The sequence below is a fragment of the Lachnoclostridium sp. An138 genome (assembly GCF_002160765.1).
GTDB lineage: Bacteria > Bacillota > Clostridia > Lachnospirales > Lachnospiraceae > Laedolimicola > Laedolimicola faecalis.
This window is the reverse complement of record NZ_NFLF01000007.1, coordinates 1-57671: the sequence shown is the minus strand read 5'-3', so window position 1 is coordinate 57671 and position 57671 is coordinate 1. Positions and strand designations below refer to the sequence as shown.

57 protein-coding genes and 1 pseudogene (1 of these 58 running past the window's edge) are annotated in these 57671 nt (G+C 51.1%); 56 read left to right on the top strand and 2 right to left on the bottom strand.

Annotation, left to right across the window (positions count from 1 at the left end; translation table 11 throughout):
* The 26 genes and pseudogenes from smc to B5E82_RS07720 all read left to right on the top strand — a co-directional run.
* Positions 1–3312, top strand: the 3' portion of a protein-coding gene (smc, locus tag B5E82_RS07845; protein WP_087307011.1) for a chromosome segregation protein SMC. The gene continues 249 nt to the left of window position 1, outside the view; the window shows 3312 of its 3561 coding nt (coding positions 250–3561); the start codon falls outside the window, past its left edge; its stop codon occupies positions 3310–3312.
* Between the two features lie 67 nt (positions 3313–3379).
* Entirely contained in the window at positions 3380–4312 is a 933-nt protein-coding gene (gene ftsY, locus B5E82_RS07840) for a signal recognition particle-docking protein FtsY (protein WP_087307010.1), read from the top strand.
* A gap of 15 nt (positions 4313–4327) precedes the next feature.
* Positions 4328–5539, top strand: coding sequence for a threonine ammonia-lyase (gene ilvA / locus B5E82_RS07835; RefSeq protein WP_087307009.1), 1212 nt, complete (start codon positions 4328–4330; stop codon positions 5537–5539).
* Between the two features lie 378 nt (positions 5540–5917).
* Entirely contained in the window at positions 5918–6766 is an 849-nt protein-coding gene (locus tag B5E82_RS07830; protein ID WP_087307008.1) for a tyrosine-type recombinase/integrase, read from the top strand.
* A 271-nt stretch (positions 6767–7037) separates the two neighbouring features.
* Complete coding sequence (locus tag B5E82_RS07825) at positions 7038–7394, top strand: hypothetical protein (RefSeq protein ID WP_087307007.1); 357 nt, start codon at positions 7038–7040, stop codon at positions 7392–7394.
* Between the two features lie 15 nt (positions 7395–7409).
* Entirely contained in the window at positions 7410–7691 is a 282-nt protein-coding gene (locus B5E82_RS07820) for a hypothetical protein (RefSeq protein ID WP_087307006.1), read from the top strand.
* Positions 7692–8035: 344 nt separating this feature from the next.
* Positions 8036–8617: a manganese efflux pump MntP gene (locus B5E82_RS07815; protein ID WP_087307096.1), complete on the top strand. Its 582-nt coding sequence runs from the start codon at positions 8036–8038 to the stop codon at positions 8615–8617.
* A 98-nt stretch (positions 8618–8715) separates the two neighbouring features.
* Positions 8716–9873, top strand: a complete 1158-nt coding sequence (locus tag B5E82_RS07810) for a DUF6688 domain-containing protein (protein ID WP_087307005.1) — start codon at positions 8716–8718, stop codon at positions 9871–9873.
* 70 nt (positions 9874–9943) lie between these two features.
* The gene (locus B5E82_RS07805; protein WP_087307004.1) at positions 9944–11137 is read left to right on the top strand and encodes an ion transporter; all 1194 of its coding nucleotides are present in this window, start codon (positions 9944–9946) and stop codon (positions 11135–11137) included.
* Positions 11138–11196: 59 nt separating this feature from the next.
* On the top strand, positions 11197–11529 hold the full coding sequence (gene ylxM / locus B5E82_RS07800; RefSeq protein WP_087307095.1) for a YlxM family DNA-binding protein: 333 nt from the start codon (positions 11197–11199) through the stop codon (positions 11527–11529).
* Positions 11530–12876, top strand: a complete 1347-nt coding sequence (gene ffh, locus B5E82_RS07795; RefSeq protein ID WP_087307003.1) for a signal recognition particle protein — start codon at positions 11530–11532, stop codon at positions 12874–12876.
* Positions 12877–12914: 38 nt separating this feature from the next.
* Complete coding sequence (rpsP, locus tag B5E82_RS07790) at positions 12915–13160, top strand: 30S ribosomal protein S16 (RefSeq protein ID WP_087307002.1); 246 nt, start codon at positions 12915–12917, stop codon at positions 13158–13160.
* A 12-nt stretch (positions 13161–13172) separates the two neighbouring features.
* On the top strand, positions 13173–13403 hold the full coding sequence (locus tag B5E82_RS07785; protein ID WP_087164921.1) for a KH domain-containing protein: 231 nt from the start codon (positions 13173–13175) through the stop codon (positions 13401–13403).
* Positions 13404–13734: 331 nt separating this feature from the next.
* On the top strand, positions 13735–14241 hold the full coding sequence (gene rimM / locus B5E82_RS07780; RefSeq protein WP_087307001.1) for a ribosome maturation factor RimM: 507 nt from the start codon (positions 13735–13737) through the stop codon (positions 14239–14241).
* Positions 14241–14945: a tRNA (guanosine(37)-N1)-methyltransferase TrmD gene (trmD, locus tag B5E82_RS07775; protein WP_087307000.1), complete on the top strand. Its 705-nt coding sequence runs from the start codon at positions 14241–14243 to the stop codon at positions 14943–14945. Before rimM ends, trmD begins: the two co-directional genes overlap by 1 nt.
* Positions 14946–15201: 256 nt before the next feature.
* Positions 15202–15549: a 50S ribosomal protein L19 gene (rplS, locus tag B5E82_RS07770; RefSeq protein WP_087164917.1), complete on the top strand. Its 348-nt coding sequence runs from the start codon at positions 15202–15204 to the stop codon at positions 15547–15549.
* Positions 15550–15682: 133 nt separating this feature from the next.
* Positions 15683–16255 (top strand): signal peptidase I, encoded by a 573-nt coding sequence (gene lepB, locus B5E82_RS07765; protein ID WP_087306999.1) that lies wholly within the window; start codon positions 15683–15685, stop codon positions 16253–16255.
* Positions 16256–16282: 27 nt separating this feature from the next.
* Entirely contained in the window at positions 16283–17122 is an 840-nt protein-coding gene (ylqF, locus tag B5E82_RS07760) for a ribosome biogenesis GTPase YlqF (protein WP_087306998.1), read from the top strand.
* A gap of 14 nt (positions 17123–17136) precedes the next feature.
* Entirely contained in the window at positions 17137–17721 is a 585-nt protein-coding gene (lepB, locus tag B5E82_RS07755) for a signal peptidase I (RefSeq protein WP_087306997.1), read from the top strand.
* A gap of 92 nt (positions 17722–17813) precedes the next feature.
* Positions 17814–18497 carry a ribonuclease HII gene (locus tag B5E82_RS07750; protein WP_087306996.1) on the top strand — a complete coding sequence of 228 codons (684 nt, stop codon included), beginning with the start codon at positions 17814–17816 and terminating at the stop codon, positions 18495–18497.
* 27 nt (positions 18498–18524) lie between these two features.
* Positions 18525–18881, top strand: a complete 357-nt coding sequence (locus tag B5E82_RS07745) for a YraN family protein (RefSeq protein WP_191416770.1) — start codon at positions 18525–18527, stop codon at positions 18879–18881.
* Positions 18882–18927: 46 nt separating this feature from the next.
* Positions 18928–19782 (top strand): peptidoglycan editing factor PgeF, encoded by an 855-nt coding sequence (gene pgeF, locus B5E82_RS07740; RefSeq protein ID WP_087306994.1) that lies wholly within the window; start codon positions 18928–18930, stop codon positions 19780–19782.
* Between the two features lie 230 nt (positions 19783–20012).
* On the top strand, positions 20013–20315 hold the full coding sequence (locus B5E82_RS07735) for a hypothetical protein (protein WP_087306993.1): 303 nt from the start codon (positions 20013–20015) through the stop codon (positions 20313–20315).
* On the top strand, positions 20288–20995 hold the full coding sequence (locus B5E82_RS07730; RefSeq protein ID WP_087306992.1) for a DNA polymerase Y family protein: 708 nt from the start codon (positions 20288–20290) through the stop codon (positions 20993–20995). The genes B5E82_RS07735 and B5E82_RS07730 overlap by 28 nt, the downstream gene beginning before the upstream one ends.
* Positions 20896–21291, top strand: a pseudogene (locus tag B5E82_RS18960) (DinB/UmuC family translesion DNA polymerase); the annotation flags it as partial. The gene B5E82_RS07730 and the pseudogene B5E82_RS18960, both read left to right, overlap by 100 nt.
* 91 nt (positions 21292–21382) lie before the next feature.
* Positions 21383–22018: an SOS response-associated peptidase gene (locus tag B5E82_RS07720; RefSeq protein ID WP_087306991.1), complete on the top strand. Its 636-nt coding sequence runs from the start codon at positions 21383–21385 to the stop codon at positions 22016–22018.
* A gap of 99 nt (positions 22019–22117) precedes the next feature.
* On the opposite strand, the gene B5E82_RS07715 is transcribed toward B5E82_RS07720, so the two are convergent.
* Complete coding sequence (locus B5E82_RS07715) at positions 22118–22597, bottom strand: S-ribosylhomocysteine lyase (protein ID WP_087306990.1); 480 nt, start codon at positions 22595–22597, stop codon at positions 22118–22120.
* Between the two features lie 384 nt (positions 22598–22981).
* On the opposite strand from B5E82_RS07715, the gene B5E82_RS07710 reads away from it, so the two are divergent.
* From B5E82_RS07710 to B5E82_RS07625, 18 genes are all read left to right on the top strand, one after another.
* On the top strand, positions 22982–23467 hold the full coding sequence (locus B5E82_RS07710; RefSeq protein WP_087306989.1) for a prepilin peptidase: 486 nt from the start codon (positions 22982–22984) through the stop codon (positions 23465–23467).
* 60 nt (positions 23468–23527) lie between these two features.
* Positions 23528–24391, top strand: a complete 864-nt coding sequence (locus tag B5E82_RS07705; protein WP_162610736.1) for a ComEC/Rec2 family competence protein — start codon at positions 23528–23530, stop codon at positions 24389–24391.
* A 190-nt stretch (positions 24392–24581) separates the two neighbouring features.
* Entirely contained in the window at positions 24582–25028 is a 447-nt protein-coding gene (locus tag B5E82_RS07700) for a GatB/YqeY domain-containing protein (protein WP_087307094.1), read from the top strand.
* A complete protein-coding gene (locus B5E82_RS07695; protein ID WP_087306987.1) occupies positions 25021–25686 on the top strand; it encodes a hypothetical protein in 666 nt (221 codons plus the stop codon). Before B5E82_RS07700 ends, B5E82_RS07695 begins: the two co-directional genes overlap by 8 nt.
* 6 nt (positions 25687–25692) lie before the next feature.
* Complete coding sequence (locus B5E82_RS07690) at positions 25693–26634, top strand: DMT family transporter (protein ID WP_087306986.1); 942 nt, start codon at positions 25693–25695, stop codon at positions 26632–26634.
* Positions 26635–26854: 220 nt separating this feature from the next.
* On the top strand, positions 26855–28180 hold the full coding sequence (rimO, locus tag B5E82_RS07685) for a 30S ribosomal protein S12 methylthiotransferase RimO (protein ID WP_087306985.1): 1326 nt from the start codon (positions 26855–26857) through the stop codon (positions 28178–28180).
* Positions 28177–28719, top strand: coding sequence for a CDP-diacylglycerol--glycerol-3-phosphate 3-phosphatidyltransferase (gene pgsA / locus B5E82_RS07680; protein ID WP_087306984.1), 543 nt, complete (start codon positions 28177–28179; stop codon positions 28717–28719). Before rimO ends, pgsA begins: the two co-directional genes overlap by 4 nt.
* 3 nt (positions 28720–28722) lie before the next feature.
* A complete protein-coding gene (locus B5E82_RS07675; RefSeq protein ID WP_087306983.1) occupies positions 28723–29973 on the top strand; it encodes a competence/damage-inducible protein A in 1251 nt (416 codons plus the stop codon).
* Positions 29974–30004: 31 nt separating this feature from the next.
* On the top strand, positions 30005–30448 hold the full coding sequence (locus B5E82_RS07670) for a dUTP diphosphatase (RefSeq protein ID WP_087307093.1): 444 nt from the start codon (positions 30005–30007) through the stop codon (positions 30446–30448).
* A 4-nt stretch (positions 30449–30452) separates the two neighbouring features.
* Complete coding sequence (locus tag B5E82_RS07665; protein ID WP_087307092.1) at positions 30453–31991, top strand: Ppx/GppA phosphatase family protein; 1539 nt, start codon at positions 30453–30455, stop codon at positions 31989–31991.
* 3 nt (positions 31992–31994) lie between these two features.
* Positions 31995–34130 (top strand): RNA degradosome polyphosphate kinase, encoded by a 2136-nt coding sequence (locus B5E82_RS07660; protein ID WP_087306982.1) that lies wholly within the window; start codon positions 31995–31997, stop codon positions 34128–34130.
* Positions 34131–34258: 128 nt separating this feature from the next.
* Complete coding sequence (locus B5E82_RS07655; RefSeq protein ID WP_087306981.1) at positions 34259–35020, top strand: AIM24 family protein; 762 nt, start codon at positions 34259–34261, stop codon at positions 35018–35020.
* Between the two features lie 122 nt (positions 35021–35142).
* Positions 35143–35622 carry a DUF1307 domain-containing protein gene (locus B5E82_RS07650; protein WP_087306980.1) on the top strand — a complete coding sequence of 160 codons (480 nt, stop codon included), beginning with the start codon at positions 35143–35145 and terminating at the stop codon, positions 35620–35622.
* 75 nt (positions 35623–35697) lie between these two features.
* Positions 35698–37389: a sensor histidine kinase gene (locus tag B5E82_RS07645; protein ID WP_087306979.1), complete on the top strand. Its 1692-nt coding sequence runs from the start codon at positions 35698–35700 to the stop codon at positions 37387–37389.
* Positions 37382–38149 (top strand): response regulator transcription factor, encoded by a 768-nt coding sequence (locus B5E82_RS07640; RefSeq protein ID WP_087306978.1) that lies wholly within the window; start codon positions 37382–37384, stop codon positions 38147–38149. Before B5E82_RS07645 ends, B5E82_RS07640 begins: the two co-directional genes overlap by 8 nt.
* Before the next feature lie 170 nt (positions 38150–38319).
* Complete coding sequence (locus tag B5E82_RS07635; protein WP_087306977.1) at positions 38320–39396, top strand: ABC transporter substrate-binding protein; 1077 nt, start codon at positions 38320–38322, stop codon at positions 39394–39396.
* Positions 39397–39427: 31 nt separating this feature from the next.
* Positions 39428–40513, top strand: coding sequence for an ABC transporter ATP-binding protein (locus tag B5E82_RS07630; protein ID WP_087306976.1), 1086 nt, complete (start codon positions 39428–39430; stop codon positions 40511–40513).
* Entirely contained in the window at positions 40503–42158 is a 1656-nt protein-coding gene (locus tag B5E82_RS07625) for an ABC transporter permease (RefSeq protein WP_087306975.1), read from the top strand. Before B5E82_RS07630 ends, B5E82_RS07625 begins: the two co-directional genes overlap by 11 nt.
* Positions 42159–42283: 125 nt before the next feature.
* Here the strand turns inward: B5E82_RS07625 and B5E82_RS07620 are convergent, their stop codons facing one another.
* Positions 42284–43099: a Cof-type HAD-IIB family hydrolase gene (locus B5E82_RS07620; protein WP_162610735.1), complete on the bottom strand. Its 816-nt coding sequence runs from the start codon at positions 43097–43099 to the stop codon at positions 42284–42286.
* 196 nt (positions 43100–43295) lie between these two features.
* Between B5E82_RS07620 and B5E82_RS07615 the strand changes: the two genes are divergently transcribed.
* The 12 genes from B5E82_RS07615 to rpmF all read left to right on the top strand — a co-directional run bounded on the left by B5E82_RS07615 (position 43296) and on the right by rpmF (position 57520).
* Positions 43296–44717: a spore germination protein gene (locus B5E82_RS07615; RefSeq protein ID WP_087306973.1), complete on the top strand. Its 1422-nt coding sequence runs from the start codon at positions 43296–43298 to the stop codon at positions 44715–44717.
* A 295-nt stretch (positions 44718–45012) separates the two neighbouring features.
* Positions 45013–48399: a tetratricopeptide repeat protein gene (locus B5E82_RS07610; RefSeq protein ID WP_162610734.1), complete on the top strand. Its 3387-nt coding sequence runs from the start codon at positions 45013–45015 to the stop codon at positions 48397–48399.
* A 28-nt stretch (positions 48400–48427) separates the two neighbouring features.
* Complete coding sequence (locus tag B5E82_RS07605; protein ID WP_087306971.1) at positions 48428–50122, top strand: molecular chaperone HscC; 1695 nt, start codon at positions 48428–48430, stop codon at positions 50120–50122.
* A 38-nt stretch (positions 50123–50160) separates the two neighbouring features.
* The gene (locus tag B5E82_RS07600) at positions 50161–50637 is read left to right on the top strand and encodes a YbaK/EbsC family protein (protein ID WP_087306970.1); all 477 of its coding nucleotides are present in this window, start codon (positions 50161–50163) and stop codon (positions 50635–50637) included.
* Positions 50634–51119, top strand: a complete 486-nt coding sequence (locus B5E82_RS07595; protein ID WP_162610733.1) for a precorrin-2 dehydrogenase/sirohydrochlorin ferrochelatase family protein — start codon at positions 50634–50636, stop codon at positions 51117–51119. Before B5E82_RS07600 ends, B5E82_RS07595 begins: the two co-directional genes overlap by 4 nt.
* Positions 51119–52102, top strand: a complete 984-nt coding sequence (gene hemB, locus B5E82_RS07590) for a porphobilinogen synthase (RefSeq protein WP_206415649.1) — start codon at positions 51119–51121, stop codon at positions 52100–52102. Before B5E82_RS07595 ends, hemB begins: the two co-directional genes overlap by 1 nt.
* A complete protein-coding gene (gene hemL / locus B5E82_RS07585; protein WP_087306968.1) occupies positions 52102–53388 on the top strand; it encodes a glutamate-1-semialdehyde 2,1-aminomutase in 1287 nt (428 codons plus the stop codon). Before hemB ends, hemL begins: the two co-directional genes overlap by 1 nt.
* Before the next feature lie 12 nt (positions 53389–53400).
* Entirely contained in the window at positions 53401–54462 is a 1062-nt protein-coding gene (locus B5E82_RS07580) for a lactonase family protein (protein WP_087306967.1), read from the top strand.
* A 261-nt stretch (positions 54463–54723) separates the two neighbouring features.
* Positions 54724–55290: a PduL/EutD family phosphate acyltransferase gene (locus B5E82_RS07575; protein ID WP_087306966.1), complete on the top strand. Its 567-nt coding sequence runs from the start codon at positions 54724–54726 to the stop codon at positions 55288–55290.
* Between the two features lie 246 nt (positions 55291–55536).
* Positions 55537–56730, top strand: a complete 1194-nt coding sequence (locus B5E82_RS07570) for an acetate/propionate family kinase (RefSeq protein WP_087306965.1) — start codon at positions 55537–55539, stop codon at positions 56728–56730.
* A gap of 71 nt (positions 56731–56801) precedes the next feature.
* Positions 56802–57323, top strand: a complete 522-nt coding sequence (locus B5E82_RS07565; RefSeq protein WP_087306964.1) for a YceD family protein — start codon at positions 56802–56804, stop codon at positions 57321–57323.
* Positions 57324–57337: 14 nt separating this feature from the next.
* Positions 57338–57520 carry a 50S ribosomal protein L32 gene (gene rpmF, locus B5E82_RS07560; protein WP_087306963.1) on the top strand — a complete coding sequence of 61 codons (183 nt, stop codon included), beginning with the start codon at positions 57338–57340 and terminating at the stop codon, positions 57518–57520.
* Positions 57521–57671 lie beyond the last annotated feature (151 nt).

The window sequence follows — 57671 nt, the reverse complement described above, 5'->3', positions numbered from 1 at the left end:
CTGGACAATTCGGACCATCAGCTGGCCATAGATTATGAAGAGGTAACGGTATCCCGGCGTCTGTACCGCTCCGGTGAGAGCGAGTATCTCATCAACGGAACAGTCTGCCGTCTGAAAGATGTCAATGAGCTGTTCTATGATACCGGTATCGGAAAAGAAGGCTATTCCATCATCGGCCAGGGACAGATTGACCGGATCTTGAGCAGCAGGCCGGAGGAATCCAGAGAGCTGTTTGACGAGGCCACCGGTATCGTAAAGTTTAAGAGGAGAAAGAATACAGCCCAGAAAAAGCTGGAGGATGAGAAGCAGAATATTCTGCGTATCAACGATATTCTGGCGGAGCTGGAAAAGCAGCTGGGGCCTCTGGAAAAACAGTCGGAGACGGCAAAGCTGTATCTGAAGAAAAAAGAGACATTAAAGATCTATGATGTGAATATGTTTCTTCTGGAGACAGACCGTCTGCAGAAACAGCTGTCTGAGCTGGTTTCGAAGGCGGAGACGGCGCAGACGAATCTGGACGAGACGAATCTGGAGTATGAGAAAATCAAGAAAGAGCATTCCAGAATTGAGGAAGAGCTGGAGGAGCTGAATACCAGCCTGGACGCCGCGAAGGAAGCCGCGTCTCAGAATGATCTGAGCCGCCAGCAGATGGAAAACCAGATTGAGCTTTTAAAAGAACAGATCAAATCTGTCCGCTCCGGGGAGGAGCAGAAGCAGGACCGGCTTTCTGCCATCGGAGATGATATTCTGGAGCGGAGAGAGACCAGAAAACGCTTTACGGAAGAGCAGAAGCAGCTGGACGCCCAGCTGAAAGAGGTATCTTCTGTCTCAAGGGCGGCGGGTGAAAAGCTGAGAGAGCTGCGCGCCCAGATTGACGGGCTGAACCAGACGGCGGAGCAGAGTAAAAATGAGATCATCAGTCTGCTGAACGAGCGGGCGTCCACCAAGGGACGGCTGCAGCGTTATGATGCCATGCAGGAACAGGCCCAGCTGCGAAAATCAGAGCTGACTCAGAAGCTTCTGGAGGCCAGAACCAGCGAGGAGACCCAGCGGGCATCCTTTGAAAAGTATCAGAAGGAGCTGATGGAGGTCAGTTCCCGGATTCTGGAGCTGACTGTCTCCCAGAAGGAAAAGGAAGAGGAAGCAGAGGGCTTCCGCAGGCAGCTGGGGAAATTGAATGAGGAACTGGAAGTGGGACAGAGCGCTTACCACCGGGAATCCTCAAGACTGGAATCCCTGCGAAACATGGCAGAACGCTATGACGGTTATGGAAGCAGTATCAAAAAAGTCATGGAGCAGAAGAGCCGGAAGCCGGGTATCCTCGGCGTGGTAGCGGATTTGATCCGGGTAGATCAGAAATACGAGACTGCGGTGGAGACGGCTCTGGGCGGAAACATCCAGAACATTGTAACAGACAGAGAAGAGACGGCCAAGGAAATGATCGCGTTCCTGAAACAGAACCGTTTTGGCCGCGCCACCTTCCTGCCGCTGACCAGCGTGGGAAACAGGGATAATTTTCCGAAAAAAGAGGCCCTGGGAGAGAAAGGCGCGATAGGTCTTGCCAGTTCTCTTGTGGAGTCTGATGAAAAATACGCGGGAATCGTAAACTATCTGCTGGGCCGGGTGCTTGTGGCGGAAGGGATCGACGACGCCATACGGATTGCCCGGAAATACGGACATTCTCTTCATATCGTCACGCTGGAAGGCGAATACCTGAGTCCCGGCGGTTCCATGACGGGAGGAGCGTTCCGGAATTCCAGCAATCTTCTGGGACGGCGCCGGGAGCTGGAAGAGCTGGAAGAAAATGTACGCCGTCTGGATCAGGATCTGAAAGAAGCCCGGGAGCGGATCGAGGATCTGAAGGAAAGGCGGCGCGTCTGCCGGAAGGAAGCAGAAGACCTGAATACCCGTCTGCAGGAGCAGTTCCTGCTCCAGAATACAGCCAAGCTGAACGCGGATCAGGCGGAAAAGCGGCTGAAAGAGATTGAAGAGGGCTATGAGGGACTTCAGACAGAATTAAATCAACTGGAAGAGCAGTTCCGGGATATTCAGAAGAGCCGGGAGGCTATCGCGGAAGAGCTTACGGAGTCAGAGCAGCAGGAAAAGACAAATGAAGCACGGATTTCGGAAGCGCAGACAGAACTGGAAGAGCTGAAAAGGAAAGAAGCAGACTGTATCCGGGAAGCAGAAGAGGTACATCTGGAAGTGGCAAGCTTGACCCAGAAGGCAGAGTTTGCCGGAGAAAATGTGGCCCGTATCGACCGGGAACTGGATCGCCTCCGTCTGGAGGAAGAGGACCTGAAGGCGGGAGTTCTGGAAGGAAATAAGGATGTAAAGGCGAAAGAAGAAGGAATTCTGGCCCTGACCGGCCAGATTGAGCAGCTCACAGCCAGAAGCGCGGAGCTGGAGAAGAAGACAGCGGAGCTGTCCGGAAGGCGGGATGCGCTCCTGTCCGGACAGAAAGAGTTTTTCTCCCGGAGGGAGGAGCTTTCTGAGCAGAAGAATCTGCTGGATCGGGAGGTCTTCCGTCTGAACAGCCAGAGAGAAAAACTGGAGGAAGCTTCCGATTCTCAGGCGGCCTATATGTGGGAGGAGTATGAACTTACCTATAATATGGCCCTGCCTCTGCGGGATGAGGAATACACCGATCCGGCTGGGCTGAAAAAGCAGATCGCGGCTCTGAAGGATGAGATCCGCAGGCTCGGAGACGTCAATGTGAATGCCATCGAGGATTACAAGAATATTTCCGAGCGCTACACCTTTATGAACAATCAGAGAAACGATCTGGTGAAGGCGGAGGAGACGCTGCTGGATATTATCAAAGAACTGGATACAGGTATGCGCCGCCAGTTTGAGGAACAGTTTGCAAAGATACGCGTGGAGTTTGACAAAGCGTTCCGGGAGCTGTTCGGAGGTGGAAAAGGAACCCTGGAGCTGGACGAAGAGGGAGATATTCTGGAGGCCGGCGTGCGGATTATCGCTCAGCCGCCCGGCAAAAAGCTGCAGAACATGATGCAGCTCTCCGGAGGAGAAAAGGCGCTGACCGCGATCTCGCTTCTGTTTGCCATTCAGAATCTGAAGCCGTCGCCCTTCTGTCTGCTGGACGAGATTGAGGCTGCCCTGGATGATTCCAACGTGGGACGCTTTGCGAAATACCTGCACAAGTTGACAAATAATACGCAGTTTATTATTATTACACATAGGAAAGGAACGATGGAGGCCGCCGACAGGCTGTATGGAATCACCATGCAGGAAAAGGGCGTGTCTGCTCTCGTTTCCGTAAACCTGATAGAAGAGGAGCTGGATGAATAAGCAGCTTTGGCAGAAAAAAAACGGTTTTTGAATCTGCCGGGCGGAATATGACAGGGGGAACAGGAACATGCCGGAAGAAAAGAAAGGCTTTTTCAGCCGCCTTGTGTCGGGCCTGGCCAAGACACGGGCGAATATTGCGGCCGGAATCGACAACATTTTCAGCGGATATTCAGCTATCGACGATGATTTCTATGAAGAAATCGAAGAAATCCTCATTATGGGGGATATCGGCATCAATGCCACCAATGCGATTCTGGAGGATCTGAAGCAGAAGGTAAAGGAACAGAAGATCAAAGATCCTTCCGAGTGCAAAGAGCTTTTGATTAGAAGCATCAAGGATCAGATGCAGGTGGGCGAGGTGGCTTACCGGTTTGAGCAGGAGAAATCCGTGGTCCTGGTGATCGGAGTCAACGGCGTGGGAAAGACCACATCCGTGGGAAAGCTGGCCGGAAAGCTCAAAGATCAGGGCAAGAAGGTCATCCTTGCGGCGGCAGATACCTTCCGTGCGGCGGCGGGCGAACAGCTGACCGAGTGGGCAAACCGCGCCGGAGTCGATATCATCAGCGGCTGCGAGGGAGCGGACCCGGCTTCCGTGGTCTACGATGCGGTCTGCGCGGCGAAGGCACGCCATGCGGACGTGCTGCTCTGCGACACCGCCGGGCGTCTTCATAACAAGAAGAACCTGATGGAGGAGCTTCGCAAAATCAACCGGATCATTGACAGAGAGTATCCGGAGGCTTTCCGGGAGACTCTGGTAGTGCTGGACGGAACCACAGGACAGAACGCGCTGGAGCAGGCCCGTCAGTTCAAAGAGGTTGTGGACATCACGGGCATTATTCTGACAAAGCTGGACGGGACAGCCAAGGGCGGCATCGCCGTGGCTATTGAGTCAGAGCTTGGCATTCCGGTAAAATACATCGGCGTGGGAGAAAGCATTGAAGATCTGCAGAAGTTCGATGCAGATGAGTTTGTAAACGCGTTATTTCACCAGGAGAAGTAAAGGAGAGACGAGAGCATGCTTACATTAGAGAAATTTGAAGAAGCTTCTGAGGTAGTAAAAAAGGTTGCCATAGAGACAAAGCTTTTGTACAGCCAGTATTTCAGCGAGCAGACAGGAAACAAGGTCTATCTGAAGCCGGAGAACATGCAGGTGACTGGAGCCTACAAGATTCGCGGCGCCTATTATAAGATCAGCACGCTGACCGATGAAGAGCGGGCAAAGGGACTGATTACGGCTTCTGCCGGAAACCATGCCCAGGGCGTGGCCTACGCGGCGAAGGCTTACGGCGCAAAAGCAGTCATCGTCATGCCGACGACGACGCCCCTGATGAAAGTAGAGCGCACCAAGAGCTACGGCGCTGAGGTGGTACTTTACGGCAACGTCTACGATGAAGCCTGTGAGCATGCGTACAGACTGGCCGAGGAACATGGTTACACTTTTATCCATCCTTTCGATGATCTGGCGGTGGCCACCGGACAGGGAACCATTGCCATGGAGATCGTAAAGGAGCTTCCTCTCGTAGATTACATTCTCGTCCCCATCGGCGGAGGCGGACTCTGTACCGGAGTCTCCACCCTGGCCAAAATGCTGAATCCCAATATCAAAGTAATCGGCGTAGAGCCTGCAGGCGCCAACTGTATGCAGGTATCCCTGAAGAATAAAAAAGTGACGACGCTTCCCTCTGTCAACACCATTGCAGACGGTACAGCCGTCAAGACGCCGGGAGAAAAGATTTTCCCCTATATTCAGAAAAATCTGGACGATATTATCACAGTCACCGATGACGAGCTGATCGTAGCCTTTCTGGATGTAGTGGAAAATCACAAGATGGTTGTGGAAAATTCCGGCCTTCTGACTGTCGCAGCCCTGCGGCACATGAACGTGAAGAATAAAAAGATTGTCTCTATCTTGAGCGGCGGCAACATGGACATCATCACCATGTCCTCCGTCGTGCAGTTCGGCCTGATTCAGAGAGACCGTATCTTTACCGTATCCACCATTCTTCCCGACAAACCGGGCCAGCTGGTGCAGGTGGCTCAGCTCATCGCTGAAGAGCAGGGCAACGTCATCAAACTGGACCACAACCAGTTCGTCAGCACAAACCGCCAGGAAGGCGTGGAGCTCCGTATCACGATAGAGGCCTTTGGAACAGAGCACAAGAACCGGATTGTAAAACGCCTGGAAGAAGGCGGCTTCCGGCCAAGACTCGTGAAGATAATGATGTGACGGAAAGGCAAAACGAATCAGCAGGAAACAGGGGCCGGGGAAATGCTTGTATTTCCCCGGCCCCTGTTTCCTGCTGATGAGCGCGCCAGCGCAGCCCCGGGGGCCTCCAGGTCCTCGGGGCTGGTTTTGCCTTTCACGAAAAATGAGAAGCCGTGCAAAAAGAGAGGATAACGGGCCGGGCATACTTGTATGCAGAGGCACGTTGTTCTCTCTTTTTATAGGGCGCAGCTCTTCATCCGGGAGAAGCGTTTCCGCTTCTCCCGGATGGAACGGCTTGGCTGAGCAAAACGAATCAGGCGGAATAAGATTATAGTTTTTAAAAAGGCTTCCCATACTATAATGGTAGACAATTATCATGATAGAAACGGAGGCTTTTTTATGTCTTATGAAATCACCCAGACACACCTGTCGCAATATATCACCGGACTTTACGAAGAAGAGAAAAGTCCTTACACAATCCAGAAATATTTCCGCGATGTGAAAGCGTTCTGCCAATTTACCGGTAATTCTTTTCCGGGCAAGGAGAGCGTTCTCCGATGGAAAGAATATCTGAGCCAAAACTACCGGCCCAGGAGCGTCAATTCCATGCTGGCCTCTTTGAATCATTTCTTTTCCTGGATGAACTGGCAGGAGCTCCGCGTCCGCTTTTTCAGAATTCAGGAAGAAATCTATGAAAGGGAGGAGCGCGAGCTGACCAAAAAAGAATATGAAAAACTGCTGCGGGAAGCGCGTAGGAAAAGGGACCGGCGGATGGAAATGCTCCTTCAGACGCTCGGGGCTACAGGAATCCGTGTTTCCGAGCTGCCGTATATTACAGTTCAGGCCGTAAAAAGGGGAAGGGCTGAGGTACGGTGCAAAGGAAAGCAGAGGCAGGTATTTCTGCCGGAAGCGCTGTGCAGGGCTCTGCGGCAGTACGGAAAAGAAAGGAATATCTCTGCCGGTCCGCTGTTTATCACGAGAACCGGGAAGCCCCTTGATCGGAGCAATATCTGGCGGGAGATGAAGAAGCTGTGTAAAGATTCCGGAGTAAACCCGAAGAAAGTGTTTCCTCATAATCTGCGCCATTTATTTGCGAAAATCTTTTATCAGATGGAAAGGGATATTGTGAAGCTGGCGGATATCCTGGGACACAGCAGCATCAATACCACGAGAATTTATACGAAAGAGAGCGGGCGGACGCACCGCCGGATGATAGAACGAATGCAGCTGATTCTCTATACCACATAATCTATATCATGTTGTAAATACATAAAGTAATTTGGATGTATTTTAGCACAGACTTTCCGGGAAAACAATCAGAAAGACAGAGATTTTCAGAAAATCAGCTCCAGCTAAAGCAGGAAAAATAAAAAATGGCAGGGAAAACAGACCTGTGAAGAATCCTACGGAAGATGTCGTAAACATTGTCCGGTTTTCCGCGCAGGCATCCTCATGCGGCAGTTATGGCAACAACATGATATAGATTATGTTGTTTTGGGTGAGGAGGATAAGCACACAAATGAGAAGGATGAAGGGGAAACTGTTTTATCTGCTGGCGGCTTTATTCCTGATGGCTGCTGGATGCGCGGAAAAGAAACAGGAAAAAGACACGGTGCGTTCTATGATTTACCTGTATCCCCGAAACGCTCTGGAGGTCAGCGTTCAGCCTGAAAACGACGGGGAAATATCCTGTTCCTATCCTTCCTGCGGGAAGGAGTGGAATATTATAGCCAGGCCGGACGGAACGATGACAAATCTGGATGACGGGCAGGAATATTCCTGTCTGTTTCGTGAGTATACCGCAGTCGGAATCCCGGCGGAAAATCCGCAGGAAGGCTTTGTGGTAGAAGGTAAGGAGACGGCGGCTTTTTTGTAGGAAACATTTTCAAAAATGGAACTTATTCCTTCCGAGTACAATGAACTGATTCTTTCCTGGCTTCCGCAGATGACCGATAACCCGTGGAATTTGATTATGGTGGATGTGAAAGTGAACAGCGTTCCGGAGGAACTCAGGATTTCGCCGGAGCCGGACAGTGTGATTCAGGTTTTTATGGCATATAAGGCCCTGGATGTGCCGATTGATGCAGAACAGCCTGAGGTGGAATCCCTTCAGCGGGAAAGGCAGGGATTTACAGTGGTAGAAATATGTGGAGCCGAGCTCACTCACTCCTGATGTGAAAGAAAAAACAGGAAAGAGAAACAGAAAAACAGTACAGAAAAACAGGCGCGCAGTTTTCGGAAATTTTTCTTGCGCTTATTGAGAAAATATTGTAGAATAAGGAGGCGCATAAGGGAGTAGTTGGCGTCCTTGGGACGTGACAGAATCAACACATTGGCAAATGCCTGGTTTTGTATGAAATAACGAGACTTATCCGCAGAGTAATTCTGCGGACAGGTCTCTTTTTTTTATCCGGCAGAAAGATGTGGAAAGGCTCTGAACCGGATAAAATCCGAAGACAGGAAATCTGGAAAGGAAGGACGGACAGCTGCTTCCGAACGAAAGAGAGGAGAAATAATATGAGTTTACGGGAGCTTTTTATATTGGCAGTAGGTCTGGCTATGGATGCCTTTGCAGTTTCTGTCTGTAAGGGATTAAGTGTGCGGAAAGCAGGAGTAAAAGAATGCTGTATTGCGGGACTGTATTTTGGAGGCTTTCAGGCGTTGATGCCTGCAATCGGATATTTCCTGGGTGTTCAGTTTAAAGAGTATATCACCAATATTGATCACTGGATTGCGTTCATTCTGCTGGGTATTATAGGTTTCAATATGATTCGGGAGTCCAGAGAAAAGGGCTGTGATGAGGATGGAGTCTGTTCCCGGGAAGAAAATCCTTTTGCAGTGAAGACGATGCTTCTTATGGCTGTAGCTACAAGTATTGATGCGCTGGCTGTGGGAATTACCCTGGCGTTTCTGAATGTGGATCTGATTGCTTCAGTGAGTTTTATCGGTATTATTACTTTTCTGCTGTCTGGTGCCGGCGTTCGTATAGGCAATGTTTTTGGAACCCGCTATAAGTCAAAGGCGGAACTGGCAGGGGGCATTATTTTGATTGGTATGGGACTTAAAATTCTGCTGGAACATCTGGGAATTCTTGGATAAATCGATGAATTTTATCGAAAAACAATAAAAAATTATTGACAAATGGGTAAACTGCCGTTAAGATAGGAGCAGCACAAAAGTGAAAGGGGAACTGCTTTATGGGTATGCTGGTGATAGCGGCGGTACTGATTCTTCCCGGTCCGCTGCTGACAGTGTGGAATGTGCTGACGCTGATTTTCAAAAAGAAACATTCCGGAAAAACGGAAGCTGCAGCTTTCGCGCTGGGAATTGTTTATATGGCTCTGCTTTATGGGATCTGGCAGCCAAGGCCCTGGGAGGAAAGCATTGTGAAGCCGTCGGACATGTCATCGCTTCACGCGCCCCTTTCCAGAGAGCATATTCTGACCATTCTGGTGCTTTTTGCGGTCGGAATGGTTTCCTACTTTTTTTTAAAAACGAGAGAACAGAAAGCGGCGCCCCTGGCGAAGGTGCTGGCCATGGCCGGCGTCTATCTGGGAATTGCCGTGAATCTTCTTTTCATCATACAGCTTTTCGGCGTTACCGCAGACAATGAGATCTTTATGAACGCCTTGCCTTTTGATGTACTTCTGATGATGCTGGTGCCGGTTAATTATATAATCCTGGCGGTGGTTCAGCTTCTGCGGACGGTGAGAGAGCAGAGCAGGAGATTTGCGGCGGAAGAAAGAGGAGAGCTTTTCGAAGAGGAAAGCAGTATGGAGCCCTATAAAAGCAGGTTTCTAAATGACTGCAGCCGGGTTCTGGCAAAAAGCCGCCGCTGGGCGCTTTACGCGCTGCTTCTGACACTGCCGCTGCTTTGTGTTATTGTGGTGATTCTTCTGCTTTGCGGCCAGAAGCCGGACAGTGCCATCCGTGCTTTTACGGAGACCAGCGACTGGACTCTTTCTACGAAGATTTCTCCGCCGGAAGTCATGGTGGACGCCCATTATCTCTGCACGGTGGCGCTGCGTGGGCATGAAAAGCTGGTGCGTCCTACCCGTATGGGACTGCGCCGGGGTGAAAGGATTGTAGTGAACCGTCAGCTCTGTGTGGCCAATGCCTTTGAGCAGCTTCTGGAAGAGCGCACGCCGCGCTTTCACAGGGCAGTGAGAAAGTTTTATGATACCTATGGTTATCCCATTTCCCGGAATATCCGCACACCTCTGGCCGCCGATATCGTGTATCTGATTATGAAGCCGCTGGAATGGCTGTTTGTGGCGGTGCTTTATCTCTTTGATGAAAAGCCGGAGAACCGGATTGCAAGCCAGTATCTTCCACGGATAACGGGAAAAGCCTGAAAAGAACGTTGTCTTCTCCCTGGCGGATAGATATAATAAGGATAAGTCAGAGCAGGAGGAGGACATAAACATGTCGGGGAAAAGAAAAAAGCGCATATTTGAGGTGATTCAGATAGGCTTCGACGAGGATTGGCAGAGCAGAACCTTTGACGTGCTGCTGCTGTGTATGATTGTGGTAAACCTTGCGATTGCCTGCTATTCCACCTTTGAGGACGCGGCCCCTTATATGGGGATTCTGGGGAAAGTCGAGCTGGTGACAGAGATCTGCTTTGCGCTGGAATACGGCCTGCGCGTCTGGACCGCGGAATATCTGTACCCGAAGCTGACGCCCGGGAGAGCGGTCGCAAGATATATGACCTCCTTTAATGGCGTGATTGATCTGCTGTCATTCCTTCCCTATTTCCTTCCCATTTTCTTTCCGACGGGAATGGTGGCCTTTCGGATGTTCCGGGTGGTGCGCATTTTCCGTCTGTTCCGCGTCAATGCCTACTATGATTCTCTGAATGTCATCGCGGATGTAATCCGGGGAAAACGGGATCAGATCCTGTCTTCGATTTTCATTATCCTGGTGCTGATGCTGGCATCTTCCCTGTGTATGTACAGTCTGGAGCATGAAGCGCAGCCGGAGGTGTTTCAGAATGCCTTTTCCGGGTTCTGGTGGGCGGTTTCCACCCTGCTGACGGTGGGGTATGGGGACATCTACCCGGTCACCATTGCCGGACGAATCTTCGGCATTGTGATTACTTTTCTGGGCGTGGGCATGGTGGCGATTCCCACTGGTATTCTTTCCGCAGGTTTCGTGGAGCAGTATAGCCGTCTGAAAAGCCTGAACGCCTATTCCGCGGAGGCGGATATCCACTTTGTCCGCCTGGAGGTGGGAAAAGAACATCCCTGGCTGAATCAGAGCGTCAGTGATCTTTCTCTTCCGCCCGGTCTTCTGATGGCGGCGATTCAAAGACGGGGAAAAGTTGTGGTACCCCGGGGAGATACAGTCATTCAGGAGGGGGACAGCCTGATTCTGGGCGCGGAGAGCTATCAGGATGAGGAAGGAATCCAGCTTCGGGAGATTGTGCTGAAGGAAAACCATCCCTGGGTGGCTCAGGAGATTCGGGAACTGGATATTTCAAGAAAGACTCTGATTGTTATGGTGCGCAGAGACGGAAAGCTGATGATTCCTACAGGAACCCTGAAATTGCAGGCCGGGGATATGATTCTGCTGTATACGAAGAAGAATTATCGAAATATGCAGATTTTAGAGGTGTAAAGAAAAAACACTTGACACCTGCCTTCTTTTTGTGTATGATAAGCAGGCGGGTGATGAGCATGGAGAAAATTCTGGAGCAGACGCTCCTCTATGATTTCTACGGAGAGCTGCTGACGGACCATCAGAAGCAGGTATATGAAGACGTGGTTCTCAATGATTATTCTCTCAGCGAGGTGGCTGAGGAACGGGGAATCAGCCGTCAGGGCGTCCATGATTTGGTGAAACGATGCAACAGGATTCTGCAGGACTATGAATCCAAGCTTCACCTGGTGGAAAAGTTTGTGACCATTAAGGAGCAGATTGAGAGGATGGAAGCCTCTCTGCTGGAAGCAGAGCAGCCGGACAGAGAAGAGCTGGTGCGCCAGCTGAACAGGATATTGGAGAATTTGTAGATGGCATTTGAAAGTTTATCCGATAAATTACAGAATGTATTTAAGAATCTGCGCGGCAAGGGCCGTCTCTCGGAAGCGGATGTGAAGGCTTCGCTGAAAGAAGTGAAGATGGCGCTTCTGGAGGCAGACGTAAGCTTCAAGGTGGTAAAGCAGTTTATCAAAGCTGTGGAAGAGCGTGCCATAGGCGCGGATGTGATGAACAGCCTGACGCCGGGCCAGCAGGTGATTAAGATCGTTCATGAGGAACTGATCCGCCTGATGGGAAGCGAGACCACAGAGCTGAAGCTGAATAACAGCGGCATTACAGTTCTCATGATGATGGGTCTTCAGGGAGCCGGTAAGACGACGACGGCAGCGAAGCTTGCGGGCAAGCTGAAGGCAAAGGGAAAGCGGCCTCTTCTGGTGGCCTGCGACGTATACCGCCCGGCCGCAATCAAGCAGCTGCAGGTAAACGGTGAAAAGCAGGGCGTGGAGGTTTTTACGATGGGCGAGAACCAGAAGCCCGTCAATATCGCGAAGGGCGCTTACGAATACGCCCGTAAAAATGGCTTTAACGTCGTGCTCCTCGATACGGCAGGCCGTCTGCATATCGACGAGGACATGATGAAGGAGCTGCAGGAGATCAGAGAGAACCTGCAGATAGATCAGACGCTTCTGACAGTGGACGCCATGACCGGACAGGACGCGGTCAATGTGGCGACTGCGTTTGAGGAGAAAATCGGGATTGACGGCGTAATCCTGACGAAGCTGGACGGCGATACAAGAGGCGGCGCGGCGTTGTCTATCAAGGCGGTGACCGGAAAGCCGATTCTGTATGTGGGTATGGGAGAGAAGCTCTCCGACCTGGAGCAGTTTTATCCGGACCGTATGGCGTCCCGTATCCTTGGCATGGGCGATGTACTGACTCTGATTGAGAAGGCCCAGGAGACGGTGGATGAGGAAAAGGCGAAAGCCATGACGCAGAAGCTGAAGAAAGCCCAGTTCGGCTTTGACGATTATCTGGAAAGCATGAACCAGATGAAGAAGATGGGAGGCCTGTCCAGCGTGCTGGCCATGATGCCGGGGCTGGGGAGCCAGATGAAGGGCATTGAAGACGCCATAGATGAGAAGAAGATGGCGCGGACGGAGGCAATCATCCTGTCCATGACGCCGAAGGAGAGAAGCAATCCCGAGATCCTGAATCCCTCCAGAAAGCACCGGATTGCCCGGGGCGCGGGAGTGGATATCGCGGAGGTGAACCGCCTGGTCAAACAGTTTGAGCAGATGCGCAAGATGATGAAGCAGATGCCGGGCATGATGGGCGGAGGTAAATTTGGTAAAAGGGGACGTTTTAAATTTCCCTTTTAAATAAAGAATGTACAGCATAAAATGCGGAGGTGAATGAGATGGCAGTAAAAATCAGATTAAGAAGAATGGGTCAGAAGAAAGCTCCTTTCTATAGAATCGTAGTAGCAGATTCCAGATCCCCGAGAGACGGACGTTTCATTGAGGAGATCGGAACCTATAATCCGAGCACTGATCCGAGTACTTTCAAGGTAGACGTGGAGGCAGCTAAGAAGTGGCTGGCTAACGGCGCACAGCCTACGGAAGTAGTTGGCAAGATCCTGAAGGCAGCCGGCGTTGAGAAATAGTCGAGGTAGGACATGAAGGAATTAGTAGAAGTGATTGCAAAATCACTGGTTGAGCATCCGGACGAGGTGGTTGTCACAGAAACCGAGAATGAGAAATCCATTCTTGTGGAGCTTAAGGTGGCGCCGTCGGATATGGGCAAGGTCATCGGCAAGCAGGGCCGGATTGCCAAGGCTATCCGCAGTGTCGTAAAGGCAGCATCCTCGAAAGAAGACAAAAAAGTAGTCGTAGAGATTTTGCAGTAGGATTTTACGGAAGCGGCGGGTGGAGACACCCGCTGTTTTGCGCGAAGGCAATGAGCCGTGCGGAAGCTGCGCAGTACAGACGGCTGCGCTCGCGCGGGACTGGCTGTACTGCGCAGCTTCCATAGGGCGAAGCCCGCGATTCCGGCGAAGCGGAGCTTTGCCGGAATGCGCATGGCTCACTGCCGTGATCAAAGCATGCGGAATCTTCAAGACAAAGCCGGCTGCGCACGGCTCAAAAACAGAGAGGCGGCGCATCCTGCGCACGACTCACTGCCGGAGCATGGCGAAGCGCCTTGCCATGCAGCCAGCATCATGAGAAAGGAAACAGTGTATGGAACCATATTTACGGGTAGGCGTGATTTCTTCTACGCACGGACTCAAAGGCGAGGTCAAGGTATTTCCGACGACGGATGATCCGGAGAGATTTCGGGATCTGAAGCAGGTATTTCTGGATACGGGAAAGGAATATCTGCCATTGAAGATCACAGGCGTCCGTTTTTTTAAAAACCAGGTGATTCTGAAATTTAAGGAATTTCAGGATATCAATGAGGTGGAGCGGTACCGGGGACGGGATCTTCTGATTACCAGGGACCAGGCGGTTCCTCTTGAAGAAAATGAAAATTTTATCACAGATCTGATTGATCTGGAGGTTTTTGACGATACAGAACAGAGACTCGGCATTCTCACAGACGTGCTTCAGACAGGCGCCAATGACGTCTATGTGGTGGAGACGGACGAGGGAAAGGAGATCCTTCTTCCCGCGATTCCCTCCTGCATCCTCAAGGTGGATCTGGAGAATGAGAGAATGCTGGTGCATGTGCCGGAGGGACTGCTGTGATGAACCGATATTATGTGCTGACTCTGTTTCCGGAGATGATTTTAAACGGCCTCGGGACGAGTATTACCGGACGGGCCATCGAAAAAGGCACCATTGGTTTGGAAGCCATCAACATCCGCGATTACGCGGGAAATAAACATGGCAAGGTAGACGACTACCCTTATGGCGGCGGAGCCGGCATGGTCATGCAGGCGGAGCCGGTCTATCAGGCGTGGAAGGCGGTGACAGAGCGGATCGGGCGTAAGCCCCGGACTGTTTATGTGACGCCCCAGGGCTCGGTCTTTCATCAGGCCATGGCGGAGGAGTTCGCGAAGGAAGAGGATCTGATTTTCCTGTGCGGCCATTACGAGGGCGTGGACGAGCGGGTTTTGGAAGAGATTGTGACGGACTACGTATCTATCGGGGACTATGTGCTGACAGGCGGAGAGCTCCCGGCTATGGTGATGATTGACGCTATTTCCCGTATGGTGCCCGGCGTTTTGAGTAATGAGACTTCCGCTGAGTTTGAAAGCTTTCAGGACGGGCTTCTGGAATATCCCCAGTACAGCCGTCCCGAGGAATGGCGGGGAAAGAAGGTGCCGCCGATCCTTCTGTCCGGTCACCACGCTAATGTGGAGAAATGGAGGCTGGAGCAGTCTATCCTGCGAACAAGGGAGAGGCGCCCGGATCTGTACGAAGCCTACCTGAGAAAACAGACCCCATGAGAGCAGGGCACAGACATCTGCGGTGCCTGCCACTGCCGTTTCCTGGGAAAATGGAAAAACGGGGCTTGCAATTTAAGCTCTGACATGGTAAAATAATGTGCGTTGTGATAAAAGAAGATGGTCCGCTGCTGCAGCAGACAGGAAGAAGCGCCCTGTATGGGTAAGGGGACAGATACGCGCCGGCCTCCGGTGCGGTTCCGGTGAAATCCTTTGATTCTGCGGTAAGAACATCCAGAATGAAGGAGGAGACAACGAAATGAACGAGATTATCAAGAACATTGAAGCTGAGCAGCTGAAGGCAGAAGTGCCCCAGTTCAACGTAGGAGACACCGTAAAGGTTTACGGAAAGATCAAAGAGGGAAACCGCGAGAGAATCCAGGTTTTTGAGGGAATTGTCCTGAAGAAGCAGGGCGGCGGCGTACGCGAGACCTTTACCGTAAGAAAGAATTCCAACGGCGTTGGCGTAGAGAAGACATGGCCGCTGCATTCTCCGAACGTGGAGAAGGTAGAAGTGGTTCGCCGCGGTAAGGTTCGCCGTGCAAAACTGAACTACTTAAGAGGACGTGTAGGAAAGCGCGCAAAGGTAAAAGAGCTGGTAAAATAGTTTTTGCGGCTGTTTTGGACAGCTTGTGGCTTGGTGAAAAGGGGAGAATGAAAATTCTCCCTTTTTATGTATCGGAAAGAAGCAGATATTTGGATATGGCGCGGATACAGAAATAAAGTTCCGGAGGAGAGATATGAGAGGCTTAAGCTTTCGGAGAAGAAAAAAGAAAATCAGCCTGTCAGGGATTCAAAAAGCCGTGCTCTGGATTGGAGAGGTTATTCTGGCCTTTGTGATCGGCTGCATGCTGGCCTGGTTTTTCGGCTTTACGCTGAGCAATGTGGGCCAGTCCATGGAGCCTGCCATTTACAGCGGCGACCGGGTGCTGGTCAACCGTCTGATTTATGAGTTTAAAGATCCGGATTACGGAGATTTGATTGTGTTTAAGCCCAATGGAAATGAAAACGCCCATTATCACATTAAGCGGGTAGTCGGAAAGCCGGGAGACACGGTGACGATAGAAAGCGGCCGCGTGTTTATAGACGGAGAGGTTCTGGACGAGGTGGTTCAGACAGACAGCATGACGGACGCGGGGCTCGCGTCGGAACCGGTTACGCTGGGTGAGGATGAATATTTTGTGCTGGGCGATAACAGAAATAACAGTGAAGACAGCCGGAGCGCAGATATCGGTAATGTAAAAAAGGAAGATATCTTGGGTAAGGCCTGGTTTATCATTACGCCCGGGGAGCGTTTCGGTTTTTTGAGATAGATTTCTGAGACAGAAAATGAGGTTTTTATGAATATACAGTGGTACCCTGGCCATATGACAAAGGCCAGACGGATGATGCAGGATAATATCAAACTGGTCGATCTGGTAATTGAGCTGGTGGATGCCCGCGTGCCTTTAAGCAGCCGGAATCCTGATATTGACGATTTGGGCAGAAATAAAGCAAGGCTTCTTCTCCTGAATAAGGCGGACCTTGCGGATGAGGCGGCGAACGAGGCCTGGAGCGGCTATTTCCGGGAGAAAGGGTTTCAGGTGGTGAAACTGGATTCCAGAAGCAAAGCCGGTTTTAAGGCTGTACAGGCGGCGATAGGGGAAGCCTGCAGGGAAAAGACAGAGCGCGACAGAAAAAGGGGTATTTTGAACCGGCCTGTGCGGGCTATGGTGGCCGGAATTCCCAATGTAGGGAAATCTACCTTTATCAACAGCTTTGCGGGCCGGGCCTGCGCGAAAACCGGAAATAAACCGGGAGTGACCAGAGGAGCCCAGTGGGTGCGCCTGAATAAACAGGTAGAGCTTCTTGATACACCAGGGATTCTCTGGCCCAGATTTGAGGACCCGGCGGTAGGGCTTAAGCTTGCGCTGATTGGATCTATCCGGGAAGAGGTGCTCAATACGGAAGAGCTTGCCATGGAGCTGCTGAGATTCCTGAATGAACATTATAAGGGACTGCTGCGCGAAAGATATGAGATTGACGAGGAAGGCGGCGCTGCGGAACAGCTTCGTGATATCGCGGAAAAAAGAGGCTGTCTGAGAAAAGGCGGGGAAGCTGACACCCAGAAGGCAGCGGCGATTCTGCTGGAGGAGTTCCGGTCAGGAAAGCTTGGCCGGATTACTCTGGAAATGCCATGACAGGAGGAAGAGAAATGTTCAGAGGAAGAAAGGAAGAACAGGAGTTTACAGAGGAAGAAAACAAAAGCAATCCGCTGCGGGAGCTGGCCGGTATGCTGGTCTATATTATCATTGTGCTGGCTGTGACCTTCCTTTTTATCACCTTTGTGGGACAGCGGACGCATGTAAGCGGAGAGTCCATGGAAAATACGCTGGATGACGGGGATCAGCTGATAGTAGATAAGATTACCTATCGTTTTAAGGACCCGGAACGCTTCGACATTATTGTTTTTCCTTTTCATTATAAGGAAAATACCTATTATATCAAGCGGATTATCGGCCTTCCGGGAGAAACCGTACAGATTGCGGACGGATTGATTTATATAGATGGTGAAGTGCTGCAGGAATCCTATGGCCGTGAAGTGATTCAGGACCCGGGACTTGCGGCGGAGCCGATTACGCTGGGCGAGGATGAATATTTTGTGCTGGGGGACAACCGGAATCAGAGTTCTGACAGCCGGGACCCGAGTGTAGGTTTGATTCACAGAGACGAAATTGTGGGAAGGGCCTGGCTGCGCATCTGGCCTCTGGATTCCTTTGGAATTCTGAAGCATCAGTAACCGTAAGAAGGCAGGCGGGCATTGAGCCGGACAAACCCGGCAGAATCTTAAGATGCAGGAATCTTGTCTGCAGGGGAGGAACAAAAGGAGAAATGACAAAGACAGAGCTTCTGCGTCAGCAGAGAGAGCAGCGGCGCCAGGAAAAACTGAAGGCAGAGCGTGAACGGCTGGAAGGCATGCGTGTCTATGAGCGCCAGTACAGGGAGCGCGGCACCCTGTGCGGCATCGACGAGGTGGGCCGGGGGCCTCTGGCAGGGCCGGTGGTGGCCGGAGCAGTGATTCTGCCGGAAGATTGTGAGATCCTTTACCTGAACGATTCTAAGAAGCTTTCGGAGAAAAAGAGAGAGCTGCTCTATGATGAGATTATGGAAAAGGCCATAGCCGTGGGAATCGGGGCGGTCAGCCCGGAGCGGATCGATGAAATCAATATCCTGCAGGCCACTTACGAGGCCATGCGGATCGCCATCTCCAGGCTCTCAGTCAGACCGGATCTGCTTTTAAATGACGCGGTGACGATTCCCCAGGTGGACATTCCACAGGTGCCGATTATCAAAGGAGATGCGAAAAGCGTCTCCATCGCTGCCGCAAGCATTATAGCCAAGGTGACGAGAGACCGGATGATGGTGCAGTATGAGGACCTCTATCCGGGTTATGAGTTTGCGTCCAATAAAGGCTACGGCTCTGCCCGGCATATCGCGGCGCTGAAGGAAATCGGCCCCTGCCCCATCCACAGAAGAAGCTTTATCAAAAATTTCACCGGGGATGCAGAAAAATAGACAGGCAGGCCAGGAGGGCATCTGGATATGGGAAACCGCCGGAAAACCGGAACAGAATATGAACAGAAGACTGCGGAGTATCTGGAAAGCCTGGGATGGAAGATTCTGGAACGGAATTACCGGTGCAGAATCGGAGAGATTGATTTGATTGCTTTGGACGGGCGGACGCTGGTTTTTGTGGAAGTGAAATACCGCCGCTCCGGAGCCTGTGGAAGTCCAGGGGAAGCAGTAGATGTGAGAAAACAGCATACAATCTGCCGGGTGGCGGATTATTACCGGATGGTTCACGGAATCCCTGAGACGCAGTCCTGCCGTTTTGACGTGGCGGCCGTCCAGGGAGAAAGGCTTGAACTGTTAAGGAACGCGTTTCCTTACCGGCAATAGCCTGGAGGCCGGAAGCGCAGCCATATGGCAGGGAAAGGAAGAAAATATGGAACAGCTGAAATGGAAGAAAGTTAAGGGAAGGTCCTCGACGGAGCTCAGAGAGCGGGAGGGCGTTCCTTTTTTGGTGTTTCCCTCTCTGGAGGCGGCGGGAATGGTGGTTCACGGCTTTTCTACCCGCCTGGGAGGAGTAAGCGAAGGAATTTATTCCTCCATGAACGTCAGCTTTACCAGAGGTGATCAGGAGGAAGCAGTGCGTGAAAATTACCGGAGGCTGGGAGCGGCCATAGGATTTTCCTGCGAGAATCTGGTCTGTTCGGATCAGACCCACACCACGAATCTGCGTGTGGCCACGGAGGAGGACAGAGGAAAGGGTTTCACCCGCCGGAAGGATTACACAGACGTGGACGGCCTGGTGACAAATGTGCCGGGGCTTGTACTCGCCACCTTTTACGCAGACTGTGTGCCTCTGTATCTGGTGGACCCGGTGCGGCGCTGTATCGGACTTTCCCATGCGGGATGGAGAGGAACGGCAGGGAAAATAGGGAAGAAGACCGCAGAGCTCATGACAGAACAGTATGGCTCCCGCCCAGAGGATCTGCTGGCGGCCATCGGCCCGTCCATCTGCCAGAGCTGTTATGAGGTCAGTGAGGACGTAATTGAAAAATTCCGGGAGGCCTTTGACGAGCGTTTCCATACAGAACTCTTTTATGAAAAAGGCGGCGGAAAATATCAGCTGAACCTCTGGCGGGCCAATGAGCTTGCGTTTCTGGAGGCGGGACTCCGCCCGGAAAACATTGCGGTCACAGACGTCTGTACCTGCTGTAATCCTGCTCTTCTGTTCAGCCACCGGGCGTCCAAAGGCAGGAGGGGAAATCTGGGAGCCTTCCTTATGCTGAAATAATATCGGGGAGCAGAAACAGCGCCAGGATGTAGAAACAACATCCGAATGTGCAGACAGTACCGAAAGCCGGGAGACGGCTGTACATTTCCTGAAATCACCACTTTACTACAGAACATATGTTTGCTATTATAAGCACAGAATAGTCCGGAACAACTGAAACTGCGGCAGCAAAGACAAGGAGCCGGCTGCCCAGAAGAGGCCGGACTGCAGGAGAAGAGGTGAAAAGGGAAATGAAGGAGGACAGACATACAGAACCGGAAGAGCTTCAGCCGGTGAATATTCCGGTACAGATGTTCTGCGCGGTGGATCGAACGGGGGTCATTACGCCTCTGCAGTTCCGCTACGAGCTACCGGAGCACAAGGTAGAGCTGGTAAAAATTGAGAAAACACTTTCCAGGGACGAAAAAAATTATGTGGGAATCCGGGAAAAACAGTATATCTGTTCCGTGGTGATGGACGGATGCAGAAGGCTTCTGGAATTCCGCTATGATGTGGAAAGCCAGAGATGGAGAATCTTTCAGTTCCTTTCGTGATGGAGAAGCGCTTTGTATTTCATGTGGATGTGAACAGCGCCTACTTAAGCTGGAGCGCCGCATACAGAACCTGTATTCTCGGAGAAAAGAAAGATCTGCGCGCTGTACCGTCCGTCGTGGGCGGCGATCAGGAAAAGCGGCATGGAATTGTTCTGGCGAAAAGCATCCCGGCAAAAAGATTTGGAATACAGACGGGAGAGCCGCTGGTTTCCGTCTGCCGGAAATGTCCGGATTTAATCGTGATACCTCCGGATTACAGCCTCTATGTGAGGGCCTCCTGTGCGTTGATGAAACTGCTGGAGAGATATTCGGATCAGATCATTCCCTATTCTATAGATGAAGCCTGGGTGATATTGGAAGGCTTTGGGCGGCTTTACGGGAGAGAGCAGATGGTGAATCTGGCCTGGCAGATGAAGGAGGAGATTCGGGACAGACTTGGATTTACCGTCAATATCGGCGTCTCCACCAACCTTCTTCTGGCCAAGATGGCCGGAGAATTTTCAAAACCGGACAGAGTGCATACGCTGTTTGAAGAGGAAATAGAGAAAAAATGTGGCCGCTTCCCGTCTCGGAGCTTTTTATGGCAGGAGCGGCCATGTCCGACCGGCTTGGGCGGCTGGGAATCCGTACCATCGGGGAGCTGGCCAGGGCTGACAGCGCTTTTATCCGGGCACAACTGAAGCGCCCCGGTGAAATCCTCCGGAATTATGCGGGAGGCGGCGAACTGGAGTCTTATGTCTTTGCGCAGGAATATCCGAAAGGATATGGAAACAGCATGACGGCGGTGAGAGACATTCTGACGGCGGAATGCGCGCGGCATTATCTGCTGTCTCTGTGTGAGACTGTGGGCGCCCGGCTGCGCCAGGATCATGTGAGGGCGGATACGGCAGGCGTTCATATTACCACTTATGAGTTCCAGCATTTCAGCAGGCAGCGGCGTCTTCCTGGCGCTACAAATATCACAGAAGAGCTTTATGAGGCAGCCTGCAGCCTGTTTGCCGGGCTCTGGGACGGCCGGACTCCGATCCGGCAGGCCAAAGCAGTAAGAAGAAAAGGAGGAAGCTCTGATGTGCGGCAGATTTTATGTGGATGGGGATGTATGGGAAGAGCTCCGCAGGCTCGCGGAAAGAACAGGCAGCTGGGAGCTCCTGACCGGGAAGGAAAATATGGAAACGGAAAGCAGGGGAGATGTGTTCCCCTCCTGCAGAGCGCTGGTGCTCCGGGGCCTGCAGAGCCATCTGGATCTACAGAAAATGAAATGGGGTTACGAGGCTCCCGGCCTGAAAAAAGAGATTATCAATGCCCGTTCAGAGACGGTGAGAGAGAAGCATCTCTTCTGTCAGGATTTCGCATACCGCCGCTGTCTGATTCCGGCCAGAGGCTTCTATGAATGGAAGAGAGACGAAGCGAAAAAAGTCAGATACAGATTTTATGATGGGAATGGGATTTTGTATCTGGCAGGAATCTATCACGCGTCGGAGCAGGGAGATGAATTCGCGATTCTAACCAGAAAAGTCGAAGGGTGTATGCTTGGAATCCACGACAGGATGCCGGTTCTGATACGACAGGAGGATGTGGAAGCCTGGCTGTTTTCCGGCGAAGAGGCAGGAGAGCTTTTGAATTCCTCCCTGCAGGGACTGAAAAGGGAGCGCGCGGAAGACAGAGGGAAAGAAGAGGAATATGAACAGCTGAGTCTGTTTTGAGAGGTTCATTCCGGAAGCAGTAAAATTGGGATAAAAAAGAGTTCTGCTGAAATTCTACGCTATTAGGCATAGAGTCAGGCAGAACTCTTTTTGATTCTTTTACTCCGGATACACCAGTCTGTCCGCAGTGATATGGTACAGCACCTCATCCAGGTATTTTTTTGCCAGATATTTTGCCATCGGAAGATTCATATCCAGATAGTTTCCGCAGTCCCTGGGGCTGGCCCCGGGAATCTCGCCTTCGTAATCGCGGATGAACTCCCACATTTCGATCATCAGAGGGACGATGTCCTTTGATTCATAATCACCGGAAAGCAGCAGATAGAAACCGGTCCGGCAGCCCATCGGGCCGAAATACAGGACTTTTGGACTCCATTCTTTGTGATTGCGCAGAAAGGTGGCGCCCAGATGTTCGATAGCGTGAACTTCGGCGGTGTTCATGACAGGCTCTTCATTGGGGCTGGTCATGCGCAGGTCGAAGGTGGTGACAATGGTACCGCCCACCGGGTCTTTTCTTGACACGTAGACACCGGGCTGAAGCAGAAGATGATTGATGGTAAAGCTTGTGATTTTCTCCATAGTAGTATTCCTCCTGTTGTTTACCCTGATATGTAGTGTATCACATTTACGCGGGAAGGGAAATGGAAAAGTAGACAGGAAAATGAGTGAAAAGCCGGGAGAGACAGTGATGAAAGAACTGTAGTGTTAAAAAGGAGCGGGAATGCCCTGAAAAAGGTTGACATAAGATTGAAAACCTGATATGTTAGAACTCGTAAATCATTTTATTCTGTATTCTGCTTTTGATATGCAGCCTGCCGTATAGTCTGGTGTCCGGAAAGTTGAGCGGCCGGCAATCGAAACAGTTCGTTCAGCAGCGGATATAATATCTCAAATATCATGAGCGTTTCTGCGGAAAATTTCACAAATGAAAGCTGATTATAAAAAGAAGAAAGTAAAGAAAGCATGTTTTACGAAAATCTGAGAGAAGGAATTCTGGCCACGCTTTTTTTGACGGCCGCATGGCGGGATCTGCATTTCCGGAAAATTCCGAACCGGCTTCTGCGATCCGCCGCAGGGCTGCGTCTTCTTTTCTGCCTGCCGGAAACATACCTGGCTGGATGGAAGGAAATGACAATACATATTCTGCAGGATCTTGGGAGCGGCCTGCTTCTGATGACTTTCCTTTTGACAGTGACTTGGGTATGCGGAAAGGGAAAGAAGCTGGGCATGGGAGATGTGAAGCTGGCAGGAACAGCGGCGCTATTTGCGGGGCTGTACAGAATGCTGTGGGTTCTGCTTTTGGGGACGGGACTTGCGGCGGCAGTGCTGTGTCTGCGGATGATAGGCAGAAAGGGAAGCAGGAGAGACACGGTTCCTCTGGCTCCGTTTCTGCTGGGCGGCTTCCTGCTGGAATTTTTGCTGCGTTTTTCCCTGCCCGGGCTTTTCTGACCGGCCTTGAGACGGGAAAAGGAATATGGTAAGATGAAAAAAACAAAAAGGAGGGCAGCCATGAGAAGACGATGGCAGGGACAGCTGGCTCTTTGTCTGCTTTCGGTCCTGCTTCTGACCGGGTGTGCGCGGAACGCCGCAGAGCAGCAGGACCAGGGAACAGAACAGAAAACGGATTCAGAGCTTAAAGTGACCTTTTTTGACGTGGGAAAAGGTGACGCGGTTCTCCTGGAGTCGGAAGGACAGGCAATGCTGATTGACGCTGGGTATGACGATACGGCAGATGTGATTCTTGACTACCTGGAGGCTGAAGAAATACAGCAGCTGGATTATATGATCATTACTCATTTTGATAAGGACCATGTGGGAGGAGCCGATAAGGTTCTGGAAGCTGTGGAAGTGCGGAGAGTACTGCAGCCGGATTATGAATCGGACAGCAGGCAGACGGAACAGTATCTGGAAGCGCTGGACGCGGAGAACATCGAGCCGGAAAAGGTGACAGAGAGGATGGAATTTGCTCTCGCAGAGGCCGGCTGTACGATTTATCCGCCCAGGCAGAAGGACTATGAGGAGAAAGACAACGATTTTTCACTGGTACTCAGTCTGACGTTCGGGGAAGAAAGGTTTCTTTTTGCCGGAGATTGTGAAAAAGAGAGACTTTCGGAGCTGATGGCTGAGCCGGAGCTGGAGCTTGAACATCAGGTTTTGAAGGTTCCCCATCACGGACGGGAAGAAAAGAATTCGGACAAATTCCTTCTGGCCGTTTCACCGGAAGCGGCGGTCATTACATGCTCGGAGGAAGAAGAGCCGGATAAGGAGATTCTGGAGCTTCTCGGACAGCTGGGAGCAGAAGTTTATCTGACTTCGGAGGGCACAGTGACCTGTGTGACAGACGGCAGCTCTTTAAGTTTCAGCCAAAATTAAGTTTTGAACGCTGTTCACAGCTGATTCGGATGTGGATGCAGTTGTGTTGTGCCGGCATTAAAAAAACTTGAAATCAGCCGGGAATATGATTAAAATGGTAGGTAATGCGTAGCTATTCAGTACGGGGCGAATCACAGCCGCGAAGGTACTGAAGAGGCTGTGGTAATGTATGCATGAGGAGGAAAAAGACATGAGCATGATTGATAAGGTACGCGCCGAAATGGTTGCGGCAATGAAAAATAAGGAAAAGGAGAGAAAAGAGTCTCTGTCCATGCTGCTTTCTGCGCTGAAGAACAAAGCGATTGACAAGCGGGCGGATCTGACGGAAGAGGAAGAATACGCAGTAGTGAAAAAGGAGATGAAGCAGACTCAGGAGACGCTTGATCTGGCTCCGGCAGACAGAACAGATATCATCGAGCAGTGCAGGGCGCGTCTGGCTGTTCTTTCCGAGTTTGCGCCCGAGGAGATGAGCGAGGACGCGATCCGGGCAGTGATTCAGGAAGTGGCTGCTTCTCTGGGACTTGAGAATCCCACAGGAAAAGATAAAGGAAAAATGATGAAAGAGCTGATGCCGAAGGTAAAGGGAAAGGCTGACGGCGCTCTGGTTAATAAACTGGTAGGAGAGTTTCTTGCTTAGGCGGGGGAAGGCGGCTCTCTGCCTCACCGTTTTCCTGTTATGCTGCGGCTGCGGCCGCGGCGGCGCAGAAGTGACGGTTCCTCAGGTGGAGGTAGTGGAAGAGCCGCAGGTAAGCCAGACAGAGGAACAGAAAAGAGCGGAGCTTGGCCTGGATACAGAAGCCGGCACTGTTCTGGGTGAAGAAGAGGTGGTGATGATGACAGAGGAAGGAGAACCGCAGACAGCCATGTATACAAGGGTCCGCGGAAACGGGGATTTTTCTCTGGCCTATGATACTTCGGAGTTTTCGCTTACAGCTTCTGAGAATGAGCTGAGGTTTGAGGCGCTGTCTGACGGAGAAGCGGATGACGCTTCAGCGTTTCTGAGCCTTCGAAAGGAGGACGCGCCTTCCGCGGAAGAACTGGCGGATCAGTACGTGGCGGAAAGCGGAGAAGAATGCGCGGTGGAGGAAGTGACCGTTGGCGAAGGCGAATATCCCGCCATCTGGGTCAGCTACGCGGAAGGGACTTCCGGGGACAGCCGGACCTGCGATTTGTATGTGTTCCGGTACAATGAAGAGCTGTATGTGGCGCAGCTGGATTGTACTGTGGCGGATTATGAGAATCTGGGCAGTGCAGAGCATATGATTTTGTCTACACTGCGGTTTGATGAGGGGTGACAGAAGATGAAGACATCACAGCTGGGCCATTCCTTGATTCTTCTGTTGACGGCAGTGATCTGGGGAGTGGCTTTTGTGGCGCAGAGCGTAGGCATGGATTATGTGGGGCCGTTTACCTTTACCTGCGCGCGGTCTTTGATAGGCGGCCTGGTTCTGCTCCCATGCATTGCGCTGCTGAACCGGATGAACGGACAGAAAGGGAACGACAGGAAGGCTGCCGCGGAAAAGCTTTCCGAAGAGGAAAAAAGGAAAAAGCGAAAGATGCTGATTCTGGGAGGAATCTGCTGCGGACTGGCCCTTTGTGCCGCAAGCTGTTTTCAGCAGTTTGGCATTCAGTATACGACAGTAGGAAAAGCCGGCTTTATCACAGCCTTTTACATTATCATAGTGCCGGTGATCAGCCTGTTTTTTGGGAAAAAATGCGGCCCGCTCGTATGGGCGGGCGTGCTGTTTGCCTTAAGCGGACTGTATTTTCTCTGCATTACGGAAAGCTTTCAGATTGGAATGGGAGATATTCTTGTGTTTATCTGCGCATTTCTTTTTGCGGTACATATTCTGGTGATTGACTATTTTACGCAGTACGTGGATGGCGTGAAGATGTCCTGCATTCAGTTTTTTGTCTGCGGGGCCGTATCCGGCGCCGCAATGCTGCTTTTTGAGGAGCCGAGTGTCTCCGCCCTGCTGTCTGCCTGGCAGCCGGTGCTTTATGCGGGAGTTTTGTCCAGTGGAGCAGGCTATACTCTGCAGATCATCGGACAGAAGGGAATGAATCCTACGGTGGCTTCCCTGATTCTGAGTCTGGAATCAGTGGTTTCGGTGCTGGCGGGACTTCTCCTGCTGGGAGAGACCTTAAGCGGCCGGGAAGTGCTTGGCTGTGTGCTGATGTCGGCAGCTATCGTACTGGCGCAGCTGCCGCAGAAGCAGAGAGAAACCGTATCCTGCGCATAGGACGGAAGCACATACGGAGAGAAACCGCATCCTGCGCACAGGCCGGAAGGGCAGACTGCGGCCTTTTGAATGTTAAGTTCATGTAAAGTCCGGGGATGCGGTTGAAGCGGCCGGTAAAATAGACTATAATATTTAAATAAGAAAGAGACTGTTCCATGAGGGCCGGGAAGGCAGAGCATGGGATACAGGCGCCGCTTTTGCAGCGGCGGGGAATGAAAACATGAAAATTTTATTTATTTCCCTTGGGTGCGATAAGAATCTGGTGGATTCGGAAGTGATGCTGAAGCTTCTGGAAAAGAAGGGATACCAGTTTACGGACGATGAGACGGAAGCGGATATTATTATAATCAATACCTGCTGTTTTATCGGCGATGCCAAGGAAGAAAGTGTTAATACAATCCTGGAGATGGCGGAATACCGGAAGAGCGGAAGCTGCAAAGCGCTGATTGTCACAGGGTGTCTGGCTCAGCGGTATCAGAAGGAGATCCTGGATGAGATAGAAGAAGTGGACGCGGTTCTCGGAACAGCGACCTATGATGCCATTGCGGAAACGGTGGAAAAAGCCCTGGAAGGCAGGAAAGAACTGCGCTTTGAAGATATTGACCGTCTTGTGCCGGAACAGGGAGGACGTGTTCTGACCACGGGGGGCCATTACGCATATCTGAAAATTGCGGAGGGGTGTGACAAGCATTGTACCTACTGCATCATTCCAAGGCTGCGGGGACATTTCCGCAGTGTTCCGGAGGAAAGGCTTCTGGCTGAAGCGGAGGAGCTGGCAGAGCAGGGTGTGAAAGAACTGATTCTGGTGGCTCAGGAGACGACTGTTTACGGAGTGGATCTGTACGGAGAGAAGAGGCTGCCGCAGCTTTTGAAAAAGCTGGCCGGAATTCCGGGCATACGCTGGATTCGCGTGCAGTACTGCTATCCGGAGGAGATTACAGAAGAACTGATTCAGATCATAAAGGAGGAGCCAAAAATCTGCCATTATCTGGACCTTCCTATTCAGCATGCGTCAGACAGGATTCTGAAGCGCATGGGGAGAAGAACCACGCAGGCAGATCTGCGGCGTATCATCGGAAGACTGCGGGAAGCGATCCCGGATATCTGTCTCAGAACCACGCTGATCAGCGGATTTCCGGGAGAGACGGAAGAGGATCATGAAGAGCTCATGCGCTTTGTGGACGACTGCGAGTTCGACCGGCTGGGCGTCTTTGCCTATTCTGCGGAAGAAGACACTCCGGCGGCAGCCATGCCGGATCAGATCCCGGAGGAAGTAAAGGAAGACCGGAGAGCTGAGATTATGGAGCTCCAGCAGGAGATTGCTTTTGAAAAAGCGGAAGGCATGACAGGGCGGGAGCTTACGGTTATGATAGAGGGAAAGGCTGCCGATGAAAACGTTTATGTGGGCCGGACTTATATGGACGCGCCGGGCGTGGACGGCTATCTCTTCCTAAATACGGATGAGACGCTGATGAGCGGCGATTTCGCCAGGGTGCGCGTAACAGGCGCAGCAGAATACGATCTGATAGGAGAATTGATAGAATGAATCTGCCAAATAAACTGACGGTACTGAGAGTGATTATGATCCCGTTTTTCGTGGTGTTCATGCTGACGGATCTGGGAGGAAAATATGGAAACTATATTGCGCTGGCAATCTTTGCCGTTGCCAGTCTGACGGATCTTCTGGATGGAAAGATTGCGAGAAAACGCGGTCTTGTAACCAATTTCGGAAAGTTCATGGACCCGCTGGCAGATAAGCTGCTGGTTTGTTCGGCGCTCATCTGTCTTGTAGAGATGGACCGCCTGGCAGCCTGGATGGTCATAGTAATTATTGCCAGAGAATTTATCATCAGCGGATTTCGTCTGATCGCTTCGGATAACGGAGTCGTAATTGCGGCAAGCTATTGGGGAAAGTTTAAAACGACCTTTCAGATGATTATGATCATTCTTCTGATTCTGGATCTGGGAGGGAGCTTCACAGTGATTGAGACGGCGGTGACCTGGATTGCACTGATTCTGACAGTGGTGTCCCTGCTCGATTATCTGTGGAAAAACAGGGGTATATTGCTGGAAGGAGATATCTGATATATGACAGCGGAACTGATTTCTGTGGGAACAGAGCTTCTGCTAGGAAATATTGTCAATACAAACGCGGCTTTTCTGGCGAGGGAATGTGCCAGCCTCGGTCTGTCGCTCTATTATCAGACGACAGTGGGCGATAATCCGGAGCGGCTGAGGGCGGCTGTGAAACAGGCGCTGGAACGTTCGGACGTGGTGATCTTAAGCGGCGGGCTGGGACCGACACAGGATGATCTGACAAAGGAAATCACAGCGGAAGTTTTTGGAAAAAACCTTGTGGAAGACATCCGCACAAAAGAGCGGATTCAAGCTTATTTTGACGCCCGGGGCACCGGGGAAATCCCGGAAAATAACTGGAAGCAGGCAATGGTTCCGGAAGGAGCCAGGGTAGTGGACAATGAAAACGGCACGGCTCCCGGACTGATTCTGGAGCAGGAGGGAAAGACGGCGATTCTTCTTCCCGGGCCGCCGAACGAACTGGTTCCCATGTTCCGGAAAGATATCTGCCCGTATCTCCATCGGAAACAGCCGGAGACGATTGTGTCAGAAATGGTGAAACTGTGTGGAATAGGAGAAAGCAGGGCGGAAATGATGATTGCGGATTTGATCGCGGCCCAGTCCAATCCCACCATAGCCACATACGCCAAGACAGGCGAAGTGCATCTGCGGGTGACTGCCCGGGCGGAAAATGAAGACGCTGCGGAGCTTCTCATGAAGCCGATTCTGAAAGAACTGCGGGTAAGATTTGGCGATCATATTTATACCATGGACGAGCGCGTGACGCTGGAGGATGCGGTGGCGGCCCTTCTCCGGGAGCAGGAGCTTACCGTGACTACCGTAGAATCCTGCACGGGCGGACTTCTGGCCGGCCGTCTGGTGAATGTTCCGGGGGTCTCTGAGGTCTTCAAGCAGGGTTTTGTCACCTATTCCAACAAAGCAAAAAGAAAGCTGGTGGGCGTTAAGAAGACGACGCTTAAGGAATTCGGGGCGGTCAGCGATAGGACAGCCCGCGAGATGGCAAAGGGCGCGATCCTTATGACCGGTTCGGATGCGGCCGTGGCGGTGACCGGAATCGCAGGGCCGGATGGAGGCTCAGAGGAAAAACCGGTGGGCCTTGTGTATATTGCGGCGGCTGTCCGGGGGCAGACCTATGTGCAGGAATGTCATTTTACCGGAGACCGGGTAAAAATCCGGGAGAGCTCTGTGGCGGCTGCGCTGACGCTGCTTCGCAGAGGTATTCTGGAGACAGCTGAGGGCTGAACAGAGAACAAAGGTGCTGACGGAGGATAAGATGGAAGACGTAAAAAAGATACGAATCAAGTATTTCACAGACAAGATTGACAGACTGGCTTATATAGGCGGAAAGTCTGACTGGATTGATCTGCGGTGCGCGGAGGAGATTCAGATGAAGGCCGGCGAGTTCCGGCTGATTCCCCTGGGTGTGGCCATGCAGCTGCCGAAGGGATACGAGGCGCATGTAGTTCCCCGGAGCAGCACCTATAAAAATTTCGGGATTATTCAGACCAACCATACGGGGATCATTGATGAAACCTACTGCGGCGACAACGACCAGTGGTTTATGGCTGCCTACGCTCTGCGCGACACGCAGATTCATGTAAATGATAGAATCTGCCAATTCCGGATTATAGAGCATCAGCCCAGACTGGAATTTGAGGAAACAAAAGAACTTGGAAATGAAGACAGGGGCGGCTGCGGCAGCACCGGAAAGGCGTGAGGATATGCAGGTGATTACGTTTGCTTCTATCGAGATCAGCTCTTATGAGGTAGGAATGAAAATTCTTGAGCTGTCTTCGAAAAACGGAATAAAAGAAATCGATTATATCCGCCATGGGCTGGAACTTGGAAAAGATGCTTATGTTCATGGTGAAATCGGAAATGAGATGCTGGAGGAGCTGTGTGAGATCCTGGAAGACTTCACCCGGATTATGAAGGGGTATCAGGTGGAGGATTACCGGGCCTGCGCCACAAGCGCAATCCGCGATACCAGAAACTGCCTTCTGATTCTGGATAAGATCCGGGTGCGTACCGGCCTGGAAGTGGAAATCTTAAGCAATTCCGAGCAGAGATTTCTGGGATATAAATCTATCGCTTCCAACGAGGAGTCTTTCCAGAAAATCATTCAGAAGGGAACTGCCATTGTAGATGTGGGCGGCGGCAGCATCCAGATTTCCCTGTTTGATAAAGACGCGCTGGTATCCACACAGAATCTGCGTTTGGGAATCGTGCGTATTCGGGAGCGGCTGGCTGAGATCGAGCAGCGGACCACCCATTTTGATGAAATCGTGGAAGAGATGATTAACAATGAGCTGAACAGTTATAAGCGCCTGTATCTGAAGGATCGGGAGATCAAGCACATGATTCTGGTGGGTGATTATATCAATCAGCTGATTACCCGGAGAAGGGGAGAAAAAAGCGTTTCCTTCACGCGGGAAGAATATCAGAAGCTGTATCAGGAAATCGCCTCCCGTTCTCCGCAGGAAATGGTGGGAAGACTGGGAACTGTCTCGGATAATATGTCTCTGGTGATGCCGGCCCTCATTATCTACCGGCGTCTGATTGAGGAGACGGGGGCCGAGAAACTGTGGATTCCCGGCCGGAATCTCTGTGATGGTCTTGCTTATGATTACGCAGAGCGGAAGAAAATTTTTAAATCCAGCCATAATTTTGAAAATGATATCATCGAGGCGGCCAAAAACATTGCGAAGCGCTACCAGAGCAATAAGACGCATCTGGCGGGCACAGAATATCTGGCTCTTACGATCTTTGACAAGATGAAACGGATTCACGGAATGAGCAGGCGGGAAAGACTCCTTCTGCAGATTGCGGTGCTGCTCCACGACTGCGGAAAATATATCAGCATGAACCGTACGGCCCAGTGCTCTTACGAGATTGTTATGTCCACGGAAATCATTGGATTGTCTCACAGAGAACGTGAGATCATTGCGAACGCCATCCGTTTTAATACAGAAGAATTTGTCTCTTTCGAGGAATTTTCCATGGGCTGCAGTCTGGATCGGAATGATTATCTGCTGACAGCCAAAATAAGCGCCATTCTGCGGGTGGCTAATTCCATGGACCGCAGCCACAAGCAGAAATTCAAAAACGTGAAGGTTACGCTTAAGGATAGAGAACTGATTGTGGTAGTAGATACCGTAGAAGATATCACGCTGGAGCAGGGACTCTTCTCCCACAAAGCAGATTTCTTTGAATCAATTTTCAGTATCAGGCCCATAATCCGGCAGAAAAGGCAGGTATAAGAGATGGAAAAGACAGATTTTACCAAAACTGAATATTACAGAAACAGGGAGCTTTCCTGGCTGGCTTTCAATGAACGAGTGCTGAGCGAGGCAAGGGACAAGAACATTCCGCTGTTTGAGAGACTGAAATTTTTGAGTATTACGGCTTCCAATCTGGATGAATTTTTCATGATCCGCGTAGCGTCTTTGAAAGATATGGTAAACGCAGGTTATACCAAGAAGGACATTGCAGGCCTGACAGCCCAGGAGCAGCTGGATCAGATCGGCGAGGAAGCCCATAAGCTGGTGAGTCTTCAGTATTCTACCTATTCCCGGTCCCTGCTTCCCATGCTGCGCCAGCATGGACTGAATGTGATCCAGGAACACGAGGAGCTGACGGAAGAACAGGGAGAATTCGTGGACCGTTATTTCCGGGATAACGTCTATCCGGTGCTGACGCCCATGGCAGTGGATTCTTCCAGACCGTTTCCTCTGATCCGAAATAAGACGCTGAATATCGGTGCGCTGCTTTCCAAGAAAAATCAGGAAGGGAAGGAAAAGGAGCTGGAGTTTGCCACGGTTCAGGTTCCGTCTGTACTTCCTCGTATTGTGCCCCTTCCCCACGGAAAGGACGGAAGCCGGAATGTGATTCTTCTGGAGGAGATCATCGAGCGCAATATGCAGCAGCTTTTCCTGAGCTACGATATCGTCTGCGCGTCGCCTTACCGGGTAATGAGAAACGCGGATCTCACCATAGAGGAGGATGAGGCCGCCGATCTTCTGAAGGAGATACAGAAGCAGCTTAAAAAGCGCCAGTGGGGCGAGGTAATCCGTCTGGAAGTAGAGGAGAGAATCGACAAGAGGCTCTTAAAGCTTCTGCGCAAGGAGTTTGATATTCGGGATGAGGCCATTTATAAGATCAACGGACCTCTTGACCTGACATTCCTGATGAAAATGTACGGCCTGGAAGGTTTTGACGATTTGAAGAATCCGAAGCACGTTCCGGCGCCTGTCAAGGAGATCCCGTCCGACTGCGATATTTTTGAGCAGATTCGGAAAGGCGATATTCTTCTGCATCATCCATATCAGACCTTCGATCCGGTGGTAAAATTTGTGCGGGACGCGGCATCTGATCCCAAGGTGCTTGCTATTAAGCAGACTCTTTACCGTGTCAGCGGCAATTCCCCGATCATAGCGGCTCTTGCCCAAGCGGCGGAAAACGGAAAACAGGTATCTGTGCTAGTGGAGCTGAAAGCCCGTTTTGACGAAGAGAACAATATCATCTGGGCCAAGATGCTGGAGAAAGCAGGCTGCCATGTTATCTATGGTCTGGTAGGTCTGAAGACGCACAGCAAGATTACGCTGGTGGTGCGCAAGGAGGATGACGGCATCCGCCGGTACGTGCATCTGGGAACCGGAAACTACAATGATTCCACCGCAAAGCAGTATACAGACGTAGGACTTCTGACCTGCTCTGCCCCCATTGGAGAGGACGCGACAGCCGTGTTCAATATGCTCTCCGGTTACTCTGAGCCTGCGTTCTGGAATAAGCTGTCTCTGGCGCCTTTGTGGCTGAAGGACAGATTTCTGCAGCTCATTGGACGGGAAAAAGAGCATGCGGAAAACGGAGGAGAGGGACATATTATCGCAAAGATGAATTCTCTCTGTGACAGGGATGTGATCGAAGCGCTTTATGCGGCGTCTGCGGCTGGAGTCAAAATCGAGCTGATTGTGCGGGGTATCTGCTGCCTGAAAGTGGGAATTCCGGGAGTCAGTGAGAATATATCTGTCCGCTCTATTGTGGGAAATTTCCTGGAGCACAGCCGGATCTTTTATTTCTATAATAACGGACAGGAAGAGGTCTTCTGCTCCAGCGCGGACTGGATGCCGAGAAATCTGGAGAAGCGAGTGGAGATTCTGTTCCCGGTAGAGCGGCCGGAATTGAAGGAGGAGCTTATTCATATCCTGAATATAGAACTGGAGGATAATGTAAAGGCCCATCTTCTTCAGCCGGATGATACTTATATAAAAGTGGATCGGCGGGGCAAGACAGCCCTGAGTTCTCAGGATTACTTTGTGGAAGAGGCGCGGGAAAAAGCCAGAGCGGAAGAGAATCCGGTGAACAGCCGTGTGTTTATTCCTGAGGAGCATGTGGAATAAAAAAATTTTGGAAGAGTACACGGAATAGAAAGAATGTAAGCGGGCCGGACGGATACAGAACACAGTCTGTCTCCGCCCGGCCCGGTTTACACAGATAAATCAAAAACGATAAATCAGGAGGGGAGATTATGTTTCAGATCAGGAATTTTACTGACAACGATGATGTAAGGACGCTGGAAAGCCGAGGAGCTTTTACGGTAGTAGAGTATCTGCGGGATTTGAGTGTGAGTCCGTCCAGCGCGCAGACAGCCTATTACTGCAATGAGATGAACGTACGCAAACGTCAGGTGATCTGCGATCTGAGCAAGGCGTCCATTACGCTGCAGGCGGGCGCCATGCAGTGGACTGCCGGTAATGTAAACGCTACGACAGGCCTGAAGGGAGTAGGGGATTTGTTTGGCAAGGCAGTGCGGGGAAAGGTGACCGGTGAGTCCGCCATCAAGCCGGAATACACCGGAGACGGCATTCTGGTGACAGAACCCACCTATCGCTATATTCTCCTGGAGGACTTAAATGACTGGAACGGTTCTATTGTTCTGGATGACGGCCTGTTTCTTGCCAGTGAATCCACGCTGAAGCATAAGGCGGTAATGCGCTCCAATTTTTCTTCTGCGGTAGCAGGCGGAGAGGGCCTGTTTAATCTGGGCCTTACCGGATCGGGCGTGGTATGCCTGGAATCCAACAGTCCCCGTGAGGAACTGATAGAGATTACTCTCCAAAATGACGTGCTGAAAATCGATGGAAACATGGCTATTGCCTGGAGCGGAAGCCTGGAATTCACAGTGGAGCGTTCCGGAAAGACGCTGCTGGGCTCAGCTGCCTCCGGAGAAGGACTGGTGAACGTGTACCGGGGAACGGGAAAGGTGCTTCTGGCGCCTGTGGCACGATAGCAGAGCGTAAAATGAGGCAGTGTTTCATAAAATTTTAAGAAATTCATGGTAGTGTTTTCCCGGCCGATATGGTAAAATTTCTTTGTCTTGTTTTAAGAACTTAAAAGTGGGAAGGTGAAAAAGTGAAGAAATTTATCAGTTGCGTGGTATTTATTGTGATGATGATGTCTCTGGCGGCCTGCGGCGGAAAAGAGCAGAGCGCTGCTTATACGATGGAAGCAGAGCTGGAAGGCGGCGTAGTTATGACGGATACTCTGACATTGGATGCCAGAGGTGATAGAGTACAGCAGATAACGGAAGAAGTAAAGCTTGATATGACCGGCGTGAACGAAGAGCGGCGGACAGAGCTTGTGGCGCAGTACGATGCGATTGCAGAGAGATACCAGGCTGTGGACGGCGTGGAATGTACGGTAGATAATACAGACGGGGTATACAGCATGACTGTGGTAATCGACGTGAAAGATGATGTCATATCCCAGCTGTCGGAGCAGAATCTTCTGACGATCAATGGCGGCGCGTCTGAGATTTCTCTGGAGAAGTCAGGAACTTCTCTGGTGGAAAGCGGCTATACGCTGGTGGAAGACCAAAGCAGCGAGACATAAAAGCAGATATTCCATAAGGGCAGCCTGCCGGGATTCCGGCAGGCTTTTTTGAAAGGCAAAGACGAAAGAGATGGTATGAAAGAAAAAAGCAGATTTCAAAAAGAACTGGAACGGCATGCTTCCAAGCAGATTATTTTCAGTATCCTGATTGGATGCTTCTTTTTCTGCGTAGCGATGGTGGGCATCACTATGCTGGATCAGAAACTGAAACAGGAGAAGCATCTGGATGCCATTGAGGCCACATTCCGCACGATTCAGGATTCTTCGGAGGAATTTCTGATGTCAGAGGAAAATACAGAGATTTTTTTCGCGTGTATGGAGGAAGGCGCAGGAGGAAATTCACTGAAATATCAGGTAAGCAAATATAATCTGGAGGCGCTGGTAGGAATCCGTCTGATAGTCACTGACCGGGAAGGACAGGTGCGGTTTTCCAGTTTTTCCGGGGAAGAGATGAATCTGCACCGGCTGGAATTTAACCGGGCGGCGGGAGAAAACGCCAGAACCTGGAAGAAGACAATCTACAGTACGGTCTATTTTTTCTCAGGAGACACCTCGGAATATGTGCTGGTCCGGCCTTTATACCGGTATGACGGGTATGCCGGAAGTGTGGCGCTTTATCTGGACGCTTCTGACTGGAATCTGCATTTCCAGAAGTATCAGTATGATGCGATACTGACTAATGCCAATTCCGATGTGATATACTGTTCCAATTACAGTTTTTTGGAGGGCTATGCAATCAATAAGTACAGAGGAAGCATCCAGAAAGAATACAGGTGGTTCGGTGACAGCCGGTACATGACAAGCGGCCGATATCTGGATGATCCGGGAGTCTGTATCTATTCCTTTGTCTATACTCCGGGGAGCAGGACTTATCTGCTGATAGGCCTTTCAGTCATTCTGGGACTTGGTCTTGTGTGGACAGGAATGTTTTTCCATCTGATGCATATGATGGCGGCGAAGACTTCTCAGTCTGTGGGTCAGCTGATAAAAGAAATCCGTACGATTCGGAAAGAAGATCCTTATCATCTGGTAAAAATCGATACAGGGGACGAGCTGGAGGAAATCGGGGATCAGATCAACAAAATGATGGCCAGCATCAATGAGCTGAATCAGAAAAACCTGGATCTTGTCAATGTAAATAACCGGATGGAGATTCAGAATCTGCAGGCCCAGATTAATCCGCATTTTATTTATAATACTCTGGATAATATCCGCTATCTGATTGTGCAGGACGCCAGAAAGGCCGACGAGCTGATCGAGCGTTTTACCCACGTCCTCAGATACAGCATTAACAATACCAAGAACCGGACCTGCCTGCAGGAGGATATGGAGTATATCGAGGATTATCTGGTGATACAGAAGACCCGGTTTGGTGACAGATTTCAGTATTCGGTGGAGATTGACGAGAAATGCCGTCCGGTGGTGATTCCGAAGCTTCTGCTGCAGCCGCTGATTGAAAACAGCCTGAAATATGGATTCCGGAAAAAGGCCTCGATCAGCGTATGGATTCGCGGCTGGATCTCCGGAAATTATCTGGTTCTGGAGGTAAAGGACGATGGGCCGGGCCAGCCCCAGTCTACGCTGGAAACTCTCCGGAGTATTCTGAATTCCGGAAAGATCAATATAGCGCACAACGGACTGCAGAATATTAACCGGAGAATTTTTCTGGAATATGGTCATGACAGCGGACTGACGCTGGACAGTGAAGAAGGGGAAGGTTTTATCGTTACACTGCGATTGTGGATTCAGGAGGGGGAACATGTATAAGGTACTGCTGGTAGAGGATGAGGAAATTATCCGCTGTGGAATACGCAATTCGATTCCGTGGGCGGAGTTTGGCTGCTGTGTGGCAGGAGAAGCCGGAAATGGAGAGGAGGGGGCCAGGCAGATCGAAGAGCTCAGGCCGGATATCGTTATTACGGATATTAACATGCCGGTGATGGACGGTCTTGCCATGCTGGCGGCCACAAAGCTGAAATATGATTATGCCGCTGTGATTCTTACCGGGTATTCGGAATTTGAATATGCGAGAGAGGCTATACGGTACGGGGTGTCAGGCTACGTGCTGAAGCCTTTGAATATGAATGAGATGAAGGAAGCTCTGGCGCAGGCGGTTCTGGAGTCCAAAAACATCAGTTATCTCAGACAGAGAAACCAGAAGGAATCGGAATTGAAGCAGATTTCTCTTCTGGAGACGGAAAAAGACTATCAGGACCCGGTGGTGGAGAACGTTCTGGATTACATTGGAGCCAATTACCGGAATAAAATCATGTTGTCGGACCTGGCGGAAGAGCTTCATTATTCTGAGCGGTATATCAGCCAGAGATTCCAGAAGGCGGCGGGAACGACGGTAATTGAGTATCTGAACCGGTACCGGCTTCAGAAGGCGCTGGAGCTGATCCGGGAGAAAGCCTGCCCCCTTTCCGAGGTGGGCTGGGAAGTGGGAATCGGAGAATACAAGTATTTTAATCATGTGTTTAAAAAATATATGGGATGCTCTGCAAGGGAATATCAGCAGATGGTGTAGACAGCCGGTACGGAAAATGACGGGTGAGTTTCTTTGCAGAAGGCGCAGGAAAAAATACCGGACAGGATTTGTTCGGTATTTTTTCCGTTTGTTCAGAAATGTGGGTATTTTGAAACGAATAAATGGTTTAGGATTGAATTATCAAAAAACTTAACTAAGGAGGGAAAGATATGAAAAAGAAATGGATGGTATTACTGCTGGCAGCTGCCATGACTGCAGGGCTTGCAGCCTGCGGAGGCGGTGGAACGGAAACAGCAGATTCCGGTGACGCGCAGACAGAGGAAGCCTCTGACGGGGAAGAGGCTGTGGGCGGAGGAGAACTTGTGATTTATTCTCCCAATTCTGAGGGATTGATCAATGCGACGATTCCGCTTTTTGAGGAAAAATACGGCGTAGATGTGGAGCTCATTCAGGCAGGAACGGGAGAGCTTGTAAAGAGAATCCAGTCAGAGCAGAACGATCCTTACGCGGATGTGCTGTTCGGAGGGTCCTGGTCTACAATGAACGACAACGAAGAGCTCTGGGAGCCCTACGTATCGCCCAATGATGAAAATGTAATCGATGCCTACAAGAACACCTGCGGCTTTATCACCGGCAACGTGCTGGATGGAAGCGTTCTGATTGTGAACACGGATCTGATTGGAGACATTGAGATTAATGGATATGAGGATCTGCTGAATCCGGAACTGAAAGGAAAGATTGCGACGGCAGATCCGGCAAATTCTTCTTCCGCGTTTGCTCATCTGACCAACATGCTTCTCGCCATGGGCGGCTATGAGGACGAAGGAGCATGGCAGTATGTAAGAGATCTGTTTGAGAATATCGACGGAAAGATCTGCGAGAGCTCTTCCTCTGTTTACAAAGGAGTTGCCGATGGAGAATATGTGGTAGGTCTGTCCTATGAGGACCCCTGCGCGCAGCTGGTAAAGGACGGAGCGCCTGTGGAAATCGTGTACATGGAAGAGGGCACCGTATTCCTTCCCGCATCCGCTACTATTATCAAGAACGCGAAGAATATGGACAACGCGAAGCTGTTCATCGATTTCATCCTGAGTGAGGAAGTGCAGAATATCTGGGGAAGCACACTGACCAACCGTCCGGTTCTCAAGGACGCTGCTACCAGTGAATTCATGACTCCCATGTCTGACATTTATGTCATCGAAGAGGACATTCCTTATGTAAGTTCTCACAAACAGGAACTGGTAGACAGATACACCGAGATCTTTACGGATCTTCAGAGCAGATAACAGACAGCGCCGTCAGGCCGTGGAGGGGAAAATGAGTAAGATTTCAATAAAAAACGCTGTGAAAAAATATGGTGAAAATACCGTAATTCCCAATCTGAGCGCAGAGATCGGCGATGGAGAGCTGTTTACCCTCCTCGGCCCGTCAGGCTGTGGGAAAACGACTCTGCTTCGCATGATTGCAGGCTTCAATTCCATTGAAGGCGGAGATATCTTTTTTAATGACACGCGCATTAACGATATGGACCCCAGCAAGCGGAATATCGGCATGGTGTTTCAGAACTATGCCATCTTCCCAAATCTTTCTGTGCGGGACAACGTAGCGTTCGGACTGAAAAACAGAAAGATGGACAAGCAGACCATTCGGAATAAGACAGATGAATTTCTGAATCTGATGCAGATCATGGAGTACGCGGACCGCATGCCCAGCCAGCTTTCTGGCGGGCAGCAGCAGAGAATAGCCCTGGCAAGAGCTCTGGTCATCACGCCGGATGTGCTTCTGATGGACGAGCCCCTGTCCAACCTGGACGCAAAGCTTCGTCTTGAGATGCGCAGCGTCATCCGTCATACGCAGAAGAGCGTGGGCATCACTACCGTATATGTGACCCATGACCAGGAAGAGGCCATGGCTATCAGCGATAAGATTGCGGTGATGAACGCGGGCGTGATCCAGCATATCGGACGGCCCAGAGAGATTTATCAGAGACCGAAAAATGTATTTGTGGCGACCTTTATCGGAAGAACCAATCTGATTTCCGCAAGAATCCAGGACGGCGAACTGATCTTCGCAGACGGATACCGGGAGAGAATTCCGGCCCTGGAAAAAGCGGAGGACCAGGAGGTGCAGTGTTCCATCCGGCCCGAGGAGTTCATTATCTGCAAGGATGGGACGGAAGGAATCCGCGGAACAGTAAAAGAGTGTACTTATCTGGGGTTGAATACCCACTATTATATTGACACAGATGAAGGAGATACGGTAGAAATCGTGGAGGAATCCTCCATTGAGGATGATCTGAAGGAGGGACAGCCCGTCCTGCTGAAGATTAAGCGGGAAAAAGTGAATATCTTTGACAAGGCCGGAAATGTCAATCTGGTAAGGAGTGAGGCTTATGAAAAATAATAACAAGTTCCGGCTGGATGTATGGGGCTTTATCACCCTGGCTATGATTGCGCTGTACCTGGTGTTTATGATTTACCCCATGGGTTATCTGATTCGTCAGTCTGTGTGGGACGCGGAGACAGGAGCCTTTACTTGGGCGAACTTTGCCAAGTTCTTTTCCAAGAGTTATTATTTTGACACCCTGTTCAACAGCTTTAAGGTATCCATTGCGGCGACTGTGATTTCTATTCTGGTTGGTACGCCGCTGGCTTATCTGTTTTCGATTTTTAAAATCAAAGGAAAATCGCTTTTGAGCATTCTGATTGTAGTGGCATCCATGTCAGCTCCGTTTATCGGCGCATACTCCTGGATACTGCTGCTTGGAAGAAGCGGTGTGATTACGGAATTCTTTGCGAAGCTTGGAATTTCCACGCCGACGATTTACGGCTTCTGGGGAATTGTGCTGGTTATGACCCTTCAGTTGTTTCCGCTGGTATTCCTGTATGCGAGGGGAGCTCTCAAGAACATCGACAATTCTCTGATTGAGGCATCCAAGAACCTGGGCTGCTCTGGCGTACGCTGCTTTCTGAAAGTGGTGGTCCCGCTGATTATGCCTACGCTTTTGGCCGCGGCCCTTCTGGTATTCATGCGATCCTTCGCAGACTTTGGTACGCCGATGTTGATAGGAGAGGGATACCGTACCTTCCCGGTCATTCTGTATACGGAATTTATCAATGAGGTCGGCGGAAGCGACGGGTTCGCGGCGGCGATCGCGGTCATCGCCATTATTATTACGACGCTGGTATTTCTGGTACAGAAATATGTATCCAACCGGAAATCCTTCTCCCTGAATGCCCTCCATCCGATGGAGGAGAGGAAACCCAGGGGAGTGACGAGCTTCCTGGTGCATCTGTTTTCCTATCTGGTGGTGGGAATCGCGGTTCTGCCCCAGATCTATGTAATTTATACCTCCTTCAAGAATACAGAAGGAAAAATCTTTGTGGAAGGCTATTCTCTGGACAGCTATGTGACGGCATTCAGCAAACTGGGAAAGAGTATTCAGAACACGATCATCATCCCGCTGATTGCGCTGGTGGCGATTATTCTTATGGCGATTCTGATTGCCTACCTGGTAGTCAGAAGAAGAAATACGCTCACAGGTGTGGTGGACATCCTGTCCATGATTCCCTACATTATTCCGGGAACCGTACTTGGAATCGCTTTGCTTCTTGGATTTAACAAGCCTCCGCTTCTCATCAGCGGAACCATGCTGATTATGGTCATCGCCCTGGTGATCCGCCGTCTGCCCTATACCATACGGTCTTCGGTGGCTATCCTGCAGCAGATTCCCATGAGCATTGAAGAGGCGGCTATCTCCCTGGGAGCTTCGAAAATGAAGGCCTTTTTCCGAATCACCGTGCCGATGATGACAGCCGGAATCGTATCCGGAGCTATTCTCAGCTGGGTGACCATGATAAGCGAGCTGTCCACGGCAATCATCCTGTATACAGGCAGGACAAAGACCCTGACCATCGCTATCTATACAGAGGTTATCCGCGGAAACTACGGAACTGCGGCGGCTCTTTCTACGATTATGACGGTTCTGACTGTGATATCGCTGCTGTTGTTCAATAAACTGAACGGAGGAAATGATCTGAGCCTGTAGCAGAAAACGATGTGTGAAAGAAGGAACAGAATTGTTCCGGTACATAGAAAAATAAGAAGAAGAGGACATCACCCGGCGTCACTGCCTTAGGGTGATGTCCTCTTTTGCGGCTGTGGCTTTTGGCCTTACAGCATAAATTTCTCAATAATTTCAGCGATTCCGGAATGATTGTTGTCATGCTCAGTGATATAGGCGCCATAAGCGTACATTTCCGGGCGGGCGTTCTTCATGACACAGGGCAGCTTTACTGTCTGCAGCATGGTGATGTCATTTTCCGCGTCTCCGGCGGCCAGCGTATTGTCAAGAGGAATGTTCAGATAATCGCAGAGGAAGCGGATGCCGCTGCCCTTATTGATTCCTTCCGGCAGGAATTCCAGGTACTGGTCGCAGGAAAAGAACATGTCCAGATGAAATCTTTCACTGAAATCCTTCATGTGCTCCCGGAAGCGCTCCAGACGGCTCCGGTCCTTCAGATCCACAAACAGGATCTTGATGGGGTCGAAATCCAGTACCTTTGTCACGTCCTCTACCACTTCATAGTTGATCACATTGGATTTGGCATAATACTGCATTTCCGGGCAATCCTTTTCACAGAGCACGCCGGTGGCGGAATAGGTCTGTGGATGAATGCCGAATCGGACGGCTTCGTCAAAGGCTTCCCGCAGGCAGGCCCGGGGAACTCCAGTCTGAAAAATAGTTTTCTTTGTATGAGAGTTATAAATCAGAGCGCCGTTGGACGTGATGGCATAGCAGCCGGGCTTGGTAAGTCCCAGCTTTTCCACCTGCCGTACTGTACTGTAAAGAGGCCTTCCCGTGGTTACGACTATGGCATGGCCCAGTTCTGTGGCTTTCTGAATGGCCCTTAAGTTTTCCTGCGTGATCTCCTTGGTGTCTGTCAGCAGGGTTCCGTCCAGGTCGATAAACAGAATCTTTTTTTCCATATCAGCAATACTCCTCATAAGTATGATTTGAATATTTTGTTCATGTCCTGCATCATTATAACACGCATTCTGCCCGCAGGGGAAGTATAGAATTTGTTCTTTTTTCCAATACTACCAGTAGCGCCGGGGTACAAGGGACTGTCTTGTCCTTTGGCGCGCCAACGCTAAGCTGAATGCGAGGAGGTACCTGGAAAAAATGGGAGAAAAGCTGTCTTTAAGTTATAATGAAAATGTGTCAAAGCTCAATGAAATTCTGAACCTGGACACAAATTTTGATATTATCCGGAAAGGAATCCGGGTTGCCGGCCGGGATGCCTGCATTTATTTTATCGATGGATTTCTGGAGGAGGCGATTATGGAAAAACTTTTGGAGTTTTTCTATAAGCTGAAGCCGGAGGAGATGCCGGAGACAGCCCGGCAGATGGTAGATCATGTGGTTCCATATGTGGAGGTATCAGTGATAACGGAACAGGATGATTTGATAAAAAATCTCCTTTCCGGAGTTACCTGTCTTCTGATAGACGGTTATGACGCCTGCATCGGTCTGGACTGCCGTTCCTACCCCATGCGGAGCGTGGACGAACCTTCCAAGGACAAGGCACTGCGCGGCTCCAAGGATGGTTTTGTGGAAACTCTGGTTTTCAACACGGCTCTGATCCGCCGCAGAATCCGAAGCCCGAAGCTGACCATGGAGATTCTGACGGCCGGAAAGACTTCCCAGACGGATATTGTGCTCTGCTACATGGAAAACCGGGTGGACCGGAAGCTTCTGCGGGAACTGCGGGGAAGGATCAATACCATCAAGCTGGATTCCCTGACTATGAACCAGGAAAGTCTGGCGGAGTGTATTTATGAGAGAAAATGGGTCAATCCCTTCCCGAAATTCAAGTTTACCGAACGGCCGGACGCGGCGTCTGCCGCAATTCTGGAGGGCAATATCGTGGTGCTGGTAGATAACTCTCCCCAGGCCATGATTGTGCCCACATCCGTGTTTGACATTGTGGAAGAAGCGGACGATTATTATTTCCCGCCGGTTACCGGGTCCTATCTGCGCCTGACCAGATTCCTGATCGCGATTATCACACTGCTTCTGACTCCTACTTTTCTTCTGCTGTTCCAGAACCCTCAGTGGGTTCCGGAATGGCTGGCCTTTATCCAGATTAAGGAGCCGGTCAACGTGCCCATTGTCTGGCAGTTCCTGATCCTGGAGCTGGCCATCGACGGTATGCGGCTGGCGGCCATCAATACTCCCAGCATGCTCAGTACGCCCTTAAGCGTGACAGCCGGCATCGTTCTGGGACAGTTTACAGTGGATTCAGGCTGGTTCAACGCGGAAATCATGATGTATATGGCTTTTGTAGCCATTGCCAACTACACCCAGTCCAGCTACGAGCTGAGTTATGCGCTGAAGTTCATGCGTCTGATTATGCTGGTGCTGACGTCCCTTTTTGGCCTGTGGGGCTATATCGCCGGCTTTGCGCTGACGCTGGCAGCCATTGCCGGAAATAAAACCATTGCGGGAAAAAGTTACATTTATCCCCTGTTTCCGCTGAATCTGAATCAGCTGAAGAAGCGGTTTCTGCGGCTGAGGCTGAAAGAAGAGACGGAAGGAAAATAAGCAGAAAAGAAAAGTCCTTTTTCGGAAAACGGCAGCGGGCCGCGGACCGGGAAAGGGCTTTTCCAGTGCTCTGGGAGCTTTTGTATCTGTGGCCGGAAGACTACCGTACTTTTACACCTGGCTTACAGGCTTCCGCATTTTGTGTCCGGATGAGTGTCAGCCATTTTGTGTGAGGATGAGTTCACAAGAGGAAAACTTTGTGGTATACTTATACCCAGTATGGACAACTGCCGCCGGGCGGCGCGGACTGCCTGGCCAAAGCACGAATGAAGCGGTGCCGCAAAGAGGAGAGACTATGGACGAGACGATCAGCTTTTCAGTATTGGAGATAGAGAAGACAAAGGATAAGGGCGTTATTCGGGATGCGTACCGCCGTCTTCTTGTAAAGACGAACCCGGAGGATGATCCGGAAGGTTTTAAAAGACTCAGGGAGGCCTATGAGACGGCAAATGCTTATGCAGACCGCCCGGACGAGGAGGAGAAGGAGCCGCGGACACCAGTAGAAAAGTGGATGGCGAAAGTGAAGGACGTATATGTGTCTCTCCGCAGAAGAACTGATCCGGAGTGCTGGAAGGAGCTTCTGGAGGAGGAGGTCTGCCTGGCGCTGGATACAGGCCTGGAGGCCAGAGACGCCCTGCTTGCTTTTCTGGCAGAAAACTATCGGATTAAGACGGAGATCTGGAAGCTGATCGACAAGACTTTTCAGCTTCAGGAGGAGCAGGCGGAGCTCCGGGAAAAGTTTCCGCCCAATTTCATAGATTTTGTGGTGCGTCAGTGTCAGAGCGATGACGATTTTCCCTATGAATGGTTTAAGGGAGAGGACACGGCAGATTACGATACCTTTCTTTATCATTATTATGAACTCTGCCGTCAGAATGACAGCCAGGATACGGAAGGAGCGGCTCATACCCTTGAGACGCTTTCTGCCATGCCCATCCGGCATCCCTATCTGATTCTGGAGCAGGCCAGATATGAGAAGAATGCGGGCCGGGCGCAGGAGGGAGCGGAACTTGTCCGCGGGCTGCTGGAGAATTTCGCCCGGGATCTGCGGCTGAATGTATTCGGTGGGGAGATTCTCTGGACGGCGGGGGATGAAGAGGCTTCTGTCCGGTGCTTTGAGCTGGTTTTGGAGGAAATGCCGGATCATTATATGGCAAACAAATACCTGGCCATGCATTATCAGGCCAGGGGAGAATTTGAGACGGCAAAGAAATACTGTGTGGAAGCCCTGCGGCTCAGTTCTCAGGAGGAAGCTCTGCTGGAGTGTATGCGCGGCATCAACCGGGAGCTGATCCGGATGTATGAGGCGCTCCTGAAAGAGGGCTCCGCTTCGGAACGGGATATTCTTGAACTGGGCTGGTGTTATCTGCAGAACGAGGAGGCCGGCAAGGGAGTACAGCTTCTGGAAGGACGGACTGTGGGAAGCGGCGAAGAAGGAGAATATCACAATCTGCTTTCCAAATGCTGTTTTGTGGAGCGCCGTTATCAGGACGCGGCGGCGGAGGCGCGCAGGTGTATTTCCTGTATCCGTGAGGAAGCTGCGGCCAGAGAGGAAGAGGCGGCAGAGGAGGAAAGGGGAAAGGAGACAGCGAAGATTCCGGGACGCATTGCAGGCGCCTGCGATATCATCGCCAAATCTTTTCATGTGCTGGCCCGGGAAAGCGGAGACAGGAAGGAAAAAGAAGAGTATTTCAGACAGGCTGTGGAGGCTGTGGATGAGGCGCTTCAGAATGAGCCGGGGAACAGGAACCACAGGATTGAAAAGATACAGCTTCTGATGGATCAGGAGAAATATGAAGAGGCTTCTGCTGTCTGCGATGAGATGATCGGAGATGACAGAGAGGACTTTTACGCTTATGTGCTGCGCCAGAAATGCGCTTTTGAGCTGTATAACGGACAGGGAGTTGTGGACGATTTCTACCAGGCAAAGACCATTTGGCAGGGGTATGCCCCGATCTACGAGCTGGCGGCGGACGTATTTATCCGGTACAGTCAGTATGAGGACGCGAAAGGAATTCTGAATCAGGCAGAAGAAGCTGGAGTGTCAAGTCCAAAGCTGGATCTGCTGGAACTTACGATTCTGCGGGAATCCGCGCAGGAAGAGCAGCAGATTCGTGAGGCGTATGACAAATGCAGGGAACTGGAACGTAAATTTCAGGAGCAGGCGGACCAGGTGTCAGATGAGAACAGGGCGGAGCTGATGTATGAAATGGCCCGGTGCTGCCGGGGAATTGACATGCAGAAGAAAGCCCTGGAGTATATTGAAAAGGCTCTGGAATACCATCAGGACAAGCTTTACCATTGGATTCGCGCCAATACGCTTTCGGATCTGAGGCGGTTTGAGGAGGCGGAAGAGGAATATCTTGTCTGCGTCCGGGAATACGGGGACAACGAAATGGTTTATGAAAACCTGGCCCGCTGCTGCGAAAATATGGGAAACTGGAAGAAGGCTGTATACTACTATAAAAAAGCATTGAAACTGAATCCGGAAAATCAGCGGATCAACGGAGATATTGTAGATATCTATACAGAACGGCTGACAGAGACGGGCGATCTGGAATTTTACAGAGACGCGCTGCCCTATGCGGACCGGCAGTTGGAGCTGGTGCCAGAGGCCTACTATTATATTGAGCGGGGGCTTCTCCATATGGAAGCCGGTGTCTGGGATAAGGCGGAGGCGGATTTTCAGAAAGCGGCTGAGCTGGAGCCGAAGAATACCTATGCCTACAATAACTGGGGCTGTGTTTACAAATACCAGGAGAAATATGAACAGGCCATGGAGCTATTTAAAAAGTCTATCGAGGTCATGGGAGACAAGCCGGAGACGCTGATTGCCTATGGAAATATGGGAAATTGCTGTGAGCGCATCGGGGAGCTGGAGCGGGCGGCAGAATGGTACAGAAGAGCTCTGAAGCTCTTTCCGGACAACCGCGGGCTGCGGAGAGATCTGCTCAGGGTCTGTAAAAAGCTGGAGCAGTACGATTTGGCTCTTTATATGGCGGAAGGATGCTATGACAAGGGAACTCCCCGGTATCTGCTGGAGGAAGGCCAGATATATGCTCAGATGAAGAAGTATGATAAGGCGGTCTCCTCCTTCACCTGTGTAATCGATATGAAGAGCAGCAATCAGGAATGTAAGAAGGAGGCCTGGGGACATCTGGCCGGAATTCTGTTTTACTATAAGAAAAAGCCGAAAAAGGCGCTGGAGATGTATCAGAAAGTGCTGGATATGGAAGAACCGGACAGCGACGGATATATCCGTGCCTGCCGGGATGTGATGGAATGTCTGGCCGCTCTCGGCAGACAGCAGGAGGCAGCTGTTTACCAGCAGAAAGCCTTTGACGCTATCCGTTCCCAGTATGGCAGCCTGGAAAAATATCTGGAAAATTATTATATCAGAAAAAGCAGGCTTTATGAGGTGGGCACCCTGTTCTACTATGCGGGGGATCTGAAGAACGCGAGAAAATATTTTGAACAGATAGGGGACGCGCCCCGCTGCAGACACTGCAATTATCAGATCTGCGAGGATTACTGGGAGGCAAAGGGCTTTCTCATGGAGGCGGAAGGAAACCTGCCGGAAGCGCTGAACTGTTTTCGGGAAGCCTGCAGGGAATCTAAAGGAAATCATTTGAGCCTCTCGAAGGTGGAGGCTCTTACAAAGCGGCTGAAAAGGCGCTGGTAAGAGGAAAGACAGCAAAGGAAGCAAGGGCATGATAATAGGAATTGATTTGGGAACTACGAACAGCCTGGCGGCATATTATGGGGAGGATGGGCCAAAGATTATCCCCAACCGTCTGGGAAAGCATCTGACGCCTTCTGTGGTCAGTATGGATGAGGAAGGGCAGATTTATGTGGGAGAGACTGCCAGAGAGCGGGGGCTTCTCTATCCGGGAAGCGCGGCTTCCGTATTTAAGCGGAGTATGGGAAGCGCGAAGAAGTTTGACCTGGGAAAAAAGCAGTTTACGGCGGAGGAGCTTTCTTCTTTTGTGCTCCGCTCTCTGAAAGAGGACGCGGAAGAATATCTGGGAGTGCCGGTGACAGAGGCTGTCATCAGTGTGCCTGCGTATTTTGACGATAAGCGGCGCAAGGCCACGAAGCGGGCCGGAGAACTGGCCGGACTTAAAGTGGAACGCATCATCAGCGAGCCTACGGCGGCGGCCATCGCCTACGGTCTGTATGAAAAGACAAGAAATACCAGGTTTTTAGTCTTTGATCTGGGAGGAGGAACCTTTGATGTCTCCATTCTGGAGCTTTTTCAGAATATTCTGGAGGTGCGGGCTGTAGCCGGGGATAACTATCTGGGCGGCGAAGACTTCACCGGAGTGCTGGAAAAGCTGTTTCTGCAGAAAAAAGGAATTGATCCGGACAGGCTGGACGCGAAGACCAGAGGGCTGGTACATAAAGCGGCGGAAAGCTGCAAGCTTGGTTTCACAGAAAATACCCGCAGTGAATTTTCCTGTCTGATCGATGGAAAGGAAGAAAAGCTGGAGATTACCCTGAAAGAGTATGAGGAGCAGTGCGAGCCCCTGCTGGAAAAGATCCGCAAGCCCGTGCAGAGAAGCCTTTCCGACGCTCATATCAAGCTTTCGGATATCGATGTGGTTGTACTGGTGGGAGGAGCTACCCGCCTTCCGGTGGTAAAAAATTTCATTATTAAGCTGTTTCGAAAGTTCCCGGATACTTCAGTTCATCCCGATGAAGCAGTGGCTCTTGGAGCAGCCATTCAGGCGGCTATGAAGGAGCGGAACGCTGCTGTGAAGGAAGTGATTCTCACGGATGTATGCTCCTTCACGCTGGGTACGGAGGTGACCATAGACCGGGGAGGCGGCCGCTTCGAATCGGGTCATTACTGCCCGATCATTGAGCGCAATACAGTGATTCCGGCCAGCCGGACTGAGCGCTTTTATACAATCCGGGATGACCAGACGAAGCTCACGATCAACATTCTTCAGGGGGAAAGCCGTTTCGCGGCCAACAACCTTCTGCTTGGAGAACTCACGGTGAATGTGCCGAAGAACCGGGCCGGCGAGGAGGCTGTGGATGTGACCTACACCTATGACATCAATTCCATTCTGGAGGTGGAGGTCAAGGTGCTTTCCACAGGAGAGGTGAAGAAGCAGATCATCAAGAGCCAGGAAAACGAGATGACGGATGAAGAGATCGCGGAGCGTATGAAGGAGCTCTCCTATCTGAAGATTCATCCGAGGGATCAGGAGGAGAACCGGCTTCTGCTGCTGCGCGCGGAACGCATGTACGAGGAAAGCATGGGAGATGTGCGCAGATATCTGGATATACAGATCCGAAATTTTGAGGAAATCCTGGATACCCGGGACCGGGGAAAGATAGAAGAGGGAAGAGAAGCCCTGAAAGAGGCTTTGAAAGAAATAGAAGAGGAAGATCTGTAAGCGGATCTTTACACAAAGACAGAGGAGGTTATGGAGAAATGTCAATTGAAGTGGTGCGGAATTATTTCCGCGGGTATGGAATGGAAAACCGGATTCTGGAATTCGACACTTCCAGCGCGACGGTGGAGCTTGCGGCTCAGGCTGTGGGCTGTGAGCCGGCCAGAATCGCAAAGACCCTTTCCTTTAAGGTGGAGGATGCACCGATTCTGATTGTGGCGGCAGGAGACGCCAAGGTGGACAATACCAAATATAAGGCGAAGTTCCACAAAAAGGCCCAGATGCTCAAAGGCGATGAGGTCACGGAGCTGATCGGCCATGCCATCGGCGGCGTGTGCCCCTTTGGAGTGCTGGAGAGCGTCACGGTCTATCTGGACGAGTCCCTGAGGCGGTTTGACACCGTATTTCCGGCAGCGGGAAGCGCTAACAGCGCCATCGAGCTTTCCATGGAAGAGCTGGAAAAGTATTCCCATGCAAAGGAATGGATCGACGTCTGCAAGGGATGGCAGGAAGCATGAGCCGGTATTTTCCCCTGTTTATCGATCTGGAGAAGAAAAAGATTACAGTCATCGGAGCGGGAACCATAGCTTCCCGCAGAATCCGCACCTTATTGAATTTTGGGGCACAGATTACAGTGCTTGCGCCGGAGGCTTCCGAAGAGGTCCGGAAGCTGGCGGAGAAGGGACGGCTGGTCTGGCGGAAAGGAGCTTATGCCCCGGGACTCCCCGGACTGCTGGAGGATGCGGTATTCGTGCTGGCGGCCACGGACGACAGAGAGGTAAATGAGGCGGTCCGGCAGGAGTGCAGAACGCTTGGCGTACCGGTAAATCTGTCAGATGACAGGGAAAAGTGTGATTTCTATTTTCCGGGAATCGCTTCCGGAGCCGGCATCGTGGCCGGTGTCACGGCGGAGGGAAAGGATCACAGACTTGCGAAAGAAGTGACAGAGCAGATAAGAGAGCTGCTGTCACAGAGAGAAAGAGAGGCAGAACATTCATGATGGAAATGAGTATCAGACCCAGACGCTTACGAAAGGGCGGAGCTTTAAGGAAAATGGTCCGGGAGACCAGGATGGATAAAAGTTCCCTGATTTATCCGCTGTTTGTAAAGGAGGGAACGGGCATAAAGGAAGAGATCCCCACCATGCCCGGACAGTACCGCTACAGCATCGACCGGCTTCCCTATGCCCTGGAGGAAGTGGTAAAGGCAGGTGTGGGAAGCGTAATGTTTTTTGGGATTCCCGATCATAAGGATGAGAAGGGGAGCGGAGCCTACGCGGAGGACGGCATCGTACAGAAAGCCTTCCGGGAGGCAAAGAAGCAGTTTCCGGATCTCTACTGCATCGGAGATGTCTGTATGTGTGAATATACCTCCCATGGCCACTGCGGAATTTTAAGAGGCGACTATGTGGACAATGACAAGACCCTGGAGTATCTGGCAAAGATCGCTTTGTCCCAGGTGCAGGCGGGAGCCGACATGGTAGCTCCTTCCGACATGATGGACGGCCGAGTGGCGGCGATCCGCGCTCTGCTGGATGAGAACGGATATCTGGAGACTCCGATTATGTCCTATGCGGTGAAATATGCGTCCGCCTTTTATGGTCCCTTCCGGGACGCGGCGGGAAGCGCTCCGGCCTTCGGTGACCGGAAATCCTATCAGATGGATTACCATAACCGGCGGGAGGCTGTAAAAGAGGCGCTCCTGGATGTGGAAGAGGGCGCCGATATCATTATGGTAAAGCCGGCTATGAGTTATCTGGACGTGGTATCTGAGGTAAAGGAAAATACGGTTCTGCCCGTGGCGGCCTACAGTGTAAGCGGAGAATACGCCATGATCAAGGCGGCAGGGTCCCAGGGTTATGTGGATGAGGCTTCTATCATCTGTGAGACGGCGGCCAGCGCTTACCGGGCCGGCGTGGATCTGTATCTGACCTATTTCGCAAAAGAGATTGCAGGCTTTATGGATGAAGGGAGAATCGGATAATGACGAGATCAGAAATGCTGTTTTCCGAGGCGGTGAAGGTGATTCCCGGAGGCGTGAATTCGCCGGTGCGTGCCTTCGGATCGGTAGGGGAGACGCCCCGTTTTATTGCCTCGGCAAAGGGCGCGCATATGACGGATGTGGACGGAAATACATATCTGGATTTTGTGGGCTCCTGGGGGCCGATGATTCTGGGGCACAATCATCCGGCGGTGCTGGAGGCGGTGCTGGAGGCCTGTCAGGAGGGGTTAAGCTTCGGCGCGGCCACAGAGCGGGAAGTGGAGATGGCAGAGCTGATCTGCAGCCTGGTTCCTTCCATTGAGATGGTCCGTATGGTCAATTCCGGCACAGAGGCGGTAATGAGCGCTATCCGCGCCGCAAGAGGCTTCACAGGACGCAGCAAGATCGTGAAATTCGCAGGCTGCTATCACGGCCACAGCGATTCCATGCTGGTAAAAGCGGGCTCCGGCGTCATGACGGGCGGAATTCCCGACAGCACGGGCGTTCCGGAGGGCTGCACCCGGGATACGCTCACGGCCGTCTATAACGATTTGAAGAGTGTGGAGGATCTCTTTGCGGCCTTCGGATCAGAGATCGCGGCTGTGATCGTGGAGCCTGTGGCGGCCAATATGGGCGTAGTGCTTCCGGAAAAAGGCTTTCTGGAAGGTCTGCGGAAAATCTGCGATACCTATGGAAGCCTGCTGATTTTTGATGAGGTCATCACCGGCTTCCGCTTAAGCCTGGCCGGCGCCCAGGGATATTTCGGAATCCGGCCGGATCTGACGACCTTTGGAAAGATCATCGGAGGAGGCATGCCGGTGGGAGCCTACGGCGGCCGGAAAGACGTGATGGAGCTCATTGCGCCCTGCGGCCCTGTTTACCAGGCGGGGACCTTAAGCGGCAATCCGGTAGCCATGGCGGCGGGCCTGGCCCAGCTTCGCCTCCTGAGGGACACGCCGGACTTTTATGAGGATCTGAACCATACGGGTGACGTATTCTTTGAGGAAATGAAAAAGGTTCTCCGGGAAGCGGGGAAGCCCTGGCAGATCAACCATATCGGTTCGCTTGGCTGTATTTTCTTTACGAAGGAGCCCGTGTCCAATTATGCCCAGGCGAAGACGTCTGATACCAAGGCGTTTGCAGAATATTTTTCCTATATGCTGAGGCAGGGTGTCTATCTTGCGCCTTCCCAGTTTGAGGCCATGTTCCTGTCGGCGGCTATGACAGAGGAAGAGCTGCGGCAGGTGCTGGAGACATTTCAAAACTATCTGAAGCAGAGTCAGAGCTAAAAGGAGGACAGTATGGACGAGAAGAAGTATGTAGCTTATGTGGGAACCTACACGCACGGAAGCAGCGTGGGAATTCATCTGTTTGACCTGGACGTGGAAAACGGCGGGATGACAGAACGCAAGGTGATTCCCATCAACAATCCATCCTACATCAAAATGTCTCATAACGGAAGATTCCTGTATTCCATCGCGGACGAGGGCGTACGTTCTTTTACCGTGCTCCCGGACGGAGATCTGGAGCCCTTAAACTGCGCCAGCATCGAGGGAATGAGAGGCTGCTATCTCTCTACAGATAAGGATGACCAGTATCTGTTTGTGGCCGGCTGGCATGACGGCAAGGTGACGGTTATGCGCCTGAATGAAGACGGAACTGTGGGAAGAATGACAGATGAAATCTTTCATAAGGGCCTTGGAAGCGTGGCGGAGCGCAATTTCCGTCCCCATGTGAACTGCGTCAACCTGACGCCGGACGGAAAGTATCTCTGTGCTGTCGATTTGGGAACCGACCAGATCAAGATATACAGGTTCGACCACAGAACCGGAAAGATTGCGCTTTTCGATCTGCTGTTCTGCGAGTTGGAGTCTGCCCCGCGCATTATCAAGTTCAGCCGGGACGGGCGGTTCGCCTATGTTATCAGCGAGCTGAAGAATTATATTACCGTATACAGCTATGACGGAAGCGGCAAGAACCCGTCCTTTGAGCTGATTCAGAAGGTGCCTACGCTGAATGAGTATCACTCGGCCACCAGCGCGGCCTGCGCGCTGCGGTTTTCCAAGGATGGCACAAAAGTGCTCTGTACGAACGCGGGGGACAATACGGCAGGTCTTTTCCATGTGGATCTGGAGACCGGCCTGCTGGAGAAAATCTGTATCCTTCCCATCAGCGGAGATTATCCGAAGGCCATTGACTTCTTCCCGGACAACAGGCACATTATGTCTTTGAACCATGAAAGCAATACGATTACGATTTTTGAAGTGCATTATGATAAGAAATATTTTACCATGAAGGGCCGTCCGATACCCATTGAGACGCCTAACTGCATTCTGGTTTCCGAGGTGTACGGCCAGCATTAAACAGCAGGAGAAAAGCGGAAAAAAGCACGGGAAGGGCGCTTAAAAGTGCCTTGCCCGCGCCTTTGCCCCGCGCGGGCCGGCCCGGGCCTTCTTTGTACCAAGAAAAGTACAAAGTTTTTGGGTACAGGGCTTGAAAAACCGGAGGAAAGCACATAAAATGTAAATAAGACCGTGTTCCTCTCTGGGGGGATTGTAAAATCCAAAACCAGATTCAGGAACCGGATTTGTGAAACAGTACTACATAGAAAAGGAGAATGTATCATGAAATTCATCGTTGAAACATCTGCACGTCACGTACACGTAACCCAGGAGGATCTGGAGACTCTGTTCGGCAAGGGTTATGAGCTGACAAAGAAAAAAGATCTGTCCCAGCCGGGTCAGTTTGCCTGCAACGAGAAGGTAAAGATTGTAGGAACCAAGAAAGAAATGATGGCTTCTATCCTTGGACCGGTTCGTCCGGAGACTCAGATTGAACTGTCTCTGACAGACGCACGTTCCATCGGCGTTGTGGCTCCCATCCGTGAGTCCGGCGATGTGGCAGGCAGCGGCGCATGTAAGCTGGTAGGACCTGCAGGAGAGGTAGAGCTGAAGGAAGGCGTGATCGCAGCGAAGCGCCATATCCATGCGACACCCGAAGATGCAGAGAAGATGGGCGTGAAGGACAAGGATATCGTATCTGTAAAGATTGATACAGACGGAAGAAGTCTGATTTTCGGCGATGTAGTAGTACGTGTAAGCCCCAAGTACGCGCTGGCTATGCACATTGACACAGACGAGTCCAACGCTGCAGGCTGCGCGGGAGAGGTATACGGCGAGATCGTAAAATAGACGCGAAGGCAAGGCGAATTGGCCGAAAGGCCAAGAGAGGGCCCCCTGGGGGGTGATGAGCAGTGCCGTACGGGCAGCAGGAGACCATGAGCGTAAGCCTGCTTACGCTCATGACGGGATGCTGTCCGTACGATAGGGCGAACGCCCGTGCGCCCGCAGGCTCTGCCTGCGAGCCGGCACTGCGGAGATTCAGACGCGCCGGAATCCGGCGTAGAAATGTAATAAAGGGAAAGGGAACACACAGATATGAAAATTTTAGTATTAAACTGCGGAAGCTCCTCTCTGAAATATCAGCTGATTGATATGGATAATGAGAGCGTAATGGCAAAGGGTCTCTGCGAGAGAATCGGAATCGAAGGTTCCAAGCTGACCCATAAGGCAAATGGCAAAGAACTGGTAGTGGAAGAGCCCATGCCGAAGCATACAGAGGCGATTGCCCTGGTTATGAAGGCTCTGGTAGATCCGGAGTACGGCGTAATCAAGGATACCAGCGAGATCTCCGCAGTAGGACATCGTGTACTGCACGGCGGCATCAAGTTTACCGAATCTATCAAAGTAAACAAGGATGTAAAAGCTACCATCCGCGAGTGTTTTGCTCTTGGACCGCTTCACAATCCGGCGAACCTGATGGGTATCGAAGCCTGTGAGGAGACGATGCCGGGCGTTCCGAATGTAGCCGTATTTGATACGACCTTCGGTATGTCCATGCCGGAAAAAGCATATCTTTATGCGATTCCGCATGAGTATTATGAGAAATACAGCATCCGCCGCTACGGCTTCCACGGAACCAGCCATATGTTTGTATCCGGAGAAGCAATCAAGTTCGCAGGACTTGATCCGGAGAAGGGCCGTGTAATCGTATGCCACCTGGGCAACGGCGCCAGCATTTCCGCATCTATCGGCGGCAAGTGCGTGGATACTTCCATGGGACTTACTCCATTGGAGGGTCTGATCATGGGAACCAGAAGCGGCGATCTTGATCCGGCTATCCTGCAGTTTATCTGCAACAAGGAGGGCAAGGATGTCAATGAGATGCTGAATATTCTGAATAAGAAATCCGGTATTCTCGGCATGAGCGGCGGAGTTTCCAGCGACTTCCGTGACGTGGAGAAGGCGGCTGAGCAGGGCAATCATCTGGCGGAGGTAGCTCTGGAGGCCTTTGTATACCGTGTAGCGAAGTACATCGGCGCTTATACGGCAGCCATGAACGGCGTGGACGCCATCGCATTCACTGCCGGCGTAGGCGAGAATGACAAGATCAGACGGAAAGCCATCTGCGATTACCTGGGATACCTGGGTGTGGAGATTGACGACGAGGCAAATGACTGCCGCGGACAGCTGCGCATGATTTCCACTGAGAACTCCAAGGTGAAGGTAATGATCCTTCCCACCAACGAGGAGCTGGCTATCGCAAGAGAAACTCTTCGTCTGGTACAGTAAAGTAAATATTTTTTACTTGACAAACCTCCTTGCAGTGAGTATAATGGCCTAGTGTGCATTAGGAGAGAACTATGCTGATCAATCTGACAGATGTTTTGTCCTGTGATGGAAAAGTGGTAAAAAAGACAGTGGAGACGGAGCTTAAGTCTTTTGATACAGACTTGGGACACTTCCCCCTGTCAGAGGAAGAACCGCTTGCGCTGACGCTTACGAATCTCGGCAAAGACAAGCTGTTGATTGAAGGCAGCACGAAGCTTAAGACGGTGATTCCCTGTGACCGCTGTCTGACTGATGTGGAGACGCTGATTTCCCTTTCGATATCCAGAGAGGTGGATATGCAGCAGACTGCAGAGGGCAGAATCGAAGATCTGGACGAAACCGATTTTATCATTGGGTACAACCTGGACACAGAAAAGCTTGTGTACGGTGAGCTTCTGGTCAACTGGCCCATGAAGACGCTGTGCAGAGAGGACTGCAGAGGAATCTGCAGAAAATGCGGCAGGAACCTGAATGAAGGAGACTGCGGCTGTGATACAGTGGAGTTGGACCCGAGAATGGCGGTCATAGCCGAGATATTTAAGAACAGTAATTAGAGGAGGTGGAACCTGTGTCTATTTGTCCTAAGAATAAATCTTCCAAGGGAAGAAGAGATAAGAGAAGAGCAAACTGGAAGATGAGCACGATGAATCTTGTAAAGTGCAGCAAGTGCGGTGAGCTGATGATGCCGCATAGAGTTTGCAAAGCCTGCGGAAGCTACAACAAAAAAGAGATTATCTCTGTAGAAAACTAAGCCGGTTATAAAGAAAGAAGCAGAACATGAACATGATATGCTCCCTTTATGAGAGACAGTGAAAAAAATAAACTGTAATCATAAAGGGAGCAATTCTATGTCGCAAAAAAGTAAATTAAATGCAGAAGAAAAAGTCGAAATTATCAGGAAG

Bases quoted from the DNA above. Each gene is read 5' to 3' on its own strand.
- B5E82_RS07825 (WP_087307007.1), top strand. From the start codon at position 7,038: ATGAGAAGGATGAAGGGGAAACTGTTTTATCTGCTGGCGGCTTTATTC.
- ilvA (WP_087307009.1), top strand. From the start codon at position 4,328: ATGCTTACATTAGAGAAATTTGAAGAAGCTTCTGAGGTAGTAAAAAAG.
- B5E82_RS07735 (WP_087306993.1), top strand. From the start codon at position 20,013: ATGAAGGAGGACAGACATACAGAACCGGAAGAGCTTCAGCCGGTGAAT.
- ftsY (WP_087307010.1), top strand. From the start codon at position 3,380: ATGCCGGAAGAAAAGAAAGGCTTTTTCAGCCGCCTTGTGTCGGGCCTG.
- B5E82_RS07705 (WP_162610736.1), top strand. From the start codon at position 23,528: ATGAGAAGACGATGGCAGGGACAGCTGGCTCTTTGTCTGCTTTCGGTC.
- B5E82_RS07820 (WP_087307006.1), top strand. From the start codon at position 7,410: ATGGAACTTATTCCTTCCGAGTACAATGAACTGATTCTTTCCTGGCTT.
- B5E82_RS07805 (WP_087307004.1), top strand. From the start codon at position 9,944: ATGTCGGGGAAAAGAAAAAAGCGCATATTTGAGGTGATTCAGATAGGC.
- B5E82_RS07595 (WP_162610733.1), top strand. From the start codon at position 50,634: ATGAGCCGGTATTTTCCCCTGTTTATCGATCTGGAGAAGAAAAAGATT.
- ffh (WP_087307003.1), top strand. From the start codon at position 11,530: ATGGCATTTGAAAGTTTATCCGATAAATTACAGAATGTATTTAAGAAT.
- B5E82_RS07630 (WP_087306976.1), top strand. From the start codon at position 39,428: ATGAGTAAGATTTCAATAAAAAACGCTGTGAAAAAATATGGTGAAAAT.
- B5E82_RS07620 (WP_162610735.1), bottom strand. From the start codon at position 43,099: ATGGAAAAAAAGATTCTGTTTATCGACCTGGACGGAACCCTGCTGACA.
- B5E82_RS07690 (WP_087306986.1), top strand. From the start codon at position 25,693: ATGAAGACATCACAGCTGGGCCATTCCTTGATTCTTCTGTTGACGGCA.
- trmD (WP_087307000.1), top strand. From the start codon at position 14,241: ATGAACCGATATTATGTGCTGACTCTGTTTCCGGAGATGATTTTAAAC.
- pgeF (WP_087306994.1), top strand. From the start codon at position 18,928: ATGGAACAGCTGAAATGGAAGAAAGTTAAGGGAAGGTCCTCGACGGAG.
- B5E82_RS07745 (WP_191416770.1), top strand. From the start codon at position 18,525: ATGGGAAACCGCCGGAAAACCGGAACAGAATATGAACAGAAGACTGCG.
- hemB (WP_206415649.1), top strand. From the start codon at position 51,119: ATGGAAATGAGTATCAGACCCAGACGCTTACGAAAGGGCGGAGCTTTA.
- B5E82_RS07645 (WP_087306979.1), top strand. From the start codon at position 35,698: ATGAAAGAAAAAAGCAGATTTCAAAAAGAACTGGAACGGCATGCTTCC.
- B5E82_RS07580 (WP_087306967.1), top strand. From the start codon at position 53,401: ATGGACGAGAAGAAGTATGTAGCTTATGTGGGAACCTACACGCACGGA.
- B5E82_RS07715 (WP_087306990.1), bottom strand. From the start codon at position 22,597: ATGGAGAAAATCACAAGCTTTACCATCAATCATCTTCTGCTTCAGCCC.
- B5E82_RS07785 (WP_087164921.1), top strand. From the start codon at position 13,173: ATGAAGGAATTAGTAGAAGTGATTGCAAAATCACTGGTTGAGCATCCG.
- hemL (WP_087306968.1), top strand. From the start codon at position 52,102: ATGACGAGATCAGAAATGCTGTTTTCCGAGGCGGTGAAGGTGATTCCC.
- lepB (WP_087306997.1), top strand. From the start codon at position 17,137: ATGTTCAGAGGAAGAAAGGAAGAACAGGAGTTTACAGAGGAAGAAAAC.
- B5E82_RS07600 (WP_087306970.1), top strand. From the start codon at position 50,161: ATGTCAATTGAAGTGGTGCGGAATTATTTCCGCGGGTATGGAATGGAA.
- B5E82_RS07570 (WP_087306965.1), top strand. From the start codon at position 55,537: ATGAAAATTTTAGTATTAAACTGCGGAAGCTCCTCTCTGAAATATCAG.
- ylxM (WP_087307095.1), top strand. From the start codon at position 11,197: ATGGAGAAAATTCTGGAGCAGACGCTCCTCTATGATTTCTACGGAGAG.
- B5E82_RS07675 (WP_087306983.1), top strand. From the start codon at position 28,723: ATGACAGCGGAACTGATTTCTGTGGGAACAGAGCTTCTGCTAGGAAAT.
- B5E82_RS07830 (WP_087307008.1), top strand. From the start codon at position 5,918: ATGTCTTATGAAATCACCCAGACACACCTGTCGCAATATATCACCGGA.
- lepB (WP_087306999.1), top strand. From the start codon at position 15,683: ATGAGAGGCTTAAGCTTTCGGAGAAGAAAAAAGAAAATCAGCCTGTCA.
- pgsA (WP_087306984.1), top strand. From the start codon at position 28,177: ATGAATCTGCCAAATAAACTGACGGTACTGAGAGTGATTATGATCCCG.
- B5E82_RS07720 (WP_087306991.1), top strand. From the start codon at position 21,383: ATGTGCGGCAGATTTTATGTGGATGGGGATGTATGGGAAGAGCTCCGC.
- B5E82_RS07660 (WP_087306982.1), top strand. From the start codon at position 31,995: ATGGAAAAGACAGATTTTACCAAAACTGAATATTACAGAAACAGGGAG.
- B5E82_RS07640 (WP_087306978.1), top strand. From the start codon at position 37,382: ATGTATAAGGTACTGCTGGTAGAGGATGAGGAAATTATCCGCTGTGGA.
- B5E82_RS07710 (WP_087306989.1), top strand. From the start codon at position 22,982: ATGTTTTACGAAAATCTGAGAGAAGGAATTCTGGCCACGCTTTTTTTG.
- B5E82_RS07635 (WP_087306977.1), top strand. From the start codon at position 38,320: ATGAAAAAGAAATGGATGGTATTACTGCTGGCAGCTGCCATGACTGCA.
- B5E82_RS07750 (WP_087306996.1), top strand. From the start codon at position 17,814: ATGACAAAGACAGAGCTTCTGCGTCAGCAGAGAGAGCAGCGGCGCCAG.
- rplS (WP_087164917.1), top strand. From the start codon at position 15,202: ATGAACGAGATTATCAAGAACATTGAAGCTGAGCAGCTGAAGGCAGAA.
- B5E82_RS07655 (WP_087306981.1), top strand. From the start codon at position 34,259: ATGTTTCAGATCAGGAATTTTACTGACAACGATGATGTAAGGACGCTG.
- B5E82_RS07670 (WP_087307093.1), top strand. From the start codon at position 30,005: ATGGAAGACGTAAAAAAGATACGAATCAAGTATTTCACAGACAAGATT.
- B5E82_RS07565 (WP_087306964.1), top strand. From the start codon at position 56,802: ATGCTGATCAATCTGACAGATGTTTTGTCCTGTGATGGAAAAGTGGTA.
- B5E82_RS07665 (WP_087307092.1), top strand. From the start codon at position 30,453: ATGCAGGTGATTACGTTTGCTTCTATCGAGATCAGCTCTTATGAGGTA.
- B5E82_RS07610 (WP_162610734.1), top strand. From the start codon at position 45,013: ATGGACGAGACGATCAGCTTTTCAGTATTGGAGATAGAGAAGACAAAG.
- B5E82_RS07615 (WP_087306973.1), top strand. From the start codon at position 43,296: ATGGGAGAAAAGCTGTCTTTAAGTTATAATGAAAATGTGTCAAAGCTC.
- B5E82_RS07730 (WP_087306992.1), top strand. From the start codon at position 20,288: ATGGAGAATCTTTCAGTTCCTTTCGTGATGGAGAAGCGCTTTGTATTT.
- B5E82_RS07625 (WP_087306975.1), top strand. From the start codon at position 40,503: ATGAAAAATAATAACAAGTTCCGGCTGGATGTATGGGGCTTTATCACC.
- rimM (WP_087307001.1), top strand. From the start codon at position 13,735: ATGGAACCATATTTACGGGTAGGCGTGATTTCTTCTACGCACGGACTC.
- B5E82_RS07810 (WP_087307005.1), top strand. From the start codon at position 8,716: ATGGGTATGCTGGTGATAGCGGCGGTACTGATTCTTCCCGGTCCGCTG.
- rpsP (WP_087307002.1), top strand. From the start codon at position 12,915: ATGGCAGTAAAAATCAGATTAAGAAGAATGGGTCAGAAGAAAGCTCCT.
- B5E82_RS07700 (WP_087307094.1), top strand. From the start codon at position 24,582: ATGAGCATGATTGATAAGGTACGCGCCGAAATGGTTGCGGCAATGAAA.
- B5E82_RS07575 (WP_087306966.1), top strand. From the start codon at position 54,724: ATGAAATTCATCGTTGAAACATCTGCACGTCACGTACACGTAACCCAG.
- rimO (WP_087306985.1), top strand. From the start codon at position 26,855: ATGAAAATTTTATTTATTTCCCTTGGGTGCGATAAGAATCTGGTGGAT.
- B5E82_RS07605 (WP_087306971.1), top strand. From the start codon at position 48,428: ATGATAATAGGAATTGATTTGGGAACTACGAACAGCCTGGCGGCATAT.
- ylqF (WP_087306998.1), top strand. From the start codon at position 16,283: ATGAATATACAGTGGTACCCTGGCCATATGACAAAGGCCAGACGGATG.
- B5E82_RS07815 (WP_087307096.1), top strand. From the start codon at position 8,036: ATGAGTTTACGGGAGCTTTTTATATTGGCAGTAGGTCTGGCTATGGAT.